The following is a 43,974-nucleotide window of genomic DNA, read 5'->3' as shown; positions in this document are numbered from 1 at the left end:
CAGCCACCGCGCCGCACGCGCGCATACCGATCCGGATTCGTATCCCCTTCATCACCGCCCGATTACCGCAGGACGCCCCTGGAGCTCAAGCCCCCGACGCCCCCGACGCCCCCGCCGCCCCCGCCGCATCGAGTCACTTCAGGCCCAACGCGTCGCGGATCGCGGCCCAGGGCACGAGCTTGAAGTTCTGCGCCTCGGGGCTGTTGTCGCCATCCTGCGCGATGAACAGCCCGCCAGGGAACTGCGGGCCGAAATCGCCCAGCCGCACCTCGATGCCGTCGGTATCGCTGGTGCCGTCGATCGCCCCGCCGTTGATGCGAAAGCGCCCGCGATAGCCGCCGCTGGCAAGGTCGAACACGGCATAGGCGTTGTCACCCTGGCTCGAGGCGAGCAGCCAGGCCCGGCCCGAGGCGCCGGGCTCGCGCGCCACGGCCAGCCCCTCGATGTCGTCGACCAGCCCGTCGGCCTTGCCCACCCGCGCGAAAGGGTGCGCCTTGAGCACGGTGTCGAGCGGGATACGCCAGATCGCGTGATCCTCTTCGGCGACGAACAGCGTGTGGCTGGCATCGTCGACCACGCAGCCCTCGGCCTGGGTCGCGAGCTTGACCTCGCGGATGTAGTCCGCGCTCAGGCGCGCCGCGCCCCCTGGCGCCGACGGGCCCGCCGCGATCAGCGATTCGGTGACCGTGCCGTCCTTCATGACGACATAGGCGCGCGCGATCTCGCCGGTCTCGCCATCCCCCAGACGATCGCCGAGGCAGAAGCCATAGGCCTCCATCGGCGCGTGATCGCCCAGCAGAAAAGGCAACGCGCCGAGTTCGGTCAGTCGCGCCGTGGCGGTATCCAGCCAGAACAGCGCGATTTTCGGAACGGCCTTGTCGCTGCGGTCGCTCGCGGCGACAAGCACGCGGCGCGCCCCGCCTGGTAGCGTCACGTCGCGCAGGTCCACATTGTTGACCCGGCCCGCGCGCAGGAACGAGCGCACCTTGCCGTCGAGCCCGTAGACGTAGAGCCCGGCCTTCTTGTCGGTGGCGACGATCAGGCTGGCGGCGGGATCGGCCGGGTTGCGCCAGATCGCGGGATCATCGGCGGCATCGGTGTTGGCGGTGCCCACCGGCTGCGTCTCGCCGGTCGCGGCCACATCGATCGCCGGGTAGTACGCGCGCGCCGCTTGGGCTGCGGGCTGGCCCGCGCCCACTCCTGCGGTGGTGCAGGCGCCAAGCAGGAGGGCCGGGAGCAAGGCTGCCCCCCACAGCTTCCCGAATGCGATCGTCTTCACGAGAGATCCAGCCATCAGAAGTTCGCCTTGATGCCAGCCTTGAAGGTCGGGCCGTACTTCTCGAACTGGAGGAGACGCTTGGCGCCCTCGTAGTTCTCATAGGCGTAGTACTTGGCGTTGTTGATGTTGATGACGTCGAAAGTCAGCTTCATGCCGTCCATGATCGCGAACTTGGCCGAGAAGTCGAGCTGGAAGTGGTTGTCCACCCAGCGGTCCTCTTCCTGCGTGTCGCCCAGCTCGTCGAGGTACTTGTCGCGGTAGGTCCCCGCGAGGCGCAGGTCGACCGGGCCCTTGTCGTAGCCGACCACGACGTTGAAGGTGTTGCGCGAGTTCGACGGCAGCGACGTGCGGTAGGCCACGTCGTCGGTGTCGTAGACCGTGCCCTTGGAATAGGCATACGTGTAGTTGACCTGGGTCAGCAGCCCGTCGAAGGGCGCGGGCAGCATCGTGTAGGCCTGGCTGAAGCCGACTTCGAAACCGGCGATCGTCGCGTTGCCGCCGTTCTCGGCGATGCGCAGCTCGTCGTAAGTCGCGCCAGTGATCGCCGAATACTGCTGGGTGTAGTAACGCGTGACGATGAAGTCATCGACCTTCTTGTAGAACGAACCGAAGGTCAGCGCGCCGTTGCCGGTGAAGTAGTATTCCACCCCGAAGTCGAGGTTCCAGGCCTGGTAGGGCTTGAGGTCGGGGTTGCCGAATTCGGCCTCGTTATCCTCGTTGACCGAGAAACGCGGCGCAAGGTCGGACAGGTTGGGCCGCATCAGGCTCTTGTAGCCGGCCAGGCGCGCGACGATGTTGCCCGCCTCGTTGTTCCAGCGCATCGTCAGGCTGGGCAGCCAGGTGGTGTAGCTGCGCTTGAATTCGACCGGGGTGATCTCGAGCGTTTCCTCGTTGTAGAGGTTGCCGGTGAGGTCGTTGTGGGTGCGCTCCATGCGCACGCCGCCGATCACGCGCAGCGAGGCACTATCCCACCGGGCGAGGGCATAGGCGGCGGTGATGTCTTCGCTCGCGCCGTAGTCGCTGGCGGCCGAATCGATCAGCGTGCCGTCCTCGTCGATCTCGATCGTGTCGGCATAGTCGTTCATGAACGCGACGCCCGCCGACTTGGCCAGCACCGGCCCGAGGCTGATGCCGTCGAGACGGTAGGTCTGCGAACCGAGATAGTCGGCCATCGTCAGGGTCTTGTTCTTGGCGTAGTCGGTCTGGGTGAGATCGTAGGTCTTGTCACGCCAGCGCTGCTTGGCGCCGGCCTGGAGGGTAAGGTCGCCGCCGTCCATCGCGAAGGTGCGGGCAAGATCGGCCTTGAGCGCGTATTCCTCGTCCTGGCTGTCCGAGTGCGAGGTCACTTCGATCTTGTTGAGCGTGTAGTTGCTCGCATCGTTGACCGCGTCCGCGCCGCTGGTGAGGGTGTAGGTGGGCACGCGGACGTCGGAATAGTTCCAGGTCATCGCGACGCCGTCATCCTCAAACTTGGAGCGGAACGCGATCGGATCGATCGAGCCGTGTTCCTCCTCGCTCGACTTGGCGTAGCTGGCCATCCAGTTGAACTTCCAGGTGCCGGTGTCGGTGTCGCCGCCCAGCGCCACGGTGCCGATGCGCTGGCGCTCGAAGCGGTCCTTGAGGTCGCGCGTCACCTCGATCGTGCCGTCGGTGTCCGACACGCTGATGCCGGTGTCGGTCGCGGTGATGTCGGTCGCATCCTCGAAGTTGAAGGTCGTGCGGCGGCGGTATTCGTGATCGTCGAACTGCGACCAGTTGGTGCGCAGGTAGACCTTGGTGGTGTCGCTCGCGCGCCAGTCGAAATTGAGCGAGGCGTTGATGCGCGTGCGCGTCACGTCGTAGTCACGGTATTCGATGTTTTGCGAATAGACCGTGCCGTCGTCGTTCGTGGTCCAGGGATCGGATTCGACGTTGTCGGTCTCGAACTTGCGCTTGTAGTAGCTGATCGAACCGGCGACGCCGAAATCCTCGCCCAGCCGCTTGGAAAAGTCGAAGCTGGCCTTGGGGGTGATCTGGCCGTTGTACTTGTTGTAGCTGCCCTCGGCCTTGACCGAGTAGTAGTCCTTCTTGCGGTCGAAGGCGCTGGTGGTGTGGATCTCGACCGAACCGCCGATCGCGTCGGCGTCCATGTCGGGGGTCAGCGACTTCTTGACCTCGATCGATTCGATCGTGTCCGAGCTGATCACGTCGAGCGCGACCTGGCGCACGTCGGATTCGGGCGAAGGGACGCGCACACCGTTGAGCGAGGTCGAGACGAGGTTGGGATCGAGCCCGCGGATCGAGACGAAGCGGCCCTCGCCCTGGTCGTTGAGGATGTTCACACCAGGCAGGCGGCGCAGCGATTCAGCGACGTTCTGATCGGGGAATTCGCCCACCGCATCGCGCGTCAGCACGTCCGAGACGCCGTCCGCGGCCTGCTTGCGCGACAGCGCGCTGGCAAGGTTGGCCGACTGGCCGGTGACGAGAATGGCATCGCCGCCAATACCCGACAGCGCAAAGTTGCCGGTGACCCGGCCGCTCGCGGGAACGGTGATGGTGTGGCTTTCCATCACCGCGCCGACATAGGTGACCTCGAGGGTGTAGGTGCCCTGGGGCACGTCGGCGAAGATGTAGCTGCCATCGCGGCTGGTATCGGCCGAGCGGTCGAGCTCGACGATCCGCACGCTCGCGGCCTGCAGCGCACGGGTGCCGGTGGCGTCCGCCACGTTGCCCACGATGTCACCCGCATGTGCGATGGTGGTGCACGATGCGCCGGCCAGCAAGCCTGCGAGGATGCGGATGGAAGTCTTCATGGTAGAGGTAGCCCCTGGTTGCCCTGTTCGAATGGAATTGAGGGGCCGCCTAGGCGCGGTTTATGACACGAAAGCGCCAGTATGATGACGTTTCGGTGACGGACATTGCACTGCGGCAATGTTGCAACAGGCTGATTTGGCCAGAAAATCAGACCGTCGCGGGGGCAACATTCGTTTGCATGACACCGCCTGGCCAGCCCATCGCCGGGCGTGCCGCGGCGCGCGCACAGGCCGCGCCGGAACGCAAAAAAGCACAGCGCGCGAACGGTTTCGCGGCGGTGCGGCGGATTTCGACGATGGTCTGGAAAAACTGGAGCGGGCGAAGGGATTCGAACCCTCGACCCCAACCTTGGCAAGGTTGTGCTCTACCCCTGAGCTACGCCCGCTCTGGCGCTTCGGATGCGCTGGACTAGCCAGCGCGTTCCGGGGTGAGGCGGGCCATTAGCAGTGCCTTGGGGGTAGGGCAAGACCCCAGGATACAAAAATTTCCCGATGCCGCAAAACCGGGCCTGCGCCCGATTCCCCGGACCGCTTGGCCCACGATTGCCTCCGCGGCCCGAACGGCGGCGATCAAAGCGTTCGACCTCTTGCGCGTTTGCCCATAAGCATGGCCCGCGAAGGCATGAAGCCCGCACGGATGAGAGCGCAATGACGGCATTGTTCCTTGGCCATGTGGCCCTTTTTTCGACCTTTCCGCTCTACTTCTCGACGCTTGAACCGCTCGTGCGGCGCATCCATTTCTACCTGTATCTCGCGCTGGTCCTGCTCGTGGGCGGGTTCCTGGGCAACGCCTACTCACTCGTGCTGGCGCCAGGCCTCGCGGTGTCGGGGGGCAGCCTGTGCTACGGCGCCTTCATGATTACCGCCGTGCTGTTCGTCCTGATCGAGCGCGACATCTTCATCCTGCGCCACGTCATCCGGCTGGTGGTGATCGTCGACGGGTTCAACATCGCCTTTTCGCTGCTGGCTTCGGCGGCGCTGTCGCACCCCGCAGCGATCAACCCGCACGCCACGCCCGCCGCCCTGTTCGGCCAGTCGATCCCCTCGATCGTTCTGGGCGGGGTGCTGATCGTCGCGGAATTGCTGACGCTGCTGTTCTGGTTCGAAACGGTCAAGCGCTGGGGCCTGCGCACACCGCTGGTCGAGCTGGCCTATCTGCTGGGCTTCGTCACGGTGCTGTGCCTCGACGGGGTGCTGTTTCCCTTCCTGGCGCTTGGCGTCTCGCACGCAGTGGTGGTCGCGGTGGGCATCGGGCTTGGCGGCAAGGCGCTGACCGCGCTCGCCTTTTCCGTGCCGCTGGCGCTCTTCATGATCTTTTCGCACAAACGCTTCGCCAGCTTTCTGGACACCGACGTGTTCACCTGGCGAGTGTTCCTGGCGACCTCGAGCGACCTGATCCGCGAACTGAGCGCGAACGACCGCGCGCTGCGCCAGGCCGATGCGGTGTTCCGCGAGGCCAACGACGGGCTCGCCGTGCTCGACGCCCAAGGCGAACTGCTGCGCGCCAACGCCGCCTTCAAGCGGCTGACCGGCGCGCCCGAACGCGCGGCGTTAAGCTGGTTTCACCACGCCGGCAAGGCGCTGGCGCTGCCCCCCGAAACACCGGTCCCCTGGCATGGCGAAGTCGGCTTTGGCGACGGATATCGCGCGCAGGGGCTGCTCTCGGTCATGGCCGTGGCGGGTGAGGGCTCGGCGCCCCCGACCTACGTCTACTCGCTGACCGACATCACCGAGCAGAAACGCGTCCAGGCCGAACTCGACCATCTTGCGATGCACGACGCGCTGACCGACCTGCCCAACCGACGCGCGCTCGACACCGCGCTGCGCGGGCTCGAGGGGGCGGCCGCGCTGGGCATCCTCGACCTCGACCGGTTCAAGGACGTTAACGACAGTTTCGGCCACGTCATGGGCGACGACCTGCTGCGCCAGGTCGCGCAGCGCATGCGCCAGGCCTGTCCAGCCGATGCCGCCACGAGCGTGTTTCGCATCGGCGGAGACGAATTCGCGCTCCTGCTGCCCGGCGCCGGGGAGGCCGCGCTGCGCGCCGCCGTCGCCCGGCTCAACCAGGTCCTCGCCCCGCCCTTCGCGCTGGCCAACGCGGCGAACGTGGCGCTGACCGCGACCTGGGGCGCGAGCCTGACCACCCAGGCCGCCGGCGATGACCTGTTCGCCAAGGCCGACGCCGCGCTCTACGAGGTCAAGCACGGCGCCAAGGATGCGCTGGGGCTCTACCAGGAACGCCTGACCCACGCCGCACAGCGCCGCCTGTCGCTGGGCGCGCGGCTGCGCGAGACGCTCGACCGCCAGTTGCCCAGCCCGCACGACCCGCAGGACGGGCCGATCTGGGTCGCCTACCAACCGCAGCTCGGGCGCGATGGCACGCTGTTCGGATGGGAGGCGCTGGCGCGCTGGAGCGACCCTGAACTCGGCGCGATCGCACCGGGCGAATTCGTGGCGCTGGCCGAGAACCAGGGCCTGATCGCGACGCTAGGCACCTTCATGCTGCGCAGCGCCTGCCGCGACGGGGCGCTGTGGCTCGCCGCGGGGCTTGCGGTGGGCAAGATCGCGGTCAACGTTTCCGCGCTGCAGGTGCGCACCCGCGGCTTCGTCGAAAGCGTCGCGGCGGCGCTCCACGACAGCGGATTTCCCCCCGAGCGCCTGCAGATCGAGCTTACCGAGACGGTGTTCCTGGGCCGTGAAGGCGAAGTCCTGCCGGTGTTCGAAGCGCTCAAGGCGCTGGGCGTCCAGCTCGCGGTGGACGATTTCGGCACCGGTTATTCGGCGCTCTCGTTCCTGCCCATGCTGCCCTGGGACACGCTCAAGATCGACCGCAGCTTCGTGGTCCCGGCCACCCACGACGATCGCCGCAAGGCGCTCGTCGCGGCGATCGTGCGCATGGCCAAGGAGCTTGAACTGGCGGTCGTCGCCGAGGGCGTGGAAACCGACGCCCAGCACGAACTCCTGCTCGGCATCGGGTGCGACGCCTTCCAGGGCTACCTTTTCGCCCGGCCGCTGCCCGCCGAGGACGCGGTCGGCTTCATGGCCGCCCGGCCGGCGTCTTGCGCGCCCGAGACGCGGCCGCACTGACGCCAGCCGACCGCGGCCCGTTGTCCGATCCGTGCGCCGTCAGATCAGCACGATGTCCCCCGCCTCGATCAACGGCTTGCCGCTGAACGAGGCAATCGCCACCGCCGCCTCGCTGCCGCTGCCATCGGCATCGTAGTAAAGCACGCCCTTCACCGAATCGTAGAACAGGTGATCCTCGGCGGTCAGCGCCTTGTTGCCATAGACAAGCTCGGCGGGATCGAGCGCGCCCAGGCCATAGTCCGCCAGCGCCCCGAAAGCCGAGACCGAGAGCTGAATGGTGTCGGTGCCCGAAACGAAATCGCCCACGGTGTCCTTGTTCGCGCTCGTCTCGAGCACGTCGAACACGAAAGTGTCCGCGCCCAGACCACCCTTGAGCACGTCCTTTCCCCAGGAACCGTTGAGCACGTTGTCGGCGCTGTTGCCGGTCAGCGTGTTCTTGCCCGCGTTGCCCGTCGCGTCGATCGCCCCGGTGCCCTGGAGGATCAGCTTTTCCAGATTGTCCCCCAGCGCGAAGGAGACGCTGGCGTAGACCGAATCGGTGCCCCCGTCGGGATCGTCCTCGATCACCACGTCGCCCAGGTCATCGACGTAGTACTTGTCGTTGCCCCCGCCGCCTTCCATCACGTCCGCGCCAAGCCCGCCGTCGAGCTTGTCGTTGTCGTCCCCGCCGATAAGGTGATCGTCGCCGCCATAGCCATAGAGCTTGTCCGCCCCGCCAAGGCCCGACAGCGTGTTGGCGCCATCGTTGCCGTAGATCGTGTTGGCCAGCGCGTTCCCGGTCCCGTCGAGCGCGTCCGATCCGGTCAGGTAAAGTTTCTCGACGCCATCGGTCAGCGCGTAGCTGATGCTGGCGTAAACGGTGTCGGAGGTGTCCGCCGCGCCGGTCTCGATCACCAGATCGCCCGCGTCATCGACGTAGTACTTGTCGTTGCCATCGCCCCCGATCAGCGTGTCCGCGCCGCCGCGCCCGTCGAGCGTGTCGGCCCCCGCGCCGCCGGTCAGGACATTGGCGAGATCGTTGCCTGAGAGCTTGTCGCCAAAGGCCGAGCCGATGAGATTCTCGATCCCCGTCAGCGTGTCGCGCCCGGCCCCGCCGGTGTTCTGGCTGATCGTCAGCGCCAGATCCACCTTCACGCCCTTGGTCGCCTCGGCATAGCTTGCGGTGTCGGTCCCCGCCCCGCCGGTCAGCACATCGTTGCCCGCATAGCCCTGGAACAGATCGTCGAAGGCGGTGCCCACCAGCACGTCGTCGCCCGCGGTGCCCAGGAACGTGCCCCCGACGCTCGTCGCGTAACTGGGCAGGTCGAGGGTCGTGTCGATGAACTGGACCGTCTCGAACGCGGTGACGGAAAGAGACTGCGTGCCATCCGCGCTCGTCAGCACATAGCCACCCAGCCCGTCCTCGCCGATCAGCCAGTCGTAGGAATAGGACCATAGCGATAGCGTGTCGCTCCCCTCCCCGCCATCCAGGGTGAGCGTCGCGCCCCCCGCCAGCGCGGTCGTATCGGCGTAGAGATAATCGTTGCCGCTGCCAAAGCGCAGGGTAACCTCTTCCATGGCGTAGAAATTGGTGTTGCCGACCCCGCCGTAGAACGCGGTTCCGTCCCAGTTATAGATATAGTTCCAGGTGTCCTGGCTCGATGCCGAAAGATCGATGGTCACGCTGTCGCGCCCCCCCCAATCGTTGATATAGGCGTAGTCGAGCGTGCCATCGACACTGTAGCTGTCATCGCCCGTGCCGCCGGTCATGTCGACGGTCTCGACGTTGACCGCCGTCGTCGCCCCGCTGCTCGATCCCAGCGCCGAAAGTACATGGCTGCGGCCCACCGTGCCCGCGCTTTCATCCGATCGCCAGGTGTCGGTGCCAGAGCCAGCATCGATCGCCTGCGTGCCCAGCGTAGTGGTGATCGTATCGTCACCCGCCCCCGTCGCGATGGTGTCGGTCCCGCCGGTCGAGCGCACCACATCGTTGCCATCCGCCGTGGTGACGCTGTTCGTCCCGCCGCCCAGCGTTATGTCAAAGGCTTCGAACCCGGCGTAGCTCCCCGTGTTTGAGGCGATTGCACCGCCTGTACCGACAACGAACGTCACATCCGGGAGCGCCCCGAAACTGATCGCCAGCGTATCCTCGCCCGCCCCGCCATCGAGGCTGAGCGCGCCTCCATTCGCCAAGGGCGTGGCATCGACGAAGAAATAGTCGTTCCCACTGCCAAGCTGGATCGAAAGGTCCTCGATGCCGGAGAACCAGACCGTCGCGAGCCCGCCATAGAACGACAGGCCATCCCCGCTGTAGACATAGGTCCAGGTGTTGGCCGTGTCGGATGCGGACAGGTCGATGGAAAGGCTGTCGGTGCCGCCGACATCGTAGATGGAAGCGTAGCCGAGCGTGCTATCCACGCTGTAGCTGTCATCGCCGCTGCCGCCCGTAACGTAAGCGTATTCGATGCCCGCTACCGTGCTTGCCCCGCTGCTCGAGCCCAGCGCCGAGAACACGTGCGCACGCCCCACGGTGCCCGCGCTCTCATCCGCGTTCCAGGTGTCGGTGCCAGAGCCAGCATCGATCGCCTGCGTGCCCAGCGTAGTGGTGATCGTATCGTCACCCGCCCCCGTCGCGATGGTGTCGGTCCCGCCGGTCGAGCGCACCACATCGTTGCCATCCGCCGTGGTGACGCTGTTCGTCCCGCCGCCCAGCGTTATGTCAAAGGCTTCGAACCCGGCGTAGCTCCCCGTGTTTGAGGCGATTGCACCGCCTGTACCGACAACGAACGTCACATCCGGGAGCGCCCCGAAACTGATCGCCAGCGTATCCTCGCCCGCCCCGCCATCGAGGCTGAGCGCGCCTCCATTCGCCAAGGGCGTGGCATCGACGAAGAAATAGTCGTTCCCACTGCCAAGCTGGATCGAAAGGTCCTCGATGCCGGAGAACCAGACCGTCGCGAGCCCGCCATAGAACGACAGGCCATCCCCGCTGTAGACATAGGTCCAGGTGTTGGCCGTGTCGGATGCGGACAGGTCGATGGAAAGGCTGTCGGTGCCGCCGACATCGTAGATGGAAGCGTAGCCGAGCGTGCTATCCACGCTGTAGCTGTCATCGCCGCTGCCGCCCGTAACGTAAGCGTATTCGATGCCCGCTACCGTGCTTGCCCCGCTGCTCGAGCCCAGCGCCGAGAACACGTGCGCACGCCCCACGGTGCCCGCGCTCTCATCCGCGTTCCAGGTGTCGGTGCCAGAGCCAGCATCGATCGTCTGCGTGCCCAGATGCGTGGTGATGTAATCATCGCCGTCGCCCGTCCTCACCGCATACGTGCCATCGCCCAGCATGACATTGAACTGCTCGAAACCGGCATAGCTGCCGATGTCCGAGGAGATCGTACCGTCGCCCGCAACGATGAAGCTCGCTGCGGAAAGCCGCGTCAGATCGAGCGTCAGGCTGTCCGAACCCGCCCCGCCGTCAAGGCTGAGCGAAGCCCCGTTCGCCAGCGGCGTGGCATCGAGGAAGAGATAGTCGTTGCCGCTGCCAAGCTGGATCGAGAGATCTTCGATGCCGGAGTACCAGACCGTCTCGACGCTTCCGTAGAACGACAGGTCATCCCCGCTGTAGACATAATTCCAGGTGTTCGCCGTGTCGGATGCGGACAGGTCGACAGAAAGGCTGTCGGTGCCGCCGGCATCGTAGATGGAAGTGTAGCCAAGCGTGCCATCGACGCTGTAGCTGTCATCGCCGCTGCCGCCCGTGACATAGGCGTATTCGATGCCCGCAACCGTGGTCGCCCCGCTGCTCGAGCCCAGCGCCGAGAACACGTGCGCACGCCCCACGGTACCCGCGCTCTCATCCGCGTTCCAGGTGTCGGTGCCAGAGCCAGCATCGATCGTCTGCGTGCCCAGCGTGGTGGCGATCGTATCGTCACCCGCCCCCGTCGCGATGGTGTCGGTCCCACCGGTCGAGCGCACCACATCGTTGCCATCCGCCGTGGTGACGCTGTTCGTCCCGCCGCCCAGCGTTATGTCAAAGACTTCGAACCCGGTGTAACTCCCCAGGTTCGAAGCGATTGCACCGCCTGCGCCGACAACGAACGAGACACTCGTGAGCGCCCCGAAATTGACCGCCAGGCTGTCCGAACCCGCCCCCCCGTCAAGACTGAGCGAAGCCCCATTCGCCAGCGGCGCGGCATCGACGTAGATGTAATCATCGCCGGTGCCCAGCAGGATCGTGAGATCTTCGATACCGGCGTACCAGACCTTGTCCAGCCCGCCGTAGAACGAAGTTTCATCCCAGCTGTAGACATAATTCCAGGTGTTGGCCGCATCGGATGCGGACAGGTCGATGAGCAGACTGTCGGCGCCGCCAAGATCGTAGATGGAAACGTAGTCCAGCGTGCCATCGACGCTGTAGCTATCATCGCCGCTGCCGCCCCAAACCTGAGCGTATTCGATGCCTGCAACGGTGGTCGCCCCGCTGCTCGAGCCCAGCGCCGAAAACACGTGCGCGCGCCCCTCGGTGCCGGCGCCTTCCTCCAAACGCCATGTATCGGAGCCCGAGCCGGCATCGATCGTCTGGGTGCCCAGATATGTCGTGATCGAATCATCGCCATCGCCCGTCGCGATCGAATCGGTCCCCCCGTTCGAATAGACCGTGTCGTTGCCCGCGCCCGTGACCACGGTGTTGGCCCCGCCCCCCAGCCAGATCGTGTAGGCTTCCCAGTTCGCGTACGATCCGAAATTGCTCGCCACGCCGCTGCCCGACACCACAAAGGAGACATCCGACAGGCCGCTGAAATCCGCGGCCAGCGTGTCGATGCCCGCCCCTCCATCAAGCGTCAGCGACTGGCCCGAAACACTCAGCGGCCAGGCGTTGAAGTAGAAATAGCCATCGCCGTCGCTCATCGTGTAGGTCAGCTGCTCGATCGAATAGAAGCTGAGCCAGCCGTTCTCCCCATCGGAAAGCGAGCCGCTCCACCCGCCCGCTCCGTCGGTATAGAGATAGCCATAACCGTACCCGGTCGAAGCGCCGTAATCGACGACGAGCGCGTCGTTACCGGCATCGCCGCTGACATAGTCCGAGCCCGCGGTCGCGCTCGTGAAGGTGAACGTGTCGTCATCGCTCGTGCCCGCGAACGCGTCATCGCCGTTCGTGCCAACAAAGTCTGCCATCGCACCAGTCTCCCTGCGCGGCCCGCCCGGAAGACCGCGCCCGCCAACAAGGGTTGCAACATGAGACCCCCCACCATCCAGGCGAGGCGACCATAGGGGTATCGGCAAAGTCCCCGCATCCTCCGAACGGGGGAGAAACAATGTTCATTTCGGCTGAAAAGCGGATCAACTTTCGTTTCGAACAATACTTCTGAAGTATTATACGAAAGACACGCCACGCGACAGGAACCTCGTCTTGTGCCCGACCGCGAATTCAACCGGCATTTGGATGATCTTTACGCCGCGTGTGACGATGACGCCGCCTTCCACGCGCTGCCCTCGGTCATCGCGCGGGCCTGCGACGCGCGCTCGGCCATCGTCCTGCCGGCCGCGGGTGCCGGCGCCGCGCCGGCCATGGCCAGCTATTTCGACCCTGCAGCCTTCCAGCGCTATCTCGATCAGTTCGCCTCGATAGACCCCTGGCGCCCCGCCTTCGCCGCGCTGCACGCCCGCGGCCAAGGCGGGGCTCAGGCGCTCGACGCGCTCGTCCCGCCCGAGGAATTCCAGCGCTCGACGATGTACAACGAACTGTTCCGCCCGATCGGGGACGATACCGGGCGCGCGATGGGAATACTGGCCCCGCCCCCCGCGCACGGCAGCGTGATCGCAGCCCACCGCGCCGCGCGCGACAAACCCTTCGAACCGCGCGACACGCAGCGCCTTGACGCGATCGCCCCGCATGTCGCGCGCGTCCTTCGCCTGCGCGGCCTGCTCATGGCCGAACGCGCGGCCGGGCTCCACCTCAAGGATCTGGCCGAGGCGAGCGGCCGCGCCATCCTCGCGCTCGACACCACGCTCAAGGTCCTCGCGCTGACCGACGCCGCGCGCGACCTGCTGGAGCAGCGCGACGGGCTGGCGCTCGCGGGCGGACATCTGGTGTGCGATTCGCCCCCGCTGGCGCGCAGCCTCAAGGCGGGGGTCCACGCGGTGACCAGCCGCCAGGGTGAGGCGCGCACCGCGTTCGCCTGCCCGCGCCCCTCAGGCAGCGGGCCACTGCACCTCGCGCTCCACCCTGCGGCGAGCGGCCCGGCGCGCCACGCCCTCCTGCTGATCGACGATCCGGCGGTTCGCCGCCCGGAGGGGCGGCGTGTGCAGGACCTGCGCCAGATCTTCCGGCTCAGTCCGGGAGAAACCGATCTCGCCCTCAATCTGCTCTGCGACCAGTCGCTCGAACAGATCGCCCAGGCTCGCCGGGTGACCAAGGAAACCGTCCGCTCGCAACTGCGCGCGCTGTTCCACAAGACCGACACCACCCGCCAGTCAACGCTCGTGCGCCTGCTCAGCCGCTTCGCCTGATACGCGCAGGAAAACAGCAAGGCCGATCGCGCCGGGGGTGGGGGGGCTACCATCTCTAATTTTTGGGGAGGAATGGTGCTGCTGGGGAGGATTGAACTCCCGACCTCACCCTTACCAAGGGTGCGCTCTACCACTGAGCTACAGCAGCGCCGTTCAAGGGCGCCTATCAGGCACCGTCCCGGCGATGGCGTGCCATCTACCCAGGACAGGGGCGCGCTAATGGTCGGGGCGAAGCGAATTGTCAAGCGCCGCTTGCGCTTTGTTGTCGCGCGCGCCATCTCGGGGGCCATGGAAGGACCCGAAAACGCCCGCCCTGCCAAGGAAACGGGCCAAAAAAACCTGACGCGCGAGGAACGTCTCGCGGCCAAGCTGCGCGAGAACCTGCGCCGCCGCAAAGCCCAGGCGCGCGCGTTCGATGCGGCCGAATCACCGCAAGCCTCGGGCGAATCAGGGCGCGAATCGCACATCGTGCCACCCGTATCGGCCCGCCCCGAACCGGACAGGCTTTCCAAATCGTCGCCGGAAAGCTAGGGGCTCCCCTCCGGAACCTGCACCGTCAGGCTATACATGAGGTGCTGCCCCGCGCAGCGGCTACCAGCAAAGGATACCTGCCTTGCCCCGTCTGATCCTCGTTCGCCACGGCCAGAGCCAGTGGAACCTCGAAAACCGCTTCACCGGCTGGTGGGATGTGGACCTCACCGAAAAGGGCGAAGCCGAGGCCCGTGCCGCTGGCAAGCTGCTTAAGGACAAGGGAATCTTCCCGACGGTCGCGTTCACCTCGCTGCAGACCCGCGCGATCAAGACGCTGCACTTCGCGCTCGAGGAAGCCGGTATCCTGTGGATTCCCGAAACCAAGGACTGGCGCCTCAACGAACGCCACTACGGCGGGCTGACCGGGCTCGACAAGGCGGAGACCGCCGCCCGCCACGGCGACGAGCAGGTCAAGATCTGGCGCCGCAGCTTCGACACCCCGCCGCCGGTGCTCGAAACCGGCAGCGAATTCGATCTGTCCACCGACCCGCGTTATGCAGGGATTGCGGTGCCGCAGACCGAAAGCCTCAAGGACACCATCGCGCGCGTCCTGCCCTATTACGAAAGCTCGATCGTTCCGCACCTCAAGGCAGCTTCGGACTCGTGCGTGATCGTCTCGGCGCACGGCAATTCGCTGCGCGCGCTGGTCAAGCACCTCTCGCAGATCTCGGACGAGGAGATCACCGGGCTCGAGATCCCGACCGGCCAGCCGATCGTCTACGACCTCGACGCCGATCTCGCGGTGGTCGACCGCTACTACCTCTCGGAGCGCTGAGATGACCGGCACGCCCCGCGTCGCGATCATCATGGGCAGCCAGTCCGACTGGCCGACCATGCAGCGCGCCGCCGAGATGCTCGACAAGCTCGAGGTCGCCTACGACGCGCGCATCGTCTCGGCCCACCGCACGCCCGACCGCCTCGTCGCCTTTGCCAAGGGCGCCGAGGACGAGGGCTTCAAGGTGGTGATCGCGGGCGCGGGCGGTGCCGCCCACCTGCCCGGCATGGTCGCCGCGATGACCCATCTGCCGGTGCTGGGCGTGCCGGTGCAGAGCCGCGCGCTGTCGGGGCAGGACAGCCTGCTCTCAATCGTGCAGATGCCTGCCGGCATTCCGGTGGGCACGCTGGCGATCGGCGAGGCGGGCGCGGCCAACGCGGGGCTGATGGCCGCCGCGATCCTCGCCATCACCGACCCGGCGCTGGCCGACCGGCTCAAGGCGCTGCGCGCCGCGCAGACCGAAGCGGTCGCCGAACGGCCCGTTCCGGCCACCTGATCCCCCCCTTCCAGCAAGAAAACGGCAGCGACATGATCCCCCCCGGCGAAACCATCGGCATTCTTGGAGGCGGCCAGCTCGGCCGGATGCTGGCTATGGCCGCGGCCCGGCTGGGCTATCGCTGCCACATCTACGCCCCCGAAGCCGATTCGGTAGCCGCCGAGGTGAGCGCGGCGGCAACCCGCGCCGAATACGATTACGCCGCCGGGCTGTCCGCCTTCGCCGCGAACTGCGCGGTCGTGACCTACGAGTTCGAGAACGTGCCCGTCGCCCCTCTCACCGCGCTTGGCGCGGTGCCGGTGCTGCCGCACCCGCGCGCGCTCGAAACGGCACAGGACCGCCTTACCGAAAAGACCTTCGTGACGGGCCTTGGCGGTACGCCCGCCCCCTTCGCGCCGGTCGATTCGCGCGAGGACCTGCGCCGCGCGATCGCCACCATCGGCACGCCGGGTATCCTCAAGACCCGGCGCGACGGCTATGACGGCAAGGGCCAGTGGCGGATCATGACGCCCGCGGACGCGGACGACCTCGACCTGCCCGACCAGCCGCTGATCTACGAAGGCTTCGTCCACTTCTCCGCCGAATTCTCGGTCATCGCGTGCCGCGGCGCGGACGGCGCGATCGTCTATTACGATTCGCCCCACAACCGCCACAAGAACGGCATCCTCGACATCAGCGCCGCGCCCGCACCCGCCGCGATCGAAGCGCAGGTTCCCGCCGCGCGCGCGCTGGCGGCCAAGGTCGCCGAAGCGCTCGACTACGTGGGTGTCCTCACCCTCGAATTCTTCGCCACCGAGGCTGGCCCGGTGTTCAACGAGATGGCGCCGCGCGTCCACAACTCGGGCCACTGGACGATCGAGGGCGCGGTCACCTGCCAGTTCGAAAACCACATTCGCGCGATCTGCGGCCTGCCGCTGGGCAGCCCCGCGCTCGCCGCCGACGCGGTCGAAATGCGCAACCTCATCGGCGAGGACGCCAACGACTGGGCCGAGATTCTCAAAGACCCGGCCAACCGGCTGCACCTCTACGGCAAGGGCGAGGCGCGTGCGGGCCGCAAGATGGGCCACGTCACCCGCCTCGCGTTCGACGACTGAGCGCGGCGCGGCAAGCTAACAGGGCAGGCTAACAGGGCAAGCGAACCGGACATGGACCAGCACATCTTCCTCATCGCCGCGCGCGCCGCGAACGGCGTCATCGGCAAGGACGAGCAGCTGCCCTGGCGCCTGCCCGCCGACCTGAGGCGCTTCAAGGCGATGACCATGGGCAAGCCGATGATCATGGGCCGCAAGACCTTCGAGAGCTTTCCCGCGCCGCTGCCCGGCCGTCGCCACATCGTGCTCACGCGCGACGCTGCCTGGCAGGCGAATGGCGCCGAAGTGGTGCATTCGTGCGAAGCGGCGCTGGCCGCGGCCGGTCCGGGCGAGGTCGCGGTGATCGGCGGCGCGCAGGTCTACGCCCAGTTCCTCAGCCTCGCCGATCGGCTCGAACTGACCGAGATTCACCGCGAGTACGCGGGCGACACAAGCTTCCCGATCGTGGATGCCACCTGGCGCGAAACCGCGCGCGAGGAACATCCGCAAGAGGGCGAATTTCCTCCGCACGCTTTCGTGACCCTTCAGCGAGCCCTATAGCCGCCCGACATGATACGCCTCGACAACCGCCTCCCCGTTCCCGATTCGCTCCAGGGCGCGATTGTCGCGCTGGGCAACTTCGATGGTTTTCACCAGGGCCACCAGGCGGTGGTCGGCGAAGCGATCCGCTGGGCGCGCAGCGAAGGCCGCCCGGTCATCGTCGCCACCTTCGATCCGCATCCGGTGCGCCTGTTCAAGCCCGACGCGGCGCCCTTCCGGCTGACCACGCTCGACCAGCGCCAGGAGCTGTTCGGCGCGGCCGGGGCCGATGCGATGCTGGTGCTCCACTTCGACCGGCTGATGGCCAGCATGACCGCCGAGGTCTGGATCGAGCAGGTGCTGGTGCGCCAGCTCGGCGTGGCGGGCGTGGTCACCGGCGAGGATTTCACGTTCGGCAAGGGCCGCGGCGGCAACCCGCAGGTGCTCGGCGAGGTCGGCGCGCGCTTCGGCATGACCAACCGCACCGTCGCCCCGGTGCACGACCAGTTCGGCACGATTTCCTCCAGCCGCGTGCGCGAGGCGCTGATCGCGGGCGATTGCGAGGGCGCCGCGCGCCTGCTCACCCGCCCCTTCGCGGTGCGCGGGATCGTCCAGCACGGCAACAAGTTCGGCCGCACGATGGGCTTTCCCACTGCCAACCTGGACATGGCGCACTACTTGCGCCCGCACTACGGCATCTACGCGGTGATCGGCCATTTCCCCGACGGACGGCGCTTTGCCGGCGCGGCGAACCTGGGCATCCGGCCCACCATCCAGCCGCCCAAGGAGCTGCTCGAGCCGCATTTCTTCGACGTCTCGGAAGATATGTACGGGCTCCAGATCGAGGTCGCCTTCCACCACTTCCTGCGCCCCGAGGCCAAGTTCGCCTCGATCGAGGAGATGATGGTGCAGATCGGGCGCGACTGTGAAAAGGCCCGCGAACTGCTGGCGAGCGTGCTCTAAAAGCGCGCTCACCGCAAAAGCGGACGCTTCTCTCTCTTCCAAGACCCGCGCATTTGCTCTAGTGGCGGCCGGTCATGACTGAACAGCGCGATTACAAGGACACCGTCTTCCTTCCGAAGACCGACTTCCCCATGAAGGCAGGACTCCCCCAGAAGGAGCCCGGCATTCTCGCACGCTGGCAGGACGAGCGAATTTACGACCAGATCCGCGCCGCGCGCGAAGGACGCGAGAAGTTCATCCTGCACGATGGCCCGCCCTACGCCAACGGCGACATGCACATCGGCCACGCGCTCAACCACATCCTCAAGGACATGGTGGTGCGCACGCAGACGCTGCTGGGCAAGGACGCGCCCTATGTTCCGGGCTGGGACTGCCACGGCCTCCCGATCGAGTGGAAGGTCGAAGAACAGTACCGCAAGCTCAAGAAGAACAAGGACGAAGTTCCCGCTGAGGAATTCCGCGCCGAATGCCGCGCCTACGCCCGCCACTGGGTCGACACCCAGCGCGAGCAGTTGAAGCGCCTGGGCGTTGGCGGCAACTGGGACAAGCCCTACCTGACGATGGACTTCGACGCCGAAGCGACGATCGTCACCGAACTGCTCAAGTTCGCGCAGAGCGACATGCTCTACCGCGGCGCCAAGCCGGTGATGTGGTCGCCGGTCGAGAAGACCGCGCTGGCCGAAGCCGAAGTCGAGTACGAGGATGTGGTCTCGACCCAGATCGACGTCGCCTTCGAGATCGTCGAATCGCAGGACCCCGACCTTGTCGGTGCCTATGCGGTGATCTGGACCACCACGCCCTGGACGATCCCGGTCAACCAGGCGCTCGCCTACGGCCCGCACATCGACTACCACCTGATCGAGGCCGATGGCCGGCGCTACCTGATCGCCGAACCGCTCGTCGATGCCTTCGTCAAGCGCCTGGGCCATGAAACGCACGACCTGCACTTCTTCATGAAGGGCGCCGGGCTCGAAGGCACCAAGGTGCGCCACCCGATGCATCACCTGGGCGGCTTCTACGCCGAACTGCGCCCGATGCTGGCCGGCGATTTCGTCACCACCGACTCGGGCACCGGCCTCGTCCACATGGCCCCCGACCACGGCGAGGACGACTTCGAGCTGTGCAAGGCGCACGGCATCAACCCCAAATTCGTGGTCGAGGCCGATGGCCGCTACCGCGAGGACTGGCCCTGGCTGGGCGGCCAGGGATCGGTCATCAACCCCAAGTTCACCGCGCCCGACGGCCCGATCTGCACCGATCTTGCCGCGGTTGGCGGCCTGCTCGCGGCAAGCGCCGACTACGCGCACTCCTACCCGCACTCGTGGCGTTCGAAGGCCAAGGTCATCTACCGCTGCACCCCGCAGTGGTTCGTGCCGATGGACAAGCCCGCCTCCAAGTCGGGCATGCCGCAGGGCATGACGCTGCGCGAAACCGCCGAAATGGCGCTCGCCCACACCCGTTTCGTGCCCGCCAAGGGCCGCAACCGCATCGGTGCGATGGTCCATGGCCGTCCCGACTGGGTGCTCTCGCGCCAGCGCGCCTGGGGCGTGCCGATCACGCTGTTCGTCGATCGCAAGAGCGGCGAATACCTCGTCGACGAAGCGGTCAACGCGCGCATCATCGCCGCGATCCGCGAAAAGGGCGTCGATGCCTGGTCGGACGAACGCGCGCAGGAATACCTCGGCAACGACTACCTCGCCGAGGATTACGAGCGCATCACCGACATTCTCGACGTGTGGTTCGATTCGGGTTCGACCCACGCCTTCGTGCTCGAATCGGGCAAGTGGCCCGAACTGCTGCGCCCCGAAGGCTACAAGGGCCCGCACGCCGACCTCTACCTCGAAGGCTCGGACCAGCATCGCGGCTGGTTCCAGTCCTCGCTGCTCGAAGCCTGCGCCACGCGCGGTCAGGCGCCCTACAAGGCCGTGCTGACCCACGGCTTCACGATGGACGCCAAGGGCCTCAAGATGTCGAAGTCGCTCGGCAACACGATCAGCCCGCTCAAGGTCATGGAGACCAACGGCGCGGACATCATCCGCCTCTGGGCGCTTTCGGTCGACTTCACCGAGGATCACCGCATCGGCGATGAAATCCTCAAGGGCGTGGGCGACCAGTACCGCCGCCTGCGCAACACCTTCCGCTACCTGCTCGGCGCGCTTTCGGACTTTTCCGAGGACGAACGCGTGGCGCCCGAACAGATGCCCGAACTCGAACGCTACATGCTGGCGCTGCTCGGCGCGCTCGATGCGGACATGAGGAAGGCCGTCGCCGACTTCGACTTCAACACCTACGTGCGGCGTCTGCTCGACTTCTGCAACGAGGACCTCTCGGCCTTCTTCTTCGACATCCGCAAGGACCGTCTCTACTGCGACGATCCGGCGGACGCGAGCCGGCGCGCCTACCGCACCGTGCTCGATACGCTGTTCCACGCGCTGGTGCGCTACGCCGCGCCGGTCACCGTGTTCACCGCCGAGGAAGTGTGGGGCGCGCGCTACCCCGATGCAGGAAGCGTGCATCTGCTCGAATGGCCCGAAGTCCCCGAGGTTGAGGCCGACACCCAGCGCTGGGACGCGCTGCGCGCGCTGCGCGTCAAGGTGACCGAGGCGATCGAGCCGCTGCGCCGTGAAAAGACCGTGCGCTCGAGCCTCGAGGCCGAAGTGACCGTGCCCGCAGACGCGGTGCCCGAAGGCTTCAGCGATGCGGACCTCGCCGCGCTGTTCATCACCGCGACAGTTTCGCGCGGGCAAGGCGAGAGCGTGAGCGTCGTCAAAACCAACCACCACAAGTGCGGCCGTTGCTGGCGCCACTTGCCCGAGGTTTCGGAAGACGGCGCGCTGTGCGCGCGCTGCGACGAGGCGATCGCCGCGGAGAGCGCGGCGTGAGCCTGACCCGCAAACGCCTGCTGGGTCTGCTGGTTGCTGCTCTGGTGTTCCTGATCGACCAGGCCGTGAAGGCCTGGGTGACCGGCCCGCTCGGACTCGACCGGGTCGGCGACGTGAAGGAGATCGTGCCGATCTTCGCGCTGCGCTTCACGCAGAATTTCGGCGTGTCGCTGGGCATGTTCACCGCCGGTTCGGCCGAGGGACGCCTGGCACTGGTGGCGATGACCGGGGCGATTGCGCTGTTCGTCTTCGTGTGGATGCTGCGTGAGCGCAAGATGCTCGAAATCGCCGCACTGGGGTTCGTCCTGGGCGGCGCGATCGGCAACATCCGTGACCGCATAAACTTCGGCTATGTCGTTGATTATGCCGATCTCCATTTTGGTGAGTGGCGGCCTTTCCTCGTTTTCAACCTCGCCGATGCGGCTATAACGCTCGGCGTCCTGATTATCCTTGCCCGTTCCCTGCTTTCGCGCGACAAGCCCGAAACCACAGCAAGCCCCGCTCCGGAGAGTTGATTTGATGTTCGTTAAGAAAACCGGTGCCCTGATCCTTGTCACGAGCGGCGCGGTCATGCTGTCGGCTTGCGGCAGCGTCGGCCTGTTCAACCGTGACCGTCCCGACGAATTCGCCGTGCAGCGCCAGTCGCCGCTGATCGTTCCGCCCGAATTCGCGCTCCAGCCGCCCAAGCAGGGCCAGCCGCGTCCCTCGGACGGGGCCATGGAGCAGAAGACGCTCGACGCGCTGTTCGGCGGCCCGCAGGCCCGTAGCGACGTGGAAACCAAGGCCATCGCGATGGCTGGCACCGCCGATGCGGGCATCCGCTCGGACGTCGGCGATCCCAAGACCTACACCGTCGCCAAGGGCGAAGTGACCCGCGCGATCCTCGCCGCCCCCGAAGGCGACGGCCGCGACGCGCAGATCGCGATCGGCGGACACTGATCGCCGCCTGATCCGAATACGGCAGACGAAAAGGGCCGGATGTGACGATCACATCCGGCCCTTTTCGTCTGCCGCCTGGAGCGGTCGTTCGAATGCAATCGCTTCAAAATTCGCTAGAATCAAAAATGAGTGCTAGGTGGCGTCGACAAATTCATCCGTCCGGTCTCGCCCCATGGCAGACGAAGAAGGAAGGGGTTGAAGCAGGGGGCCATTGCCCCCTGCACCCCGACTGGAGGCGGTGCGCTTCACCTAAACGTTGCGCTCGGGTTCGTCGGGAGACATTCTAGAGCCTGCGGCGCCAATCGTTCCGGACGGATGGGGCGTGCCCAAACATCGACATTTCGAGGGTCCGGGGGATCATCCCCCGGGACATCTTCCCTTTTCTTTTACGCTCCCGCGCGGCCGCTCTCCACCCGATTCAGTCGTTCCGATCACCCTCAAATTTGTCCACGCAGTCTAACGGTTCGCAGAAATTCTGACATTTGAGCGCGCCCTATCCGATAGGGTCTCAAATGTCAGAATCGAACCTCTAGGCTTCGCCGACCACGCCGTCGCCGCTCGTTTCGCCCGCCTCGCGCTCGACCAGGATCTTGTCGATCTTGAGGCCATCCATGTCGATCACCTCGAAGCGCCAGCCCTGCTCGGTGAAGTGCTCGCCCTCGCGCGGGACCTTCTTGAGCACCGCCAGCACGAAACCGGCGGCAGTCGCGAATTCGCGGTCGTCGGGCAGCGTAATCGCCAGCCGGTCGGCCAGCGCATCGGCGGGCATCGCGCCCGAGACCAGCATCGAGCCGTCCTCGCGCTCGACCACCATCGGCTCGTCGCCCTCGTCCTGATGGCTCACGAAATTGCCTGCCAGCGCCTCGAGCACGTCGGAGGGGGTAACCAGGCCTTCGAGATGGCCGTACTCGTCATGGACGAAAGCCATCGCCACTTCGGCGGTCTGCAGCTTGCGCAGCGCGTCCATCGCGTCGAGCTGGTCGGGAATGACCTCGGCCTTGCGCATCATCGCCGCGATGCTCACCGTCTCGCCCGCCAGCATCGCGGCGAGCGCGTCGCGCACCTTGAGCACGCCCACGATGGTGTCGCGCTCGTCCTCGCCGGCGACGGGCAGCAGCGAATGCGGTGAACTTTCGATCTTGGCGCGCAGCGTCGCCGCGTCCGCATCGACCTCGATCCAGTCCATCTGGTTGCGCGGGGTCATCAGCTCGCGCACGGGCCGTTCGGCAAGGCGCATGACCCCGGTCATCATCGCACGCTCCTCCTCCTCGATCACGCCCGAGCGGGTGGCTTCGGCGAAGATCATCTGAAGCTCTTCGGAGGTCAGCCGCTCCTGCCCGCCGCCGCGGATCGAGAACAATCGCAGGATCACGCCCGAGGAACGGTCGAGCAGCCACACGAAAGGCGCCATGATCCGCGCCATCCAGGCCATCGGCAACGCCATGACCATCGCCACCGGCTCCGCCGCGCGCAGCGCCAGCTGCTTGGGCACCAGTTCGCCCACCACCAGGCTGGCGTAAGTCGTGGCGATGATGACCAGCGCGAAACCGGCCTGATCGGCATAGTGCGCCGGTAAGCCCAGCGCGATCAGCCGCTCGCCCACCGGCCCGCCCAGGCTCGCGCCCGAATAGGCGCCCGCGACGATACCGATGAGCGTGATGCCGATCTGCACGGTGGACAGGAACTTGCCCGGATCCTGCGTCAGCGCGATCGCGGTACGCGCCGCCTTGTTGCCCTTGTCGGCGCTCACTTGCAGCCGGGCAACCCGGGCCGAAACGATCGCGAGTTCGGACAGGGCAAACAATCCATTGAGCAGGATGAGCCCAACGATGACGAAAAGGTCGGTCCAGGGAAAAGGCGTCACAATGCCCGTGCGCTAGCAGAGTTCGACCGCTTCGCGAAGCACTTGGTTGCATCGCGGCGCAATCCGCCGACAAAAACGGCCCGAACCTTTATCGAAACACGCCCGCCGCCAAAGGGAACATTGCCCGGCCGCAATCGTTCGAGGCGAACAGACATACAGCGTTAATGCGTACAAAAGCACAGTCTGGACGAATGCTTGCGGAGATAGGAAGGGCATTATCATGAAGACATCGCGTGTGATCGTGGGTGCAGCGGCAGCACTCTCGCTCGTAACTCTTTCGGCCTGCGTGACCGATCCCAACACCGGCGAGAAGAAGGTTTCGCGCACCGCGATCGGCGGCGTGGGCGGGGCGGGCCTGGGCTATCTGCTGGGCAGCGTGATCGGCGGGCGCACCGCGCGCATCGTGGGCGCGGGCATCGGCGGCGTGGCGGGCGGCGTGGTCGGCTACCAGATGGACAAGCAGATCAAGGAACTCAAGGAACAGACTGCGGGCTCGGGCATCGACGTGACCCAGGAAGGCGACGGCATCCTCGTCAACCTGCCCGACGTGACGTTCGCGGTCGATTCGACCGCGATCAGCCCCTCGTTCCAGGCCTCGCTCGACAAGGTCGCGCAATCGATGGTGCAGTACCCCAACAGCCTCGTCGACGTGTACGGCCACACCGATTCGACCGGATCGGCCGCGTACAACATGGATCTTTCGAAGCGCCGCGCGGACTCGGTCGCGCGCTACCTCACCAGCCGCGGTGTCGCCTCGGCGCGCATCCAGACCCAGGGCATGGGCGAGAACTACCCCGTCGCCGACAACACCACCCCCGAAGGCCGCGCGCTCAACCGCCGCGTCGAGATCAAGATCACCCCGGTCACCACCGAGGAAGCCCAGCGCGCGAAGTAACCCCGCCGCGCGGCAACGAACCAGGGCGCTCGGTGGATGTCGGGCGCCCTTTTTCGTGCGCGCCCGAAACGGCGGTTGGCGGATGCCATGAGCGCCCTTCTCGCCCCCCCTCATGCGCAACAGGCAAAAAAAATGGCCGGTCCAAGGGACCGGCCGTTTTAGTTCATTTGGGAGAGGATGCCTGAAAGGCCCGTTCGATCTAGGCTGCAGGCGGGTTGCGCGCAAATGACGAAACAGCGACCATGTTTGCATAATTTGCATGTTTTGGACTTTTCCGCCGTTTACACATCGCCGGACAGTTGCACCCGGCTCAAGACCGCCCCCTTTCCCAAGTCCCCACAGTAACACCACGAATCAATCAGCTAAGTATCTATACTTATAGAACTTATCCCTAGGCCTTCAGAGCATTTCATTATCTGTACACAGCAGTATTTATGAAATCTATCCATGGTGATCTTTGACAGTGCGACACAAGTGAGAGATATGAGTGGAGGTAAACGTGGAACGCACTGAAGTAATTCTCATTGATAGCGACATCCATCGGCGTGCAGGCATCGCCCATGCCCTGACCAACATGGCATCTTATGTGATTCCCCTCGAACATTATTCCGAACTGACGCAATGCTGGCCCAAGAACGCCGTGCTGCTGATCGAGGATGCTGGTGGCGGCGTCGAGTCGCTGTGCCGGCTGATGCGCATGCACCACAAGGACCTGCCCTTCGTGGCCTTTTCCGCCGAAGCCAGCCCGGAGCGCCGCTCGGCCGCCTTGCTCAAGGGCGCGGGCGCTTATCTGCCCTGGCCATGCAGTTCGGAGGAAATGAAGGCGACACTGCTGTCGGTCGCGCGCGGCCATGCCGCGCCAGCCGATGGCGCGGGCCGCTCGGGCTTCCCACAGCTTGCCCCGCGCTCGCCCTCACCGGTCGAAGCGGGCACGGTTACCAGCGGAGACGTCGCGGGCCTTCGCGCGATGCGCGACTTGTGGCGCGCCGCACGCAGCGCGCCGTCCGACACCCCTACCGAAGGCCCGGCCACCATCGCCCGGACGGATGCCCCAGCAGAGGCCTGATCGCCGGGCGGGGAAGTTCGATCGGCAAAGTTCATCGGCAGTAGCCCATGCCGCAGCAGCCGCTGCATGGGCTACCCGCCCCTGATCGGCCAACCGCCCCTGATCGGCCAGCCGCCCCTGATCGGAACGCCGTTTACCGACCTTACACCAAGGCGCGGCAGGTCAGGCGCATCGCCCCTTGGTATCAGGCGCAGTGGCGCCGCGCGCGCTCGGCCAGGCGGGCCACCGCTTCGGCGTGCATCGCGCTCGAACAGCACAGCACGCCGAACGCGCGCGGATCGATCTTGTTGTAGTTGAGCGGCTTGCCGAAGGCATCGGTCACCGCCGCCCCGGCCTCGTGCGCGATCAGCCCGGCCGCCGCGATGTCCCATTCGAACCCCCAGCGCAGCGTCGCCAGAAGGTCCGCCTCGTCCGCCGCCACCATAGCCATGCGCAGCGCGATCGAATTGGGCTGCTCGATCATCGTGAGGTCCGCATCTTCGTCGGCCAGCCAGCGCGTGGGAACCCGCGCACCGGCCAACCGGGGCCGCTGGCTGGCGACAAGACGCTCCCCGTTTCGGGTCGCTCCGCGCCCCAGTTCGGCCACCCACATCTCGCCCCCTTGCGCGCGGCGGCGCGCCGGGGCGAAGAGATAGCCCAGCAGCGGCCGGTGCGTGTTCACCAGCGCCACCGAGACCGCCCAGCCGGTGCGCCCGCCGATATAGTCGCGCGTGCCGTCGATCGGATCGACCAGCCAGACCAGATCGCGCGCGCAGCGGCGCGGATTGTCGACGGTCTCCTCGCTCAGCCACCCCGCCGCCGGAAGAAGCGCGGCCAGTTCGCGCTTGAGATAGGCATCGACCGCCAGATCGGCCGCGCTCACCGGACTTCCCGGCACCTTTTCCCAATGCGCCAACGCGTGCCCGTCACCGGGCCATTCGGCCAGCGCGATGCGCCCGGCCTCACGCACGATCGCCTCGAGTCGGTCCCGATCGATCATGCCGCCCCCCCGTTCACCCGATGCCCGGCACCGCTGCGTGCAAGGCGATCCGTCGCCGGATTCGAACCGCCTGCCGGGCGGCGGAGAGCGCCATCGGCAGGATATTTTTGATAATGCTTCGCATTAGTCCAAAAGAGTTTCAAAATCTGTGTCCGAAGGGGTCGAGTTGTCGATTTCAGACGTCATGCAGAGCCTCTGAGGCCTTTTCAAGCGCGCAGGGATATGCTTAGGCGGCGTTGCAAAAATCACCATTCGCGCCTCCCTCGAGGAAACTCCAGCAGAAAGCGACTGACCGATGAACATTCACGAATATCAGGCCAAGGAACTGCTTGCGAAGTACGGCGTGGGAATTCCCGCCGGCATCGCCGCGCTCACCGTCGAAGAGGCCGTCGCTGCGGCCAAGCAGCTGCCCGGGCCGCTCTACGTCGTGAAGGCGCAGATCCACGCCGGCGGCCGCGGCAAGGGCAAGTTCAAGGAACTCGGCCCCGACGCCAAGGGCGGTGTCCGTCTCGCCAAGTCGATCGAGGAAGTTGAGGCTTTCGCAAAGGAAATGCTCGGCAACACGCTCGTCACGATCCAGACGGGTGACGCTGGCAAGCAGGTCAACCGCCTCTACGTGACCGACGGCGTCGACATCGCCAAGGAATACTACTTCTCGATGCTCGTCGACCGCGCTTCGGGCCGCGTCGCGATGATCGCCTCGACCGAGGGTGGCATGGACATCGAGGAAGTCGCCCATTCGACTCCCGAGAAGATCACCACCATCACCATCGACCCGGCGGAAGGCTTCCAGCCCCACCACGGCCGCGCGGTGGCGTTCGGCCTCAAGCTGTCCGGCGATCTCAACAAGCAGGCGCAGAAGATCGCCAAGCAGATCTACGAGGCCTTCATGGACCTCGACTGCGACATGCTCGAGATCAACCCGCTGGTCGAAAGCAAGGACGGCCAGCTGCTCGTCCTCGACACCAAGATGAGCTTCGATTCGAACGCGCTCTATCGCCACCCCGACGTCTTCGCGCTGCGCGACGAGACCGAGGAAGACCCGGCCGAGATCGAAGCCTCGAAGTATGACCTGGCCTACATCAAGCTCGATGGCGACATCGGCTGCATGGTGAACGGCGCGGGCCTGGCCATGGCGACCATGGACATCATCAAGCTCAACGGCTCGTTCCCCGCCAACTTCCTCGACGTGGGCGGCGGCGCCACCACCGAGAAGGTGACCGCGGCGTTCAAGATCATTCTCAAGGACCCCAACGTGAAGGGCATCCTCGTGAACATCTTCGGCGGCATCATGAAGTGCGACGTCATTGCCGAGGGCATCGTGGCGGCGGCCAAGGAAGTGAACCTGGGCGTGCCGCTCGTGGTTCGCCTCGAAGGCACCAACGTCCAGCAGGGCAAGGACATCCTGGCCAACTCGGGCCTGCCGATCGTCCCCGCCAACGACCTGGGCGATGCGGCCAAGAAGATCGTCGCGGAAGTCGCGGCGGCCTGATCGCACCGAACCGGTTTGCGCGATCGGGGCGGCACGCCCCGTTCGCGCCCGTTCCAAATGGCGCGCGACGGGACAGCCCTTCGCGCGCCATGTGGAACGGGCGCGATCGGGGCGGCACGCCCCGATCGCGCCCGTTCCAAATGGCGCGCGAAGGGACAGCCCTTCGCGCGCCATTTCGTTTGCGCCCCCGGTTTCCCTTCGGGAGCCGGGCGCAGACCCCGTGCGTTGCGCCCGGACGGCGCCCTCCCCCGCCACCTAAAGCCCAGCTTGCGGCGCGGGAACAATTGCGGGGGTTGACGCCGCGCGTGCGGGACGCGATGGCAGTTCCCGCGCAATTTAATCGCTTGGCTAAATACCAGGCTGCTGAGTTTTGAGAGGACCCATTCTCATGAAAATCCTCGTCCCCGTGAAGCGGGTGATCGACTACAACGTTAAGCCGCGGGTCAAGGCGGACGGTACGGGCGTGGACCTGGCCAACGTCAAGATGAGCATGAACCCGTTCGACGAGATCGCCGTCGAGGAAGCGCTCAAGATCAAGGAAGCGGGCAGCGCCGAGGAAGTCGTCGCGGTTTCGGTCGGGCCGGCCAAGGCCGCCGACACGCTGCGCACCGCGATGGCCATGGGCGCCGATCGCGCGATCCTGGTGCAGACCGACGAAGAGGTCGAGCCGCTCGCCGTGGCCAAGATCCTGAAAGCCATCGTCGCCGAAGAGAACCCCGGTCTCGTGATCCTGGGCAAGCAGGCGATCGACGACGATTCGAACCAGACCGGCCAGATGCTCGCCGCGCTGCTCGGCCGCCCCCAGGGCACGTTCGCCAGCAAGGTCGTGATCGAAGGGGACGCCGTTGCCGTCACCCGCGAAGTCGATGGCGGTCTCGAGACGGTCAAGCTGGCCCTGCCCGCGATCGTCACCACCGACCTTCGTCTCAACGAGCCGCGCTACGCCTCGCTGCCCAACATCATCAAGGCCAAGAAGAAGCCGCTCGATACCAAGAGCCCGGCCGACTACGGGGTCGACATCGCGCCGCGTCTCAAGACGCTCACGGTCGCCGAACCGCCCGTGCGCAGCGCCGGGATCAAGGTCGAGAGCGTGGATGCGCTCGTTGCCAAGCTCAAGGAACTGGGTGTCGCCTGAGCGCAAGCTCACGCGCTATCCGGGTAAAGGATTCTGACATGAAGACGCTTGTTTGGGTCGAACACGACAACGCGGCCGTCAAGGACGCCACGCTCCACACCGTCACCGCGGCTGCCAAGCTGGGTGACGTCCACCTCCTCGTCGCGGGCGCGGGCTGCGCCGCCGTCGCCGAGGCCGCGGCGCAGATCGCCGGTGTTGCCAAAGTGCACCTCGCCGACGATGCCGCCTACGCCCATGCCCTGGCCGAAAACGTCGCGCCGCTGATCGTCGGTCTCATGGCCGATCACGACGCGTTCCTCGCTCCCGCGACGACCACGGGCAAGAACGTCGCGCCGCGCGTCGCCGCGCTGCTCGACGTGATGCAGGTCTCCGACATCCTCTCGGTCGAGGGCGAAAAGACCTTCACCCGCCCGATCTACGCGGGCAACGCGATCGCCACCGTCGAATCGAGCGACGCCAAGCTGGTCATCACCGTGCGCACCACCGCCTTCGACAAGGCCGAGGCCACCGGCGGTTCGGCATCACTCGAAGCCGTCGCGGGCGCGGGCGATGCGGGCCTCTCCAGCTTCGTGGGCGCCGAAATCGCCACTTCGGAACGCCCCGAACTGACCAGTGCCAAGGTCATCGTCTCGGGCGGCCGCGCGCTCAAGGATGCGGAAACCTTCGAGGCGACCATCCTGCCGCTTGCCGACAAGCTCGGTGCCGCGGTCGGCGCCAGCCGCGCCGCGGTGGACGCGGGCTACGTGCCCAACGACTACCAGGTCGGCCAGACCGGCAAGATCGTGGCCCCCGAAGTCTACATCGCGGTCGGCATCTCCGGCGCGATCCAGCACCTGGCGGGCATGAAGGACTCCAAGACCATCATCGCCATCAACAAGGACGAGGACGCGCCGATCTTCCAGGTCGCCGACATCGGCCTCGTCGCCGATCTGTTCGATGCCGTGCCGGAACTGACCGGCAAGCTCTGAACCGCCGGTCCCCGGACGGCGCGCGACCCGCACCGTCCTGAAAACCATCGCAAGGCCCCGGGGATCGCCATCTCCGGGGCCTTTTGCGTGCACGCGCTGGCCCATTTGCTTCGATAGTTGGTCATTTTTCATATTGCGCGTTGTAATACCGTGATATTCTTCGTGGCATTACAGGGGACACACATGACACGATCGACTATCGCGGCGGCCATAGTGCGCGGGCTGCTTGCTCTACTGCTGGTACTTCCGACAACCGTACAGGCCGCACCCAAGATCCACGAACTGCCTCCCAGCTCCCCCTGGCACGTCCACTGGGGTGACAATTTCTGCCTGCTCCAGCAGACTTACGGCAAGGACAAGGACCTGCTCACGCTGCGCTTCCTGACCTTCACGCCCGAATCCGGCTATCAGGTTCAGCTCATCGGCCGACAGGTCAGCTTCGACCCGTCCAAGGGCACGATCGCGCTTGCCTTCCTGCCCGGCCCGGAATCGCAGGCGCACGCCCAGCTCGGCCGGATGGACAGCGGCGAACGCACGATCCTGTTCTCGGTCAGAATCGCCAACGACCTGCGCGAGGCGATCGCGCTTGCCAGCCGGCTCCAGAGCGAGGCCCGTGAAGACAACACCCCGGACACTGCCGACAGCGTCATCCCGGTGGCAAGCGACGTGACCGGCCTTGCGATCAAGCTGGGCGCGCGCGCGTTCCAGCTGGACACCGGCCCGCTCACCAAGCCGCTGGCGGCGCTGCGCGAATGCTCGACCAGCCTGCTCACCAAGTGGGGCATCGATCCGGCGGTACAGGCCAAAGTGGTTTCCCGCGCCCATCCGATCGACCGGGAGAAGCTGGTCCGCGCGATGCAGGCCGTCTACCCGCTGGGCGCCGCCCAAATGGGCAAGCAGGGCCGCGTCAACGCGGTGGTCACCGTGGACGCGCAGGGCCAGCCGATCGGCTGCCGCGTGCCGCTCTCACAGAACGACAAGGCCTTTGACGATCAGGTCTGCAAGACGCTCTCGAAATTCGCCTTCCAGCCCGCCACGCAGGCCGACGGGACGCCCGTGACCAGCTACTGGACGCTGACCACGATCTTCACGCTCAACTGAGCGCGCTCGCGCGTTCGTAGAGATGGAGGACGGTGCGCGCGCCGTCCTCCTCGGTGTGGCTGTCGTAACGCACGAAGCCGAGCGCGGCGGCAACCCGTTCGGAGGCGGTGTTGCCCTCCTCGATCATGCAGCGCACCGGGCGGGGAGCGTGGGTCGCATCGAACCAGGCCAGAGCCGTGCCCACCGCTTCGCGCGCAACGCCCTTGCCCCACCAGTCCTGCCGCACGATCCAGCCCGCCTCGGCGGTATCGTCCATCCCCTTGCCGAAGCCGCGCCAGGAATGAAACACCCCGCACGAGGCGAGGATTTCAGCCCCGCCATGCTCACGCAGGTAGAAGATGCCATAGCCGTGGAGCATCCAGCTGCCCGCGTTGCGCATCAGCCGGTCGAACTGCGATTTGGCATCGGCGCTGGCCGGGCCGAGGAACCGGGTCATCTCGGGATGCTCGAGCAGGCGCACGAGGTCGGGCAGGTCCGAGGCCTGCGGACGCCACAGCTCGAAACGCTCGCTCGTCAGGAAGGGGGTCAAAGCAAGCGCTCCACGGTGTGAATGGCAAGGCCGAACAGGCCGCCCACCAGCGTGCCGTTGATGCGGATGAACTGCAAGTCGCGCCCGACGGCGCCCTCGATCCGGTCGGATACGGTCTTGGCGTCCCAGCGCCGCACGGTTTCGGAGACCAGCCGCACGATCTCCCCGCCATAGCGCGAGGACACCCCCACCAGCGTGCGGCGGGCAAAGCGGTTGACCATGAGCTGGAGACGCGGGTTTTCGCCCAGCGCCGCCCCCAGCTGCGCGACGCTCTGCGTCAAGGTCGCGCCGAGCGATCCCGCCATGGCGGCCTGGGGATCGCGCATGGCGGTGAGCATCGCGGCGCGCCAGCGTTCCCACATGGCATCGATCCACGCCCCCACCGCCGGATTGGCGAGCAGCTCGGCCTTGATCCGCTCGACCCGCGCCTGCACCTCGGGATCGGTGCGCAAATCGCGCGCGAGCCCGGTGAGCGCCTCGTCGACCTTGCCGCGCAAGGGATGGTCGGGCTGGACGATGATTTCGGCCAGCAGGCGATAGGCGCCGTCGAGCACACCACTGGCGAGCCGCTCGTCGAGCCCGGTCCAGCGCATGATCGCGTTGGCGCGCGCGTGGATCATCTCGCGGATCATCGGCTCGTTGGCCTCGATCACCTCGCCGATCTTGCGCAGCAGCGCCTCGAGCACGGGCAAGTGGCGCTGGTCGGCGATCGCGTTCTCGAGCATCTGGCCAAGCAGCGGGGCGGCGTTGATCTTCGCCAGCTGGCGGCTGAGCCCGGTCTTGACCATGCCGCCCAGCTGCTCGGGATCGAGCGATTCGAGCGCATCGGCCACGAGATTTGCCGCGCCCGCGCGCATGCGCGACTGGTCACCGCGCCGCGGATCGGACAGGAACGCGCCCGCGCTCGCGGCAAGGTTGAACCCCTTGAGCCGCCGCGCGACGACCTGCGGGGTGAGGAAATTGTCGCGCAGGAACCGCGCCATCGAATCCGCGATACGGTCCTTGTTAACAGGGATGATCGCGGTGTGCGGTATCGGCAGGCCGAGCGGGCGGCGAAACAGCGCGGTCACCGCGAACCAGTCGGCCAGCCCGCCGACCATCGCCGCCTCGGTAAAGGCGATCGCGTAGCCCAGCGGTGTCGCCCAGGCGGGAAAGAGCGTGTGCAGGTGGTGCAGTATGAGGAACGCGACGGCCATCGTCACCAGCAGGCCGGTGGCGAACAGCCGCATGCGCCGCGCCCGATCGATCGATACGGGCGCACCCGCAGTGGCCTGGGGCTTGCTGGTCCTCGTCACCGTGTCGTGCGGCAATGCGCGCCTTCCCTCACTCTCGCCGGGCCACGCCGGGCCCTTATTCCGCGGGAAGCGCGCCGCCTCCCATCCGGGGGACGCTTGCCTCCTGCGCGTGGTGCGGCTCGAACGTCAGCAGCGATTTGCGCAGCTTGGGCCCGATCCGCTTTTCGAAACCATCGGCCAGGCTAAAGGCTGCGGGGACAATTACCAGTGTCAGCATCGTCGAAAGCACGAGCCCGCCGATCACCACCAGCCCCATCGGCGCGCGGAACGCCCCGTCGCCCGAGATCGAAAGCGCGGTGGGCACCATGCCCGCGGTCATCGCCACGGTGGTCATCACGATCGGCTGCGCGCGCTTGTGCCCGGCGTCCATGATTGCGGTGACCTTCTCGACCCCCTTGTGCATTTCCTCGATCGCGAAATCGATCAGCAGGATCGAGTTCTTGGCGACGATGCCCAGCAGCATGAGGATGCCGATGTAGACCGGCATCGAGATCGGCTGGCCGACGAAGGCCAGCGCGAGCAGGCCACCGAGCGGGGCGAGCAGCAGCGAGGCCATGTTGACCAGCGGCGAGACGAACCGCTTGTAGAGCAGCACCAGCACCGCGAAGACGAGGAAAATCCCGCTGATCACCGCGATGATGAAGTTCTGGATCATCTCGGCCTGCCACTGGTCCTCGCCGACGGGGGCGTTCGAAACACCGAGCGGCAGGTCCTTCATGATCGGCAGGTTCTGGATCTTCTCCATGATCGGACCCTTGACCTGACCGGGGCCGAGATCGGCGCCGACGAACACGCGGCGCGCCTGGTTATAGCGTTCGATCTCGGTCGGTCCGGCGCCGAAGCGGATTTCGGCCACCCGCTTGAGCGGCACGGTGCCGCCCGAATTGGTCGTCACCGGCAGGTTCTCGATCGTCGAGAAGTCCCGGCGCGAGGTCCGCGCGAGCACCACGCGGATCGGCACCTGACGGTCCGAGAGCGAGAACTTGGCCGCGTTCTGGTCGATCTCGCCCAGCGTCGCGATACGGATCGTCTGGCTCAGCGCGCTGGTCGTCACACCAAGCTGCGCGGCGAGGTCGAGCCGGGGCACGATGACCAGTTCGGGGCGCTGCAGGTCGGCCGCGATGCGCGGCGCGACGATGCCGGGAATGGTGCGCATCTGCTCGGCCAGCGTCTGCGCGGTTTCGTTGAGCAGCTTGGAATCGCTGCCCGAGAGCATCACCGAAATGTCGCGCCCGCTGCCAAAGCCGCCCGACTGGGTGGCAAAGCTGATCCGCGCGTCGGCGATCGTCTGGAGCTGCGGGGCCAGCCGGCGCTCGAACTCGATGCTCGTCGCCTTGCGCTCGGCGGCGGGCTTGAGCGTGACGTAGAGCGTCGCCTTGGCCTCGCGCGAGGCTTCCATGACCATTTCGACTTCGGGCTGCTTTTCCAGGATGGCGGTTGCCCGGTCGGCCACGGCTTCGGTCTGCTCGAGCGTGGTGCCGGGCACCATCTCGATGTTGACGCGGCTGGTGTCCTCGTTGGTCGGCGGCTGGAACTGCTGGGGCAGCCCGGCGAGCAGCGCGATGGTCACGACGAGCGCGTAAAGCCCGGCACAGAACGCGTAGAAGCGGTGGTCGCGCATGCGCGCCGCGATACGGTCGCTGATGTAGCGATACCAGGTGCCGAACCGGCCCAGCGCGCCGAACACGAAGCGGAACGCCTTGCCCAGCGCATAGACCAGGACCGGCACCGCGAAAGGCGCGATGACCGCGGCGGGCACGATCGCTACATCGCCCAGCCCGGCTTTCTTGAGGACAGGTTCGATGCCCATGTAGAGCGCCATGGCCCCCGCCAGCGCGCCTACCAGCACGACCAGCAGCAGGAGCACCGAGACGATGCCCGCCGGGATCGCCAGCGGCCAGCCACGCGCCGGGCGCACCAGCAGGGCCTTGCGGCGCAGCGCCTCGCGGCTGTCGAGCGTCCAGGCCAGCAGCTTCATGTAAAGGTCCATGACCCGCCCGCCGCCATGTTCGGCGTGGCCGTGCGACTTGAGGAAATAGGCCGCGACCATCGGCGTGATCATGCGCGCGACGGCCAGGCTGATCAGCACCGCGACGACCACCGTCAGGCCGAACGCCTTGAAGAACTGGCCCGAAATGCCCGGCATCATGCCCACCGGGAAGAACACCGCGACGATCGAGAAGGTCGTCGCGACGACCGCCAGGCCAATCTCGTCGGCCGCGTCGATCGAGGCCTGGTAGGCCGATTTACCCATGCGCATATGGCGCACGATGTTCTCGATCTCGACGATCGCGTCATCGACCAGCACGCCTGCCACCAGACTGAGTGCGAGGAGCGAGAGGAAGTTGAGCGTGAAGCCCATCAGATCCATGAACCAGAAGGTCGGGATCGCCGAAAGCGGGATCGCGATCGCGGCGATGAAGGTCGCGCGCCAGTCGCGCAGGAACAGATAAACGATCACGATCGCCAGCACCGCGCCTTCGACCAGCATCTCCATCGAGCTCTTGTACTGGTCGCGGGTATAGGTGACCTGCGAATAGAGCTGGGTGAAGTGGATCTCGGGGTTGGCCTTGCGAATCGCGTCGAGCTTCTTCATCGCCGCGTCGTAAACCGCGACGTCCGAAGCCCCGATCGCGCGCGAGAAGCTGAAGGTGACGACCTCGCGCCCGTGCAGCTTGGCGATGCGCGTGCGCTCCGAATAGCCATCATAGACATGCGCGATGTCCGACAGCTTGATCTGGCGCCCGTTGCCCAGGTTGATGCGGGTCTTGGACAAGTCATAGGCGCTGTCCGCGTTGCCCAGCACGCGCACCGACTGGCGCGATCCGGCGATTTCGGCCGAACCGCCCGCGGCATCGGTGTTGACCTGGCGCAGCACGGTGTTGACGTCGCGCGCGGTGGCGCCCAGCGCCATCATCCGGTCAGGATCGACCACCACGCGGATCTCGCGATCGACGCCGCCGTTGCGTTCGACCGACGCCAGACCCTCGACCGAAAGCAGGTTCTTCGACACGGTATCGTCGATGAACCAGCTGAGCTGTTCGATCGTCATGTCGTCCGCGCTGACCGCAAAGACCGCCAGCTCCCCGCTGCCGCCCGCCTCGACCTTGGAAATCTGGGGTTCGAGAATGCCGTCGGGTAACTGGCCGCGCACCTGATCGACCGCGTTCTTGACCTGGTTGGTCGCAACGTCGGCGTCGGTGCCGATGGCAAAGCGCACGAAGGTTGTCGAACTGCCTTCCGAGGCCGAGGATTCGATCTGCTCGACCCCGTTGATCGAGCGCACCGCACCCTCGACGATCTGGGTGATCTGGGTCTCGATCTCGGTCGGCGCCGCACCCGGCTGGCTGATGCGCACCAGCACGCCCGGAAAATCGACGTCGGGCATGTTGTTGACGTTCATGCGGTTGAACGAGACCAGACCGGCCACGATCAGCCCGATGAAGAAGACGATCGGGATGATCGGATTGCGGATCGACCAGGCCGAGATGTTGCGGAAGCTCATGGCAGCGTGTGTCCCGCTCAGGCCTGACCGTCGTCGACCCGCTTGGGCTTGACCGGATCGTTGGGATTGAGGAAGCCGCCCGCGCGCAGCACGACGCGCTCGTTGCCGCTCAGCCCCTGGGTGATGACGATGCCCTTGGCGGTGACCAGCCCGGTCTTGACCGGCTGGCGCTGGACGCGGTTGTTCTTGTCGATGACGTAGACGTAGCTGCCCTTGTCGTCGTTCTGGATCGCGGATTCGGGAAGCATCGGAGCCACCACCATGCCGCTGTCGAGCGTCGCGCTGGCAAAGCCGCCCGGACGCAGCGCCGGGTTGAACGCGAGCGCGATGCGCGCGGTGCCCTGGCGCGAGGTCTGGTCGATCACCGGCGCGATCTGCCAGATGTGCCCGGTAAACGATTCGTTGGAGCCGACCGGCGTCACCTGCGCCTCGGCGCCCACCGTCACCCGCGCCAGATCATCCTCGCTGAGGTTGGCGAGCAGCTCCATCTCGCCGTCCTTGGCGATACGGAAGAGCACGCTCGAGCCGCCGCCGACGACCTGCCCGGCCTCGACACTGCGCTGGAGCACGAGCCCCGCCGCCGGAGCGACGATGTTGAGCCGGGCGGCCTGCGCCTTGAGCTGGCGCAGCGTGGCGCGCGCGATCTCGACCTGGGCGAGCGCGGAATCGCGCGTCGCGGTGAGCTGGTCGATGTCGGCCTTGGAAATGAACCCGCGATCGACCAGCTGCAGCGCGCGATCGAGGTTGGCCTGCGCCAGACGGGCGTTGGCCTGTGCGGCCTGAACTTGTCCGGCCTGGCTCGCCTGCTGCTGGATCTGCACCGAATTGTCGACCACCGCGAGCACCTGCCCGGCCTTCACCCAGTCGCCCGGTTCGACCAGCACGCGGCGCACTTCGCCCCCTTCGCCGACCGAGCCGACCGGCATCGCGCGGCGCGCGGCGAGCGTGCCGGTGGCCATCACGGTGCCTTCGACGCTGCTCCGGCCAGGCTTGACGAAGGTCACCACGGGCACTTGCGCGGCGTCCTTCTCGCTCTCCTGGGCGCCCTGCCCGGCGTGAAGGTAGAACCAGATCGCGATCATCACGATGAACGTCGCGGCGACCGCGCCCCACACCACGCGCATCGAGACCCCCACGGGCGCATCGCCCGCGATAGCCGCCACATCGGCTGCATCCGCGTCCTGGGCCCTGTCCAACTTGTTCGTGTAATTCATTCTGTCACCGCAATGGTCGCAAGTCACCGGCACCAATTGCCGAAGCCCCTGTCGCATCCACACAGTACCCAGGAGTACCCATGCGGCCCGGATCACGACCTACAATCCCGGCAACTTCCATATACGGTGCCCCCAGGACTAGCAACGCGCTCTCGCTTCGCGTGCTACCGGGATCGACCAACGACTTCACTGCCTCGCGGCGCTTACAAACGCGAAAGCGGCGGCAGACCGGGGGATCTGCCGCCGCTTTTCAGGCGTTCCGGGGATAGCCGGGAGAGGAATCAGTACTTCTGCTGACGCTCGTAGAGATCCCGGTAGTGTTGAATGCGCGTCACACGCAGACCCTGCATTCCCGAACGGTCCACGGCGCGCTGCCAGGACGCAAATTCTTCCAGCGTGAGCTGGTAGCGCTCGCATACTTCGTCGATCGTCAGCAGGCCGCCATTGACGGCGGCCACGACTTCGGCCTTGCGGCGCACGACCCAGCGCGTGGTATTGGCCGGCGGCAGTGACTCCAACGTCAACGGCTCACCCAGTGGCCCGATTACCTGCGCGGGTCGGATTTTCTGGTTTTCGATCATCTTAGCCCTCGCCCGCCGGTTTTGCTGGTGCCGACGGTGACCCAATTTTGGTCCGCGCTGACTTGCGATTGCTTGAACCAGTAAGGTTAATGGAAATTGACGAAACCTGATAAGGATATTCCACGGGTCGCTTCAGCCCTTTTTCCGGTTCCGAAATGCAAAACTTTTCAATATTTTGACACGCCATACCCCAGGCTTCCAGGCGACCGGGCCGCAGCAATCGGGCAGCGGCGAACCGAGCCACGCGTGCGGCGGGCATGACGCTCCCGCGGGGCGCGGAGCGCATCACCCTCGGCGCGCGCGCCACCGGGATCGGGGAAAGGACACAGGTCATGCACCAAGCCTTGCCACATCGTGGTCAACGAAGCGTTAACCCCGCCGCGCCCGAACCGCCAGGGACGACGCCCACCGGGGCCCACCGGGCATGCCTTACGCCGATCGGGTAGGAATCGGCGGCAAGGCGCTGTATGAGCCCTCCCATGTCCCCCGATTCCAACCCGACCGGTTGCGCCCTCACCGGCACCGCCGTACCCGCGTCGTCGCTGCTTGACGGTCTCGACGTCGCCGAACTGTTTCAGCTGCCCGCCCCGCTTTCGGCGCGGCGCATCGTCGTCGCCATGTCGGGCGGGGTCGATTCCTCGGTCGTCGCCGCGCTTGCCGCCGCGACCGGAGCCGAGACCATCGGCATCACGCTCCAGCTCTACGACTATGGCGCGGCGACCGGCCGCAAGGGCGCGTGCTGCGCGGGCGACGACATCCGTGACGCGCGCGCGGTGGCCGATCGGCTGGGCATCGCGCATTACGTCTTCGACCACGAGAGCGCGTTCCGCGAGGACGTGGTCGAGCGTTTCGCCAACGACTATCTGGCCGGGCGCACCCCGATCCCGTGCATCCGCTGCAACATGGGGCCCAAGTTCACCGACCTGTTGCAGATGGCGCGCGACCTTGGCGCCGATTGCCTCGCCACCGGCCACTACGTGCGCCGGGTCGAGGGGACGGCCGGCTCCGAACTGCACCGTGCCGCCGATCCCGCACGCGACCAGAGCTATTTCCTTTACGGCACAACCGAGGCCCAGCTCGATTTCCTGCGCTTCCCGCTCGGCGGCCTGCCCAAGACCGAGACCCGCCGCCTCGCCGAAGCGGCCGGGCTGCGCGTGGCCGACAAGCCCGACAGCCAGGACATCTGCTTCGTCCCCGATGGCGACTACGCCAAGATCGTGCGCAGCGTGCGCCCCGAGGGCGAGGCGCCGGGCGCGATCGTCCACGCCGAGACCGGCGCGGTGCTCGGCGAACATCGCGGCGTGATCCACTACACCGTGGGCCAGCGCCGCGGGCTCGAGATCGGCGGCCAGCCCGAACCGCTCTACGTCACCGGAATCGATGCGCCGGGCCGCCAGGTCCTGGTCGGCCCGCGCCGCCTGCTCGCGGTGGGCGCCGCACGGATCGGAGAAACCAACCGCATCGGCCCGCTGCCCACAGGCGCGCCGCTCACCGCCAAGGTTCGCTCGCTCGCCAAGCCGGTGCCGGTCACACTGGAAGGGCCGCTGGGCGATGGCGCCGAGACGGTCATCCGTTTCGCCGAGCCCGAATACGGCGTCGCGCCAGGGCAGGCCTGCGTGCTCTACAGCGGGGAACGCGTGGTCGGCGGCGGCTGGATCGAGGAAACCCGATCCGCCACGGCCTGATGGGAGGCTGAATCGGACCGCGCCTGCGCGACGCTCGCTCAGCGCCGTTCGCGAAAGAAGTCGCGCAGGAGCTGCGCGGCTTCGGCCTCGCCGATTCCGGAATAGACCTCGGGGCGATGCAGGCACTGCGGGTGATCGAACACCCGCGCGCCGTGTTCGACCGCGCCGCCCTTGGGGTCGCTCGCCGCGTAATAGAGCCGTGCGATCCGCGCGTGGGCGATCGCGCCCGCGCACATCGCGCAGGGCTCCAGCGTCACCCACAGCTCGCATCCGGTCAGGCGTTCGTCCTTGAGGATTCGCGCGGCCTCGCGAATCGCCTCGATTTCGGCGTGGCTGGTGGGGTCGTGATGGCGGCGCGGGGCGTTGCGGCCGGTTGCGATGACCACGCCGTCCTTGACCACCACCGCACCGATCGGCACTTCGCCCGAATCGGCGGCTTCGCGGGCTTGCGCCAGCGCCAGAGCCATAGTTTGAGGAAGCGGCCAGCGGGTCATGCCCCAGCGCTAGCGCGCGATTTGCCCCCGTGCAACTTGACCTTTGCACAGGGAATCAGTATGGGCGCGCCTTCCCGTCTAAACGGCAACTGTTTTTTTCGAGCGAGAGTAGACATGTCCCGCATCTGCGAACTGACCGGCAAGGGCCGTCAGGTCGGCTGCAACGTCAGCCACGCCAACAACAAGACCAAGCGCGTCTTCCTGCCCAACCTCCAGAACGTCACGCTGATGTCGGAAGCTCTGGACCGCAGCTTCAAGTTCCGCGTCTCGACGCACGGCCTGCGTTCGGTCGAGCACAACGGCGGCCTCGACAACTGGCTGCTGAAGACCAAGGACGACAAGCTCAGCCCGCGCGCCGTCAAGGTGAAGCGCGAGCTCAAGAAGCTTCAGGCCGCCGCCTGATGTCCTCACCCCGCAAGGGGTGATGTTCGGTCCGTGCCCGGCGCGCTGTCGCCACACCAGTAGCCACAGGGGCACGGCTGAATCCCGCAAGGGAACAGGCTCGGCGCGAGCCATCGGCCTTCGTTTGAGGAACTCGCCCTCTTTCGGCGAGAACCCATAATGCCGGCTAGACGCAAGGGCGTGCAATTGATTTTGCGCGCCTTTTGTCGTGCCTGTCGTTCACGTGGAGTGGTCCACGCGCGGCTGCGGCCCGCGCTGCCCGTCAGCGGACCGAAGCGGCGCCGCTTCGACCGGGCCAGGGCAGTTCGGCCGGATCGACCGAGAGCTTCCACAGCAGCGTCTTTTGCACGACACGCAGGAAATTGTCGTCCGAGATCAGCCAGACGTCGAGCCGCCCGTGTGCACCAGGACTGACGGCAATACCCTCGAAATTGTCGATCGGCATGTCCGAGGCGAGTACCGCCACTTGCTGCGAAGCCCACACCTTGCCTTCGCGAATCTGCGACGGATCGGCGATCACGATACGCCCGGCAAAACGCAGCGGTGCGATCCAGGCCAGGCGGCGCATCAGGACCAGCACACGCCCATCGGGCATCTGCGCCATGTCGACCACCGAGAAATTGCGCGGCCCATCGAACACGAAGGGCTGGCTGCGCGGATCACGGGTCGGATCGCCCGAGGCGAACAGCACACCTTCGTGGCGCCGGTTGCCGGTCCCCGCCAGCGCGGTCTCGCGCACCACGATGAACCGCCCGTCGGCCAGATGGGCCATGGCTTCGGGTCCGGTGTTCTCCCCCCAGTGGTGCATCGCGGCCGGCTGCACGCGCCGCTGTTCGACCAGCGAAAGATCGGTCCGCACGATCGCGTTCTGCCCTTCCAGCCCCAGCCAGAGGCCGCCATGCACGCGGTCGAGTACCGAGGATTCAACGTCGCGCGACTCCTTGTCGTGGGCCGCCTGCGCAAACGCCACATTGCCGAAGGTATACCCCACCCGTCCAGGGCGGGCGAAATCGAAACGCAACCACCGCCCGTTGTCGCTGACGGTCAGGAAGTGGCGCGAATCGAACGCGATGAGCGAGGAATAGCCGCCGGCCTGACTGCCTTCGAAACGCAGCGCCTGCTCGAGCCGGAAGGGTTTGAGGTAACGCGCCAGGCGCTCGCGATCGGGGATCGGTTGATGCGTGACGGTCAGCCGCTGCCATGGCCCAAGCCGGATCTTGGGCGAACGCACCCAGATCGGCACGAGGAGTCCGGCGATCAGGACCAGCAAGGCGATGGTGCGGCGCACAATCGCTGTGTAGCCATCCTCTATCAAAGCGCAAGCCACGAAAGGCGAGCGTTTTTCCGGCTGACCGGGCGCTGCGCTCAGTTCATCGGGCCGGTGAACAGGATCGGATCGACCCGCGCGTCCTTCCACATCAGCGACCAGTGCAGGTGCGGCCCCGTAGCGCGGCCGCTCATCCCGACATTGGCCACCACCTGGCCCTGCTTTACATGATCGCCGACATGCACCTTAAGCTGCGAACAGTGCAGGAACGCGCTGTTGAGACCGTTGCCGTGGTCGATCATCAGGAGATGCCCTTCGAGCGAGAAAGGCTGTTCGGCCGCCAGGATCACCACCCCGTCGGCGGGCGCGACGATCGGATCGCCGCTGCGTCCCGGCGCGATGTCGATGCCGGTGTGGTAGGCGCCAGGAATGCCCTGGTAAAAGCGCTGCGAGCCGAACTGGCCCGATATGCGCCCCTTGACCGGCCAGATGAAGCGCTGCTTCCAGCCTTGCGCATCGGTGGCCAGCGCGCGCGCGGCGTGGATCTGGTCAAGCTCGGGCTGGCGGATCTTCATGAACGCCGCGCTCGGTCCGCCCTTGTGCATCGGCAGGTTGATGCGCTCGATATGCCAGTCGCGCGGGGCAATCGCGACGCTCTGCTCGATCGTCGTGCCATCGGCCATGCGCGCAACCAGCGCCTCGCTCGGCTTGGCGTCGCGGTCGAAGGCGGCGAACCAGGCCCCGGTCTGCGGATCGATGCCGACCGCTTCCCCGTCGAGCGTAAGCGACACCGTGCCCTTGGGCGCGACACCGCGAATCCACCCGCCCTGGGTATCCTCACCCGAATAGGTGAGCTTCCCCGGATGGCCGAGCGGCGCGGCACTGGCCGCCTCGACCCGCGGCCCTCCGACAAAAGACGCCCCGACAGCAAGAACACCCAGCGCGCACGCGGCCAAACCGCCCGCAGCGCGCAGCGCCCGGACTTTCGAAACCAACCGGTTCATCGTGGCAAGCTCCGTTCGCTCAGTCGTTCGAGAGCAGACGGCGCGTGGCGATCTCCGCCGTGGCGTAAGGCTCCTGCCGTTCCGCGCTCCAGTAGCGCAGCTCTTCGAGCGCAATCGGCTCGCCCGAGACCGCGCAATTGACGAAATTGCCCGGGGCCAGCATGCGAAAACCGTTGGGGCCATAGGCCAGCTTGGCGGGGCGGTTGGCAGAAGACATCAGCATGGCGCCGAGACTAGCAGAGCCCCGGCCTCAAAACAAATCGCCCTGTCGCGGCTCCTCCGCCTTTGATCGCTGCGGCTCGTCCGCCTTTGATCGCCGCGGCTCGTCCGCTTTCGGTCGCGCGGCCCGACGCGGGGCCGGGGCGGGCTCGCTTCCGGCCGGAGAAGGCGCAAGCGAGGGCACGCCCGCCCCCTCCTCCACGGTGACCGCCAGTTCGCCATCGGCAAATTCGAGCCTCAGCGCGGCGTATCGGGCTGCCTTCGCGCGCGAGGTCAGCGCCGCCCCGTCGACCGACTTGACCAGCGCATAGCCCCGCGCGAGCGGGAGGCGCGGGTCGAGCTGGGGCAGCACGCGCGCGAAAGGCGCCAGCCGGTTGCGCTCCTGCATCATGCGCCGCTCGAGCAGGCGCGGATCGAGCCCGGCGCGCGCCAGATCGCG

General features: G+C 66.4%; 34 protein-coding genes and 2 tRNA genes. 19 read left to right on the top strand and 17 right to left on the bottom strand.

What is annotated here, in order from left to right:
• Positions 1-133 precede the first annotated feature (133 nt).
• From MTR62_RS09230 to MTR62_RS09220, 3 genes are all read right to left on the bottom strand, one after another.
• Positions 134-1,294, bottom strand: a complete 1,161-nt coding sequence (locus MTR62_RS09230) for a phytase (RefSeq protein ID WP_244019563.1) — start codon at positions 1,292-1,294, stop codon at positions 134-136.
• Positions 1,294-4,071, bottom strand: a complete 2,778-nt coding sequence (locus MTR62_RS09225; protein WP_244019555.1) for a TonB-dependent receptor — start codon at positions 4,069-4,071, stop codon at positions 1,294-1,296. The genes MTR62_RS09230 and MTR62_RS09225 overlap by 1 nt, the downstream gene beginning before the upstream one ends.
• 311 nt (positions 4,072-4,382) lie before the next feature.
• A tRNA-Gly gene (locus MTR62_RS09220) sits at positions 4,383-4,457 on the bottom strand.
• Positions 4,458-4,719: 262 nt separating this feature from the next.
• Here MTR62_RS09220 and MTR62_RS09215 point away from each other — a divergent pair.
• Positions 4,720-7,158 (top strand): putative bifunctional diguanylate cyclase/phosphodiesterase, encoded by a 2,439-nt coding sequence (locus tag MTR62_RS09215; RefSeq protein WP_244019548.1) that lies wholly within the window; start codon positions 4,720-4,722, stop codon positions 7,156-7,158.
• A gap of 39 nt (positions 7,159-7,197) precedes the next feature.
• Here the strand turns inward: MTR62_RS09215 and MTR62_RS09210 are convergent, their stop codons facing one another.
• Positions 7,198-12,309, bottom strand: coding sequence for a beta strand repeat-containing protein (locus tag MTR62_RS09210; RefSeq protein ID WP_244019541.1), 5,112 nt, complete (start codon positions 12,307-12,309; stop codon positions 7,198-7,200).
• A gap of 237 nt (positions 12,310-12,546) precedes the next feature.
• Between MTR62_RS09210 and MTR62_RS09205 the strand changes: the two genes are divergently transcribed.
• Positions 12,547-13,644 carry a helix-turn-helix transcriptional regulator gene (locus tag MTR62_RS09205; RefSeq protein WP_244019539.1) on the top strand — a complete coding sequence of 366 codons (1,098 nt, stop codon included), beginning with the start codon at positions 12,547-12,549 and terminating at the stop codon, positions 13,642-13,644.
• Between the two features lie 73 nt (positions 13,645-13,717).
• Here the strand turns inward: MTR62_RS09205 and MTR62_RS09200 are convergent.
• Positions 13,718-13,792: transfer RNA gene (locus tag MTR62_RS09200), tRNA-Thr, on the bottom strand.
• 71 nt (positions 13,793-13,863) lie between these two features.
• Between MTR62_RS09200 and MTR62_RS09195 the strand changes: the two genes are divergently transcribed.
• The 9 genes from MTR62_RS09195 to MTR62_RS09155 all read left to right on the top strand — a co-directional run bounded on the left by MTR62_RS09195 (position 13,864) and on the right by MTR62_RS09155 (position 21,840).
• The gene (locus MTR62_RS09195) at positions 13,864-14,175 is read left to right on the top strand and encodes a hypothetical protein (protein ID WP_244019537.1); all 312 of its coding nucleotides are present in this window, start codon (positions 13,864-13,866) and stop codon (positions 14,173-14,175) included.
• A gap of 82 nt (positions 14,176-14,257) precedes the next feature.
• Positions 14,258-14,950, top strand: coding sequence for a 2,3-diphosphoglycerate-dependent phosphoglycerate mutase (gene gpmA, locus MTR62_RS09190; protein WP_244019535.1), 693 nt, complete (start codon positions 14,258-14,260; stop codon positions 14,948-14,950).
• 1 nt (position 14,951) lies between these two features.
• Positions 14,952-15,446: a 5-(carboxyamino)imidazole ribonucleotide mutase gene (gene purE / locus MTR62_RS09185; RefSeq protein WP_244019526.1), complete on the top strand. Its 495-nt coding sequence runs from the start codon at positions 14,952-14,954 to the stop codon at positions 15,444-15,446.
• A 32-nt stretch (positions 15,447-15,478) separates the two neighbouring features.
• Positions 15,479-16,540: a 5-(carboxyamino)imidazole ribonucleotide synthase gene (locus tag MTR62_RS09180; protein ID WP_244019514.1), complete on the top strand. Its 1,062-nt coding sequence runs from the start codon at positions 15,479-15,481 to the stop codon at positions 16,538-16,540.
• A gap of 51 nt (positions 16,541-16,591) precedes the next feature.
• The gene (locus MTR62_RS09175) at positions 16,592-17,077 is read left to right on the top strand and encodes a dihydrofolate reductase (protein ID WP_244019511.1); all 486 of its coding nucleotides are present in this window, start codon (positions 16,592-16,594) and stop codon (positions 17,075-17,077) included.
• A gap of 9 nt (positions 17,078-17,086) precedes the next feature.
• Positions 17,087-18,019 carry a bifunctional riboflavin kinase/FAD synthetase gene (locus MTR62_RS09170; protein ID WP_244019509.1) on the top strand — a complete coding sequence of 311 codons (933 nt, stop codon included), beginning with the start codon at positions 17,087-17,089 and terminating at the stop codon, positions 18,017-18,019.
• Between the two features lie 74 nt (positions 18,020-18,093).
• The gene (gene ileS / locus MTR62_RS09165; protein WP_244019507.1) at positions 18,094-20,901 is read left to right on the top strand and encodes an isoleucine--tRNA ligase; all 2,808 of its coding nucleotides are present in this window, start codon (positions 18,094-18,096) and stop codon (positions 20,899-20,901) included.
• Positions 20,898-21,416, top strand: coding sequence for a signal peptidase II (lspA, locus tag MTR62_RS09160; protein WP_244019496.1), 519 nt, complete (start codon positions 20,898-20,900; stop codon positions 21,414-21,416). Before ileS ends, lspA begins: the two co-directional genes overlap by 4 nt.
• A 4-nt stretch (positions 21,417-21,420) precedes the next feature.
• Positions 21,421-21,840: a DUF3035 domain-containing protein gene (locus MTR62_RS09155; RefSeq protein ID WP_244019486.1), complete on the top strand. Its 420-nt coding sequence runs from the start codon at positions 21,421-21,423 to the stop codon at positions 21,838-21,840.
• A 529-nt stretch (positions 21,841-22,369) separates the two neighbouring features.
• Here MTR62_RS09155 and MTR62_RS09150 read toward each other — a convergent pair.
• The gene (locus tag MTR62_RS09150; protein WP_244019484.1) at positions 22,370-23,704 is read right to left on the bottom strand and encodes a hemolysin family protein; all 1,335 of its coding nucleotides are present in this window, start codon (positions 23,702-23,704) and stop codon (positions 22,370-22,372) included.
• Between the two features lie 220 nt (positions 23,705-23,924).
• Here MTR62_RS09150 and MTR62_RS09145 point away from each other — a divergent pair, with 220 nt between their 5' ends.
• Together MTR62_RS09145 and MTR62_RS09140 are read left to right on the top strand one after the other, a co-directional pair.
• Positions 23,925-24,599, top strand: a complete 675-nt coding sequence (locus MTR62_RS09145) for an OmpA family protein (RefSeq protein WP_244019483.1) — start codon at positions 23,925-23,927, stop codon at positions 24,597-24,599.
• Between the two features lie 586 nt (positions 24,600-25,185).
• Positions 25,186-25,665 (top strand): response regulator transcription factor, encoded by a 480-nt coding sequence (locus MTR62_RS09140; protein ID WP_244019481.1) that lies wholly within the window; start codon positions 25,186-25,188, stop codon positions 25,663-25,665.
• Positions 25,666-25,849: 184 nt separating this feature from the next.
• Here the strand turns inward: MTR62_RS09140 and MTR62_RS09135 are convergent, their stop codons facing one another.
• A complete protein-coding gene (locus tag MTR62_RS09135; RefSeq protein WP_244019479.1) occupies positions 25,850-26,644 on the bottom strand; it encodes a 3'(2'),5'-bisphosphate nucleotidase CysQ in 795 nt (264 codons plus the stop codon).
• A 295-nt stretch (positions 26,645-26,939) separates the two neighbouring features.
• Here MTR62_RS09135 and sucC point away from each other — a divergent pair, with 295 nt between their 5' ends.
• The 4 genes from sucC to MTR62_RS09115 all read left to right on the top strand — a co-directional run bounded on the left by sucC (position 26,940) and on the right by MTR62_RS09115 (position 31,340).
• On the top strand, positions 26,940-28,136 hold the full coding sequence (gene sucC / locus MTR62_RS09130; protein ID WP_244019477.1) for an ADP-forming succinate--CoA ligase subunit beta: 1,197 nt from the start codon (positions 26,940-26,942) through the stop codon (positions 28,134-28,136).
• 388 nt (positions 28,137-28,524) lie between these two features.
• Entirely contained in the window at positions 28,525-29,271 is a 747-nt protein-coding gene (locus tag MTR62_RS09125; protein ID WP_244019475.1) for an electron transfer flavoprotein subunit beta/FixA family protein, read from the top strand.
• 38 nt (positions 29,272-29,309) lie between these two features.
• Positions 29,310-30,239 carry an electron transfer flavoprotein subunit alpha/FixB family protein gene (locus MTR62_RS09120; RefSeq protein WP_244019473.1) on the top strand — a complete coding sequence of 310 codons (930 nt, stop codon included), beginning with the start codon at positions 29,310-29,312 and terminating at the stop codon, positions 30,237-30,239.
• Positions 30,240-30,422: 183 nt separating this feature from the next.
• Positions 30,423-31,340, top strand: coding sequence for an energy transducer TonB (locus tag MTR62_RS09115; RefSeq protein ID WP_244019465.1), 918 nt, complete (start codon positions 30,423-30,425; stop codon positions 31,338-31,340).
• Here MTR62_RS09115 and MTR62_RS09110 read toward each other — a convergent pair.
• From MTR62_RS09110 to sciP, 5 genes are all read right to left on the bottom strand, one after another.
• A complete protein-coding gene (locus tag MTR62_RS09110; RefSeq protein ID WP_244019462.1) occupies positions 31,333-31,869 on the bottom strand; it encodes a GNAT family N-acetyltransferase in 537 nt (178 codons plus the stop codon). The two genes, MTR62_RS09115 and MTR62_RS09110, sit on opposite strands and share 8 nt — an antisense overlap.
• The gene (locus tag MTR62_RS09105; protein WP_244019565.1) at positions 31,866-33,098 is read right to left on the bottom strand and encodes a DUF445 domain-containing protein; all 1,233 of its coding nucleotides are present in this window, start codon (positions 33,096-33,098) and stop codon (positions 31,866-31,868) included. Before MTR62_RS09105 ends, MTR62_RS09110 begins: the two co-directional genes overlap by 4 nt.
• A 121-nt stretch (positions 33,099-33,219) precedes the next feature.
• Positions 33,220-36,669, bottom strand: a complete 3,450-nt coding sequence (locus MTR62_RS09100) for an efflux RND transporter permease subunit (protein WP_244019460.1) — start codon at positions 36,667-36,669, stop codon at positions 33,220-33,222.
• Between the two features lie 17 nt (positions 36,670-36,686).
• The gene (locus MTR62_RS09095; protein WP_244019458.1) at positions 36,687-37,883 is read right to left on the bottom strand and encodes an efflux RND transporter periplasmic adaptor subunit; all 1,197 of its coding nucleotides are present in this window, start codon (positions 37,881-37,883) and stop codon (positions 36,687-36,689) included.
• A 281-nt stretch (positions 37,884-38,164) separates the two neighbouring features.
• Positions 38,165-38,464 (bottom strand): CtrA inhibitor SciP, encoded by a 300-nt coding sequence (gene sciP / locus MTR62_RS09090; protein WP_039390007.1) that lies wholly within the window; start codon positions 38,462-38,464, stop codon positions 38,165-38,167.
• A 479-nt stretch (positions 38,465-38,943) separates the two neighbouring features.
• On the opposite strand from sciP, the gene mnmA reads away from it, so the two are divergent.
• Positions 38,944-40,149 (top strand): tRNA 2-thiouridine(34) synthase MnmA, encoded by a 1,206-nt coding sequence (gene mnmA / locus MTR62_RS09085; RefSeq protein ID WP_244019449.1) that lies wholly within the window; start codon positions 38,944-38,946, stop codon positions 40,147-40,149.
• 38 nt (positions 40,150-40,187) lie between these two features.
• Here mnmA and MTR62_RS09080 read toward each other — a convergent pair whose 3' ends face one another.
• Entirely contained in the window at positions 40,188-40,643 is a 456-nt protein-coding gene (locus MTR62_RS09080) for a nucleoside deaminase (protein ID WP_244019439.1), read from the bottom strand.
• Between the two features lie 114 nt (positions 40,644-40,757).
• Between MTR62_RS09080 and rpmB the strand changes: the two genes are divergently transcribed.
• Positions 40,758-41,045 (top strand): 50S ribosomal protein L28, encoded by a 288-nt coding sequence (gene rpmB, locus MTR62_RS09075; protein WP_244019437.1) that lies wholly within the window; start codon positions 40,758-40,760, stop codon positions 41,043-41,045.
• 262 nt (positions 41,046-41,307) lie between these two features.
• On the opposite strand, the gene MTR62_RS09070 is transcribed toward rpmB, so the two are convergent.
• The 4 genes from MTR62_RS09070 to MTR62_RS09055 form a co-directional block, all read right to left on the bottom strand.
• A complete protein-coding gene (locus tag MTR62_RS09070; protein WP_244019435.1) occupies positions 41,308-42,333 on the bottom strand; it encodes an esterase-like activity of phytase family protein in 1,026 nt (341 codons plus the stop codon).
• Positions 42,334-42,410: 77 nt separating this feature from the next.
• Positions 42,411-43,316, bottom strand: a complete 906-nt coding sequence (locus MTR62_RS09065; protein ID WP_244019433.1) for a M23 family metallopeptidase — start codon at positions 43,314-43,316, stop codon at positions 42,411-42,413.
• Positions 43,317-43,335: 19 nt separating this feature from the next.
• Positions 43,336-43,539 (bottom strand): DUF2093 domain-containing protein, encoded by a 204-nt coding sequence (locus MTR62_RS09060; RefSeq protein WP_244019431.1) that lies wholly within the window; start codon positions 43,537-43,539, stop codon positions 43,336-43,338.
• Between the two features lie 27 nt (positions 43,540-43,566).
• Positions 43,567-43,974: exodeoxyribonuclease VII large subunit (locus MTR62_RS09055; protein ID WP_327194393.1), on the bottom strand; the 408-nt coding region annotated here is incomplete at its 5' end.

The sequence above is a fragment of the Novosphingobium organovorum genome, from assembly GCF_022832435.1.
Lineage (GTDB): Bacteria > Pseudomonadota > Alphaproteobacteria > Sphingomonadales > Sphingomonadaceae > Novosphingobium > Novosphingobium organovorum.
Note: the sequence above shows the minus strand (reverse complement) of the source record. Positions and strands in the feature narration are given on the sequence as shown.

Coding starts and splice junctions, on each gene's coding strand:
- sucC (WP_244019477.1), top strand. CDS start 26,940: ATGAACATTCACGAATATCAGGCCAAGGAACTGCTTGCGAAGTACGGC.
- MTR62_RS09175 (WP_244019511.1), top strand. CDS start 16,592: ATGGACCAGCACATCTTCCTCATCGCCGCGCGCGCCGCGAACGGCGTC.
- MTR62_RS09135 (WP_244019479.1), bottom strand. CDS start 26,644: ATGATCGATCGGGACCGACTCGAGGCGATCGTGCGTGAGGCCGGGCGC.
- MTR62_RS09155 (WP_244019486.1), top strand. CDS start 21,421: ATGTTCGTTAAGAAAACCGGTGCCCTGATCCTTGTCACGAGCGGCGCG.
- MTR62_RS09215 (WP_244019548.1), top strand. CDS start 4,720: ATGACGGCATTGTTCCTTGGCCATGTGGCCCTTTTTTCGACCTTTCCG.
- MTR62_RS09115 (WP_244019465.1), top strand. CDS start 30,423: ATGACACGATCGACTATCGCGGCGGCCATAGTGCGCGGGCTGCTTGCT.
- sciP (WP_039390007.1), bottom strand. CDS start 38,464: ATGATCGAAAACCAGAAAATCCGACCCGCGCAGGTAATCGGGCCACTG.
- purE (WP_244019526.1), top strand. CDS start 14,952: ATGACCGGCACGCCCCGCGTCGCGATCATCATGGGCAGCCAGTCCGAC.
- MTR62_RS09060 (WP_244019431.1), bottom strand. CDS start 43,539: ATGCTGATGTCTTCTGCCAACCGCCCCGCCAAGCTGGCCTATGGCCCC.
- MTR62_RS09125 (WP_244019475.1), top strand. CDS start 28,525: ATGAAAATCCTCGTCCCCGTGAAGCGGGTGATCGACTACAACGTTAAG.
- MTR62_RS09065 (WP_244019433.1), bottom strand. CDS start 43,316: ATGAACCGGTTGGTTTCGAAAGTCCGGGCGCTGCGCGCTGCGGGCGGT.
- MTR62_RS09105 (WP_244019565.1), bottom strand. CDS start 33,098: ATGCGGCTGTTCGCCACCGGCCTGCTGGTGACGATGGCCGTCGCGTTC.
- mnmA (WP_244019449.1), top strand. CDS start 38,944: ATGTCCCCCGATTCCAACCCGACCGGTTGCGCCCTCACCGGCACCGCC.
- MTR62_RS09230 (WP_244019563.1), bottom strand. CDS start 1,294: ATGGCTGGATCTCTCGTGAAGACGATCGCATTCGGGAAGCTGTGGGGG.
- ileS (WP_244019507.1), top strand. CDS start 18,094: ATGACTGAACAGCGCGATTACAAGGACACCGTCTTCCTTCCGAAGACC.
- MTR62_RS09225 (WP_244019555.1), bottom strand. CDS start 4,071: ATGAAGACTTCCATCCGCATCCTCGCAGGCTTGCTGGCCGGCGCATCG.
- rpmB (WP_244019437.1), top strand. CDS start 40,758: ATGTCCCGCATCTGCGAACTGACCGGCAAGGGCCGTCAGGTCGGCTGC.
- MTR62_RS09120 (WP_244019473.1), top strand. CDS start 29,310: ATGAAGACGCTTGTTTGGGTCGAACACGACAACGCGGCCGTCAAGGAC.
- MTR62_RS09180 (WP_244019514.1), top strand. CDS start 15,479: ATGATCCCCCCCGGCGAAACCATCGGCATTCTTGGAGGCGGCCAGCTC.
- MTR62_RS09170 (WP_244019509.1), top strand. CDS start 17,087: ATGATACGCCTCGACAACCGCCTCCCCGTTCCCGATTCGCTCCAGGGC.
- MTR62_RS09080 (WP_244019439.1), bottom strand. CDS start 40,643: ATGACCCGCTGGCCGCTTCCTCAAACTATGGCTCTGGCGCTGGCGCAA.
- MTR62_RS09145 (WP_244019483.1), top strand. CDS start 23,925: ATGAAGACATCGCGTGTGATCGTGGGTGCAGCGGCAGCACTCTCGCTC.
- MTR62_RS09100 (WP_244019460.1), bottom strand. CDS start 36,669: ATGAGCTTCCGCAACATCTCGGCCTGGTCGATCCGCAATCCGATCATC.
- MTR62_RS09210 (WP_244019541.1), bottom strand. CDS start 12,309: ATGGCAGACTTTGTTGGCACGAACGGCGATGACGCGTTCGCGGGCACG.
- MTR62_RS09095 (WP_244019458.1), bottom strand. CDS start 37,883: ATGAATTACACGAACAAGTTGGACAGGGCCCAGGACGCGGATGCAGCC.
- MTR62_RS09195 (WP_244019537.1), top strand. CDS start 13,864: ATGGTCGGGGCGAAGCGAATTGTCAAGCGCCGCTTGCGCTTTGTTGTC.